This window comes from Gabonia massiliensis (assembly GCF_001403595.1).
GTDB classification, from domain to species: domain Bacteria; phylum Bacteroidota; class Bacteroidia; order Bacteroidales; family Coprobacteraceae; genus Coprobacter; species Coprobacter secundus.
In genome coordinates this window covers 966,914-1,024,584 of the sequence record NZ_LN877939.1, presented here as the reverse complement: position 1 = coordinate 1,024,584, position 57,671 = coordinate 966,914, and the positions used below count along the sequence as shown (strand labels likewise).

The window sequence follows — 57,671 nt, the reverse complement described above, 5'->3', positions numbered from 1 at the left end:
GATAAATGGAATATTCTTGGGAAATGTATATCCTTGGCTTACATATAATGGGATACCATATCCTTGTAATTCCCAATTTCCAGGAACATTTATTTCTTTCCATTCGCTTATATCGAATTCGGGAAGGAAAAACTTTTCTGGTCTTTCTTTGGGACTAGCAGAATAATGAAATTTCCATCTGCCCGAGAGATTCATAAACCGGGGAGAAGAAGCTGGTTCCATATTTTTGGCCAATGTAATGTCTGGATAAGGGATAAAAGTAGACCGTCCGGCTTCTTTATTGATAGCAAATACTGCCGGATTTTCCCAGTTTGGAATATTTTGGGAAAATACTGATTGACATATAAAAGATAGGTAGAATCCGAGACTAATAAGTTTTTTCATTAGTATACAGAAATTTTTTGGTAAATATAGTGGAGAATTTCTCCTCGTAAGTGTAAATCAGAAGGAATGTCTATTCCCGACATTTCACGCCATTGCTTCAGGCAGTCCTCGTCTGCTGTATCCGATAGTCGGGCTTCCCATTCTGGGAGATATCCCCTTATTCCCATATATTGAACCATTTCAAAGTCAGGCGATCCCAGTTTTATATCTTTAAAGTATATCAAGGTTGCCCTTTCTTTTATTAAATGTTGCTGCAGAGTTTGTATCGCAACGTTTTGTACTGTCTTATTTTCGTTTATTGCGATAGATGCTGCTATTCCGGCAGCTTGTCCTAGAGCCATCCAACAAGGTTCCATCCTTAACGTTGAAAATCCGATATGACTTCCTGATACAGGCACTGGTAGAAGGAGATTATTTATATTTTTGGGGACAATGACTCCATATGGTACGGTATATACTTCTGTTGGGTAGCTTATAAATCCATCGAGATGTACCCTGTTTTTTTCTCTTTTAAATACAGCATGGGAATCTAAAGCATAATGACTGGCGGTTATACTTGATGTATGGAGTGGTGGCCGTTGGCCTGTTGCAACAGGCAATGCATCATGTGTAGTAAAAAAGTATTTACCTTCGAAACGTCGGCCTTCTCTGACATAAACCTGCCGAGGAAAGTTTTTATTATCGGAATATTCAGTCGATGATAGCCCCCATTCTTTACATTCTTGGCGGAAGTGTGGTGGTAATTCTTTATCATTCTGTACAAACCACAGTAGGCCTAGAGTATAGTCTCGAAGTCGTTGGGTATATTTGTCTCTCCATTCCCAACTGGCAGTTGGCCATGGCCAGTTTTCTTCCGGTAAATCAGTAGAAAGAAATGATAGGTGTTGATTGTTTGCGTCTGTTTTCTCATTTGGAAGAACTACCATATTTGTAATTTTAGCGATTCCCCAGCGGTCTCCAGGAAGTTGAGTCTTGTTTCCTGCAGCAATATTTTTTTTATTATTTTCAATCATCTGGGGGGTTACTGAAGCCATTTTTATACTGGTGTTACGGCCTGTCCATACATCCTCTATTAGAGAAATGTAGTCGTTTCGGTTATAGTTTTCTGGTTTTTCGATTGGACGCATATTCTTTTTATCTTTTGTCAAACATAATCGGAAATTGTAAGCTTGTACTGCATTGTCACCAATAAATGTTGTTCCTTCTGATTCGTATCCTTCATATCCGCATATATTTTGTTTTTGCCCTTTTTCTGCTTCCCAATATCGATATACTTTTCCGGCTCCTATCTCTTCGAATTCGTTTCGTGATTCACGGCCAACCCGGAATGGAACACCGGCGGCAGCACCCAAATCCCCTTCGTAAGTGGCATCTATAAATATTTTACCTTCATATTTTTCGATGCTTTTATTTTTTCTATTTTTGATTCTTATGGATAAAATAGTATTTCCTTTTTTTTCAATATTAGTAGGGTCTGAGTCGAATTGTCTTTCTTTTAGTATAGTAATTTTGTTACATTGTTCATGTAACATCATTTCGAATATATGTTCGGCAACAGAAGGTTCGAAATGATAACCATCGCTACAATCGATAACCTGTTGTGATGTTTCTCCATATGTTTTTATGTAATACTGTTTTATTCGATTTACAAATTCTATGAAAAGGCCTGTTGTTGCCCCTCTGGTTGCTATATCTGTCGCTCCCAGACCGTTAGCGGGTAAACCTCCGAGGTGGGAGGTCCGTTCTAAAAGAAGAACACTTTTACCTTCTCTGGCAGAAGATATAGCCGACATAATTCCACCGGGAGTTCCGCCGACTATAACGACATCATATTGAGCGTATGTATGTAGTACGCTTAGTACCCATATTAGTAGGATTATACAAATTCGTAATATTCCTGTATTTTTGTTTTCCATAAGTTTATTATTTTAATTTTTTATATAAATTAATTTTCCGGTATGTAGTTTTCCTCCAATTGTTGTCCGATAAATGTAAATACCTGGTACGGCAGGTTGGGTTAAATTCGATATTTCCCAATATATTTTATTTTTTCCTGGCATTCCGTTGTATGTAAAATTGTCTACTATTCTGCCCTGAATATCTGTAATTTGGATTTGTATTTTTTCTGCGTTCGATAGCGTTATGTCGAAAGATGTTTTTCCATAGAATGGATTGGGACATACATTTATACTGGAACTTGTCTTACTAAGTTCAGAAGAAGATGTTAAAGGATTTTTTATTTTTAAAACATTTATCGAAACCGGTTCGAGATCTAATTTTATAATTCCGTTTGAAACAGGTATATCTTCATATCTTTTGTAAGTAGGCATTAAGTCTTGGTCATTTGTACCTTTATAAATCCAGTATTCGGCAGAGTTGGCTGTGAAGTCGTAATTTTTTAAAAGAACGGTCACATTCGCTTTTACATATGATTTATTTAATAGATATACATTTATACTTCCGTCCGAATTGCTTTTACAGGCAAATGGAGTAACCCGAAGGTTGTTTGTACTGGATGATTCTATGAGTTTGTCCAGCAGATTATTACTTAGAACCGATATGGCTAGACCATTGGCATTTAATGTGTTATTTTCATATAGAGTGTGGTACCAGCGTTGTATATTGGGGGTAGTATAGCGTGTTCCCCAAAATTGAGCAAATTTTATTTTTTTTACTCCTATGAGGTTTGTCAGGACATTGAAATTTTCTAATCCGGTTCCGGTATTGGGTGCATCGTCACCATCCGTATTGGCTCCTGCTTCAGTAATGGCAATATATAGTTTGCTTTTTTGAGGTTCTGGCAGTGACGAAATTGCATCTTCTAATTCAGGGTGTAACCAATTGGCATCCCAATTATGAAAAGCTTCATAATTTCTGTAGATAGGATAATTATGGTAATCGATGAAATCAATATCATTTATACAATATTTTAAAGCAGTATTCATCCATGCGACATCTTTTACACATAGACCTATTTCAATAGTTGGATCTACAGCTTTCATGGCTTTAGAGAAAGTCGAAACGTCTTTTCCGTATTGTTCGGCGGTAAGGTATGAGCCGTCAGCCAAAGCGTTATATGTTTCATTTCCGATAGTCCAGTATTTCACGTTATATTTTTTTGTAATATTTGCATAGCGTACCCAAGAAACAGCCATTGTAAGGCCTTCATCGAATGATATAGCACTGCCTCCGTTTAATGCTGGAACTCTCAGGTTATTGTAATTTATGACAATATTCGCTTCTGCTCCTGCATCTTTTACCACAGACATAAAATCGTCGAAGTTTAGAGGTGGATATTTCCAGTCTCCATTAGGGTCAGCGGCTGGTATCCAATAAGATGTAGATGGAAAATCTCCTGGATGAGTACTATAACGTGACAGTTTAGGATTAGGATAGGCATAATTTACATCGGATGTGGACCAACAATAATAATTTGATTTTTGTCCTCCAGGGTAACGAATAATGCGGGTACCCATTTCTTTAAAAGCATCACTTAGAGATTGTGAGCCTTGGGGGCGGTTGGCTTGTGAATCGTTTACATAATTGGTATTTATTCCGACGGCATAAGGACATATGTCTTTAATGATTTGATCTGCTTTTATAGTAATAGTAACATCTACTCGCTTTGAATAGTTAAATCGTTTAACAGCCTGGTTTAAGTCTTCTATAGCTGTGTTTATCTCTGTTTGTGTAACGTTATCGTTATTCCTGATATTTACTGCAGCCTGAATAGCTGCCAGTAAACTTTCTTTGGCTCCATCGACATAATCTGAAGCAAGTGCTCCGTTATATGTAGTTTGAGCACTGATGATGGCAAGATTCAGAGGCCCTTTTTCAATTTCTGGAGCAACATTCCCGGTTAATTTGAAATTGTCTATATCAAGCCATCCGTTATTGGGCAATCCATTCCCCGATATGACCAGATGAATGGATAGTTCAGTTATGTCGAATTCAACAGACGGTTTTATATTTCCTCCGTTTTCAAGTGTGTATACTACTATTCCATTGACTTTTATTGAGGGTTTGGAGGTAGTAAAGTTTCCTGCGCTGTATTGGAATGATAGTTTATAATGACCATTAGGTACTACAATCGTTTGGCTCATTGAAGGATTTACTTTTCCGGAAAACTTGGCTCTGCATGTTCCATCTCCTAATCCGTAATCGGTTGCTATGCTGAAAGTCCCTGGAATTATTGTCCAGCCCGTACTTCCATTTTCGAAGCTCGGATTTATAATATGTGACGTATAGTCATAGTCTTGTGCATTTATTTTCAAGACAAAGCAGGCATATAGAATAAGTATAGAAATACTTGTTTTTATTACGGACGGTTTCATGAGCGGAATATTTTATAAAAATTAAATAGATTTGCTATAAAGTTGCCTAATAAATTCTGGAAAATAAAAAAATAAATTCAAAAGAAAAGTTAAATATTTTGTCATCCTGAGGTTGTGGAGATAAATATAAAATAGATTGTAAGTCCTTATTCGGTAATGGATTCTTCTCTCTGTTCAGGATGACAAATTATTATAATTAGTTTTATTTGATACAGTTAGACAGCTTTCTGATATTGTCTAAATGAAAAAATTATATTTTAATTTTCCATTTAAGATGGTTTATGACAATAAAATATATCCCTTGTGCTAATGATAATTGTTTACAGAACATTTCGTTTGTAATATTTTCCGAATATACTTTTTTGCCTTGCATATCATAAATGTTGAGTATCATATCTTTTACTAAATTATTTCCATATAATATCCCATTAGCAAAATAAATCGTAGGATTTGAGGTGGAAGCTTCTGTAATAGAAGTTGGAGTCGAATTTCTTATAAGTTTAAAATTATCGATATTTAAATAAGGATAATTTTCTGTGGATAAATCTTGGCCTGAAATGACTAAATCTATAACTCCATCTGAAACATTGAATTTTAGAATTGCTGTTTGGTTCTTTCCGTCATTGAATGTAAACAGATTTGTACCGTTGATTGAAACAGTTGGTTTAATACCGTTACCGAAGTTCTTAGCAGTGTATATGAAAGTAAGAGTATAGCTGCCGTTATCTACTTGAAATTTCTGACTTAAAGAAGGAGTTACTTTTCCTGACATCCCTACACTTTTATTTCCACCATCGGCACCTAATCCCCATGATTCGACAGTAAAGGTATTAGCTACGACGGTCCAACCGTTCAGCCCGTTTTCAAAATTGGGGTTAGTGATAGCTGATGTACAATCAACATCTTCTCCGATAGGAGGTTCGGGGGTTGTATTGAGTGTCAGTTTAAAATTATCGATATTTAAATAAGGTGTCCCTTTTTCCAAATCCTGCCCAGAAATGACTAAATCTATTTTCCCCTCGGTAACGTTGAATGTTATAGTTGCTGTCTGGGCTTTACCATCACTGAATGTAAATAGAGATTTTCCGTTGATCGATACCGTAGGTTTTGCTCCATCTCCGAAATTTTTGGCTGTATACATAAGAGATAGTGTATAATTTCCGTTTTCGGTTGTAATGCTTTGGCTTATTGAGGGGGACACTTTTCCGGACATTCCTGCGCTTTTACTGCCTCCGTCCGTTCCTATACCCCAAGATTCTATGGTAAAGGTATTGGCGACAACCGTCCAACCGTCCAACCCGTCTTCGAAATTCGGATTGGTTATAAGAGATGTACAGTCTACACTTTCTGCAAATGTGCAGAAACAATTCATACTGAAAATAGTTGCACATACAATGGCAAATCGGGTAATTTTTGTTTTCATATTTGTATAAATTAAATGATTTATTTCCATAAAATTACGATAGATTCTTCAGGAGATATTGATACTTTGTTTTTTATTATATTTCCATTTTTATTAGCAAATAGAATATGAGGTTTTAGAGTCTTGTCAAGAGTCAGCTCAATATTTTGTTTGTTTTTATTTTTGTTGATTATGATTGATATGAAATTGTCCCCGTTTTTCATTACTTTCATCAGAGTCTCAGGAACTGTTTTTGAGAAACGTATAGGCGAATTTTTTAAATTATCTCTTAATATGTTATTTAGGAGAGATTGCAAAGGTTTGTACCCCTCTATTCTGCCCCCTAATCCCAATAAGGATGGAATCCATATTGTTTTTCCTTTTCCGGAATAATGAGTGATAGCTGTAATTTCTTCATCATCAGTCCCTAAAATTTGTGTAGATTTTTTATCAATGTTATCTATTATTCCTTTCCATGCATGAGCTGGCAGGTTAATACCAATGGCTGATAAATTTAAATCGAATATATTATCTACTAGGATATATTCTTTCAGGTTTCCACCGAAAAGATCGGTTGGTGTTGAATCTGTCATAAAAGTACATATGGCATTTTCATCGTAGTATCCGCTTAGTCCATCTATCCATAATGTGCCTCCTTTTAAAACGAAATTTTCAAGAGGTTTCCAATATTTCTGGGGAATACTGATTTGGTTGGCAAGAATTAAGGTTTTGCCTAAATAATTGTCTTTTGAAAAATCGAATTCATCGATTGACTTGAAATTACATTGTATTCCCATTTCACTTAAAGCCTCAAAATACCCAATAGCTGATTTCATAACTCCACCGCATTGCCTTCCGGAAAGTTGGTTGTTCTGGAGTATCATTTTTTTCTCTATCCACATTGATTCTCGAGTATACAGTATGGATATTCCGGATTCGGCAACTGATGCGTTACAGAATAATTTCTCGTTTTGTTGAATAGTTTTGGCGACAGATTCTGCTGCAGTTAGCCTTTTAGAAGGATTATTTTGAAAATCGAGTAATGCCCATTCTCCTGATTCCAGTCCTGAAGCCCGGGCGTTGAGGCTCCAAAAAATAGCTCCTTTGGCCTCTGTCCCGATGACGATCCATAGCCATTGTTGTATTTCTTCTGGTGTTGGGCACATTGCATTGTCTCCACTATATGTGTTGTTTCCGCCTTGCATTTCGGTCATAATCCACGGAATATGTTGTGCTCCCGAACGAATTATTTCGCTGTTAAGTGACATAGCTACAGCATATTGTGATCGGTTAAAATAACTAAAGTGCCAACTGGCATGTGCAGAGCCTCCTAAGGATGTCAGAAATTTACTCCAGGATGGAAAATCATATTCTGCTACATTGCGGAATATGTTGTGATTATTGACATGGATTTCGGAAGTAACATCATATTTTCTGACTTCTTCCGATAGTCTTTTTAAATACCAAGTATTATAATCAAGTAGAAATTTTTCCTGGCTAAAATCAAGTACAGGATATTTCAACGAAGAATGAATTTGTTTATGTTGTAATTTCCAATTTTCAAAATGGTTTGAAGTGAATGTTCCGGGGGGTATTTTGCCGCTTACTCCAGGTTCGTTAACCAGTACCCATCCGTATAGTGAGCTGAATTTCTTAAAATGGCAAACCACATGTCTTATATATTCTTTTACATTCGCAAAATGTATTTCATCTTGAGGAAATTTAAACCCACCTATATCAGAAAAAGAAGTAGCTGGAAATAAAGTCGCGAAAATCTTAATATTATATTTTTCTGCACTTCGAAAGGCCGTGTCAAATAATGAGAAATCCCAGCTACCGTCCGATTTATGCATATATGCTTCGAACATACGGATACGACATATATTCATGCGGTTTTCATGAAGTCGTTGAAAAAATGTTTCTATTTCCTGTGGTGTCTGTCCTTTTTCAATAATAACTTGTGCCCCTATTAACGGAATTTGCATACGCATTCTTTTTTCGGCATAACACGATTCTGTTTTTAAAAAAGATAAAAACAATAAAATTAGAGGTAGTCTCATAGAGTATAAGGCTATTCTTTGCAAAAAATTGTGTATTTTATTTATGTCCATGGCTATCGGGGAAAAGTGTTGTACAAATTAGTGTAATGGAAACTGGTTCCACTGTCAAGTGCATTGATGCTTTTTTATTTTTTTTGATATATTCTACTTTTGAAAATGAAGGGTTTAAGTCTTTATCATTTTTACCTTTGTAGACTCTGTAATCCGTTTGTTTGAATTTATGATTTGATATGGAAAGTTCGGCTAAGGTTGGGACAGTATCACGATTTAAAATAAATATATTCAATTTTTTTGATTGGGGATCATAAGAAGCATAAGAATTTATTTTAGCTGAATTATCAGTTACTTTGACCATATGAGTCAGTAGGTTTTTTCCTAAAATTGAAATTGCTAACCCTAATCCGGTTAATTCATTATTAGGTTTGAGAAGGTTGTTTACATTTACATTATCATCTTTCCATCTTGTATTCCAATATTGAATAAATTCGATATGAGGGTTGGTAATTCCTTCTGCCATAACAAAAAAAGCACCTAAGCCATGTCCAGTATCTGGGCCGTTTTTATCCCATTCTGAATAAGAAAGAGCACTTGTTTCTGTATAAATAAAGGGGAATAAATCTCGGTATTCTACTGTGAGACCGGAACGGGCTCTTTCGATGTACCCGTCAATTCCTTGCGTTGGATTGGAAATAAAGCTGGAATAGCCGGCTTTTCCGCAACCAATGCAATCTGCCTCTTTGTATACATAAAAAGGATAGCCATGGATATCAAGATAGTCCAAATAGCGAGTCCATTCCTGAATTTTGTAATCTTTTTGAATTCTGTTTTTAAATCCGTCTAAGGCTGTATTATACCAGTCTGGACGTTCTCCGGCGAGAGCTATTTTAATTTCGGGGTCAATTTTTTTCATTTCGTATGCCAGTACTGCAGCATCTGATCCATAGCGGTATGGATCTTTGATTGGAGTTTGGGTGCCCCCTCCGTTTAGCCAAGGTTCATTGCTTATGGACCAAGCTATAACCATCCCAGGGTAATGTTTTTTTGTATACTTTACCCATTCTACTGCATTTTGTAGAGCTTGGGTAAATGTTAATTCTGTAGATGGAGTTCCGTCTCTATTTATACTGACAGGTCGATATATGTCCATTGGAACAACTAGGTTTGCTTTGGCGCCTGCAGATTTACAATCGGACATGAATGTATCGAAGTCATATAGGAACTTGCTCTTATCCAGAGTTGCTGTGTATGGCCATTCGAAATCACCTTTGCGAGCAATTTGGGGATTTGCTTTTTCATAAGGATAAATGGACCATAAATAATTGTCCGATTTTTCTCCTCCCGGAAAACGGACTATCATCGTTCCCATTTCTTTTAATGCATCACTGAACGTCCTGACTTTTTGAGGTCTGTTTTTATCATTGTCAAGGAGAAAGTTTACATTTACCCCTAATGGGCAATTTTTTAATTCTTTGATTGTTTTATCCGGATTTATCTGTATATATATCGGTTCTCCGGCATATATATGGCAAAGGCATATCCGAAAAGTAAATAATAAAAAGCAAAGTTTTGACTTCATATATAAGCGTGTTATTTGATTTCTGTTACTGATATATTGTCTATAAGAATATCTCCTCCAAAACTACCCTGATAATTGTGCAGATGCAGTATTACATACATTTTAGACGATGTTGCGGTAAATATTCCGTTATTATCCATTCCTGTACCTCGACAAGCCACGTCCATGATATTACCGTTCAAAACTGAGGTTCCGCAACCATCCAAATAAGTATTTATTTCTGCAAAAGCATTTTTTCCTGTAATATCAGGTGTCGATTCAATGAAAAACTGAAAGATTGAGTTTTTTCCTGGATTTTGTTTTATCAAAGCTGAAAAACGATACTGCTTTCCTTCTTCCAGGTTTATTCCCTGATAGATATTGCATCCTGCATTGGCTTTGTCTCCTATGGCTGTTTCGTCCCACCATAATCTGAGACATCCTCCTGTCCCGCCTTCAGGAGAGCCTATACTGGATCCGAACTGATAATTACATAAAGGATACCAATTTGCACCTGGTTCTATGGTCCAGAAGTTTGCATCTTCCATATCGCCTCCGTTAATATAATCTTTATTTACAGAAACTTCTTTTTCGCATATTGCTAAATCACCAGCAAGTCCGTGTATTGTTAGTTTTATGATATAAGTTCCTGAAGAGGAATATTCATACTCGGGAGAAATTTCTGTTGAGGTATTTCCGTCTCCGAAGTCCCAGAGTAGAGAATTTACACTGGAAGATGTATTTTCAAGTTTTATTTTTAATCCATTTTGAGAAATGTTGAAAGAGGCTGTTGCTGTTCCGGCAGCTATCACATCCAAAGTGTCTGATGCTTCATATCCTGCCTCGCTCTTAGTCTTTAATATTACTTTATATATGCCTCCTATAGCATACGAATGGATGGGAGAAAATTCTGTACTTGTCGTATTATCTCCAAATTGCCAGAAAACGGATTGTACATTTTCCGATGTATTGTTGAATATAATGGTCTGAGGATCTTCTAGACTTGTACTTACTGAAAAGGCAGCTGTTGGTTTCGGTCCCGTTTTGATATCAGATGTTGGGAGCGACTCATATTCACAACTCCAGATGAACAGGAAAATGAGTACTGAAAGTATCTGTTTTATAATTTTTTTCATTTATGGAATGATTTATTATAGTGTTTATTTTAAATTTTCCCAGTTGCTGACAATAATCATAGTTGTAGCTAACGATGTATTTATTTTGTAACGAGAAGGATTTTGTATTTTTATGGCCAGAATTAGTTTTTTACCTGCATATCTACTGTCTGCCGATAATATGGCTTTATCTAATGTAAGAAAGAACGAGGCAGAATTTTTTCCATCCGGAACGGTGATTCGAGAAGGAATGGTGTAAGCATTTTTTTCAAGTAATACTCCATTAGCAAATAATCCTTTTTGCATGGCTTTCATAACAGTATCGTTATCTACTATTAAATCGACAGAGTAACTTTTGAATGCTTCCATGCCAGAACGGCTGACCCCTAAATAGATATTGATTAATTCTTTTCCTTCTCCCGCGCTCTTGTCTATGGTGTAGTTTGCAACAGCATTGCCTTGTTGCGATTCACCACCGTCCGAATATGCAGGAACAGGGTAGTCACAGGTATTTGCTGCGTAGGAATAAGTGGCTTGGGGCATATATATTAGGGGTATGCCATATTCGATTTTTGAGTCATCTTTATCACAAGAAATTAAACTCATGGAGAAAAAGAGAATAGCTAGGAAATATAGAAATTTAATTTTTATGTATTTCATAATAAATTGTTTTTTACCACCCGGGATTTTGTTTGAGAATTCCATTTGATTTTGTTATTTCGGATTGGGGAATAGGAAATAAATACATATGAGGGTAGAAGATTCGGTCTTCTACTTTGAATGTCGTATATCTGAATTTCCCTTCTGTATATTTGACGGCTTTAATGCCCATTAACGGTTTGTTTAGCGTGATTTCTGCATCTTTCCATCTAACAAGATCCCACCATCGATGGTCTTCGAATGCCAGTTCTATTTGTCTTTCATGTTTTATTTTGTCTTTCATTTCCTGATAAGAATTAGCAGAAACTGGACCTAATTTTACACTATTACGATTTCGAATCAGGTTAATGGCTTGACGTGCAGAGAGTCCGTAACCTGCTCGATTGTCGGGGCCATAAGCCTCGTTCATCGATTCTGCGTAATTTAGGAGAATTTCTGCATATCTAAAAATAATCCAGTTGTGTTGGGCTTTGGCTCCTTCCTTTAAATCAAGATTGTCATTCATAAATTTTTTTAAATAATATCCTGTCCTGCTTGCATTGGTGTTGGTATAATCGTCCTTACCTCCGGGAAATATTTCTATTGTACGCCCATTCCATTTGCTACCATTCGTTACGATAGTATAAGCTAATCGAGGATCTCGGTTTTTGTATGGGTCTAATGGGTCTGGAGTTCCGGTATATTCATACGCATCGACTAGATTTTGAGAAGGTGTAACACCACTTTTCCCTCCTATGGTTCCGATTGGATAATTTGCGGTTTCGAGCCAGTTATTTGTTTCTGTTTGGCGATAAGCCCATATTACTTCGTAACTTGTCAGGGGATTATTTCCGAGAAATAGTTCCGAGTAATTGTTATCGAGCATATGTAAATTTAAATTAATGACATCGTAGGCCGCTTGAGCCGCACGCTCCCATTTTTCTTTTTTATTTTCTGGATTATGGAGTGGACTTGCTGCATATAATAATACTCTTGACTTAAGAGCTAAAGCTGCAGATTTGGTTATTCGTCCTGCATTTCCACTACTTGATTTTGCTCCTGATAAACCGGGTATGGGGTCGACTCCCCACTGGTTGACCAGATTGTCTTTTGTTTGATCTATTAGTTCAATGATGTATTCTACGACTTCTTCAAATGAAGATCTGGGTATATTGCAGTTGTCATTTATTTCTAATAAATTCTTAACTATAGGGACACCTCCGTATCTTTTTATCAGTTCAAAATAAAAATAGGCTTTTAGTATCTGTGATTCTGCTCTAAGTTTTTCAATGTCGAATACATCTACTTTATATTGGTATTGATGGTCAGATACTGTGTCTCGATTCAATGCCAATATAGTTTTATAATCAGCATATTTTTCTAAAAAATAGTTTGCTGCGCGAATCCCTTTGTAACAGGAAGCATATACATCAGCTGGGTTATTAAATGCATTCCATGTTCCTTGATTGAAATATCGAGCATCTGCGTTAAGTGATGTTTGTTGTGCTTCGTCGGTTACTGCGGCAAAGAGATTCTTGTCGATATTGATAAAACCATCGGTCAGATAAGTATAAGGTGCATATCCGAAGTTCCATATATAGTTGTATTTTGAAGCCAGATTCTTATCGGTCAAGTTAGAATCAATACGGGTGTCCCAGAAATCGGAGCAAGCATAAAAAGAACCGCATAATACTCCTATAGTCAGGTATTTGATGATGTATTTTCTTTTGTTCATGCTTTTTAATTTAAAAATTCAATAATAATCCGAAAGAGAAAATTTTTTGTACCGGATAGCCGGTAAACGTTTCGGGATCAATATGGTAATTTTTTAGTAATTTACTAATAGTAAATAAATTTTCTCCGCTAAAAAATATACGTAATTTACTTATATGGGCCTTCTGTGATATTATTTCAGGAAATGTCCATCCAAAATTAATTTCTCTAAGTCTGAGGAAACTTCCGTTTTTGATCCAATAGTCTGATTCTGCATAATTGTTATTATTGCTTTGTGTTGTCAGGCGAGGAAAGGTTGCCGAGGCTCTGGTATCTATTCCTTGTTCTGGATAATATGCCCATGCATTTTGAGCATTTTTGTAGATATTTCCATTGTTTTGAAACGGAACAGTCTGATTCCAGTTGTTTAGTAAGCTAATATCTCTTCCTGCTGCTCCTTGAAAAAGCATGTTAAGGTCGAATCCTTTATAGCCACATCCTATCTGAAAAGCGTATGTAATTTCCGGTAGGTCAGATTTCCCGATTTTGGTTTTGTCAAATGCATCGATTTTTCCATCAGGCACTCCTTTGGGGCCAGAAATATCTTTAAATTTCAAATCTCCGGCTTGTACTGTAGCGAAGGTCGATTGAATGACTCCGTCTCTTAAAGATCCGTCGGCATTGAAATCGGACAGTTGATAGTAACCATCAGCTAAATATCCGAATTTTGTATTAATGGGGTTTCCTGTCTTTATGGCACCTGGTATGGTAATGATTTCAGCCATGTAGTCGATTTTATTTGAACAATAAAGAATTGAAGCTTTGGTTATAAATGAGAAATTATGCCATTGGTCTCGAAATTCAATTTCTGCTTCCACTCCTTTATTGGTTACTTTACCAATATTACTGAAAGGTGGAACTCCTCCAAACGTTGCCGGTAATGCGTTATTTTTAGAGATGATCCCAGATCGTTTATCTAAAAATAAATCTGCATTAAATTTGAGTTTATTCAGAAATGTAGCATCGATACCGACATTATATTTTATACTTTGTTCAGCAAATATCTCAGGATTGGCAACGGTACTTTGGGTTACACCTTGCACGGATGATATGGATGACGAGCCTATTCCATAATATCCCTGATATGTATAATATTGTTGATAGGCATATCTGCCACCATTATTTATTCCGGATTTGCCAGCAGATGCTCTTAATTTCAGTAAATTTAATGCCGTACATTTATGAAGGAAATTTTCATTAGAAATTATCCAGGCGATAGATGCTGCTGGATAAAATCCCCAGCGGTTATCTGGAGAATAGTAATCGGTTCCACTGCATGAAAATCCGAATTCTGCAATATAACGTTTGTCGTATTCATAATGTATTGTTCCTCCTAAATTGGCATAATTATAAGCAGTTCCTCCTTCATTACCGAATTGCATTTTTTCGGATGAACCTAAGAAATTAAAAAGAGAAGAGATTGTATGTTTATTGAAAATTTTATCGTAACCGGCGGAAATCATATACTGTTTCCAGTCCCATGAATCTGTTCCGTAGTCATCTGTAACTTCATATATGGTTTCTTTATTATTGGTACTGGGGGACCCGTCAGATGCAAAGCGGGCATAGTCTTTAATTTTGCCATATGTCCCTCGGTTATAATTTGCAAAAGAGGCAGATTCGATTAGATATAAACCGGGAGTGATTATGTCTAAATTTTCTTTTATTCTGAAATTTGCTTGCAGAGTACGATCATGATATTGTATATAGCCAAGTTCTCGAATAGATGCTACCGGATTATCAGGATATATGGAGTTTCCGGTCCAACTGTTATTTTCGTTTCTTACCGGATATATATTGGATGGATATTTAGCAAGATTTGAAAATAAAGAACTGGTTTCATAATTGGGTCGCGAACGGTCTTCGATACGTCCGCTTAAGCCTATACTTGCCGAGAATATTTTAGATAATGTAACATCAAGATTTGTTAGTAGGTTATAACGTTTATATTGTAGATTAGAATGAAGGTCGTCATTTTTAACGTTATATGCTCCTTGTTGATTTAGATAATCGAATATAATTTGATATTTGGACCGCTGGTTACCTCCCCCGATAGAAATATCGGCTTCTGTAAGAGGACTTCTTTTTTTCAGAGTTTCATTGTACCAGTCAACAGAGGTACCAGTTCCATTTTTGTATGTATCCAATTCTTTCTGTGAATATTTAGGGGACCATACCCGTCCATTGTCATTACTTATAGCCTGATTATATAACCGGGCATAATCATAAGATGATAGTGGCTTGTTCAATGGATAACTTTGTTGAAATCCGCTTCTAGCTCGGATATTTATTTTTGTACGGTTGTTTGTACCTCTTCTAGTGGTTACTAATATAACTCCATTTGCACCTTTCATCCCGTAAGGAGCTAAGGCTGCTGCATCTTTTAATATTTTGATATTTTCTATTTCTACTGGAGATATGTTTTGAAAGTAGCTCATAGGCACTTGAAATCCATCGACAAAAATGGTTGCTGAAGCGTCATTATAAGTTCCCATACCTCGGATGTTTAAAGTAGCCATATCATTTCCGGGCTCTTGTGTCCCTTGTGAAACGATTAAACCGGAGAGGCGACCAAAAAGGGTATTTGTAATGTTAGGAGCTGGAGAGTTATATAAATCTTTTCCGGTGACTGTAGAATAAGCACTTGTAGAAATAAGCACAGGTGTGATGCTGTCATTATATGACCGGTGTATATCTTTTTTCCCATAGCATGTCCCCGCTATGGAAAATGCCAGATATACTGGTAGCAGTTTTACATTTATGATTTGGTAATATATATATTTTTTCATCCTGATTTTATTTTGATATTTCTTTTTAAATCAATACCCCGGATTCTGTATCAGGTACTTTTTGTTTATTTCGCTTTGAGGGAATGGATATAAAAATTGATTGTTACTCCAATATAAAATATATTTAGGTTCTACTTTGTAGTCTTTATAATCGCTTTCAACTTTCCCTGAATTAGAACTGTTATAAGTGTATTTAAATGTTGATACCATATTCCCATAAGGGGAGTCTGGGGTTCCGGCAAGTTTGCAGTGTCTATAATCAAAATAACTGCAATTTTCTTTATATAATTCTATTCTTCTTTCTCGGTTAATTAGTTTACGTAACGGTATTTTTTCTGTTTCTGAGATAAGGGGTAATCCTGCTCTGTCACGTATATCGTTGAGGTAAAGCAAGGCCAGGTCTGGATGTCCTGATTCGTTATATGCTTCTGCCAAGTCAAGATAGATTCGCGCCAGTCTGTATATGGGGGGGTAAAACCAGTTTCTTCTACCCGCTTTATACCAAAATTTGGTATTTACAGCACAGGAATTATTGGTTTGGGAATAATATAAGGTTGCTGCACTCCAATAAGAATCTCCTGGGTTATTCCATGCATCAATAGTGTATGCATGACATGATGCTTTAAATCTAGGTTCCATTTCGTTCATTTTCGACACATATTCTTTAAAGGGTCGTGCAGATGTTCCAGCCCAGGTTTGGTCACTACCGTCACTTCTGTGGTATTGTGTCAATTGTCTAAATGTCATCCCCTTGCTAACAACCCACCAAAAGTGGGGATCAAAGCATTTTGACATACTGGTGGACACAACATTATAGGATAGGATCATTTCTGCATTATTGGGTGTAGAGGTAGCTGTACCATAGTCGTCGAGAGGATTATCAGTATCGATGAGGTGGCACCACCCACTTTCGTTTTTGGCCCAGTCTATGACTGCTTTAGCTGCTTCGGCCGCTTCGGCCCATCTATCGGGATTTTCTTTGCAAAAACAAATCAATTTATTATTTTCGCCTAAATCGAGATAAGGAGTGTCTGAATTAAATAAAGGTCGGGCTGCAAATAAAAGAGCTTCAGCTTTTATGGCAAGAACTGCGCCTTTTGTCAATCGTCCTTTTAAATTGTCCGGGTATATGTTGGGTAAAGTTTTGGCTTCATCACATAGATTTAAGATGAAGTCCAAAGTTTCTTGCAAAGTAGCTCTGGGTATTTTATTATTGTCACCGATATTTATGGTTGAATGTACTAAAGGCACTCCTCCGTATCTTTTAAACATTTGTGTATATGAAAAGGCGATAAGGGCTTTCATTTCTTTTTTTATTTGTTGTTTGGTTTCCGGTTCCATGTCGGTTACTCGGTCTATGTTTTCGATGACGAGGTAGGCTTGCCGTATTCCTTTCCAGCGAAATGAATAAGCATCTTCACAGCTGGCTGATCCATTGTTATTCCAGTCAGTTACAGCTTCCATACCAGAATGGGTTACATTATAACCCGACTCCCAGCTGAAAACGGACATATCGTCTCCACTAAGTTCATCTAGAGTAAAACCATTCATTCCAGAGTTTCCAGGAGCCCAATCTTTTTCGGGATATCCCCATGCCAAATTCATAGAATAGGCTTTTGATAGAGCTGAAATGGCTTTGTCTGAAGTTGTAAATATAGAGTCTAAATTGGTATCTCCCCCCAAAGGTTTTTCCAAAAAATGTTCTTCACAGGCCAAGAGTGTAAAGATGAAGCTAATGGTGATATATATGGAATTTTTCATATAACAATGTGATTTTTAGAATTGTAACTTGACACCTATATTATACACTCGGGTCATAGGATAAAGTAACCCTTCTTGAGCGTATTGAGTTGATGATTGCTCTGGATCTATACCATCTGGTAAATCTTTGCTTTTCCAAGTCAAAAGGTTGTTCCCATTGATATAAATCCTGATACCTTGTATACCTATCTTTTTCAAAGCTCCTAATTGGGTGAAATTATATGCTATTTCTAAATTCTTTAATCGGAAGAAATCAGTAGAACGGAGCCAAAAATCACTAGGAAGATAGTTTTGATTAGTTCCTTGTGATAAAGATGCTCTAGGAAATGTTATTTTTTCGCCTTTTGCTACTTTTTCGGGCGTCCATTGTCCTTCATACATCCATTGCCATGCAGATCCCCAATCTTTGGTAAATGGGGTGGTGGCGTAATTACTTAACATAAATGAGCCTTTTGCCGAGCCTACGAAAATAGCTGAAAGACTAAATCCTTTATATTCTATTCCAGCGGATAAATTAAAAGTATATAGCGGAATAGGACTATAGCCGATAGGTACATAGTCATTCTGATCAATTTTTCCATCTCCATCGATATCGAGATATTTAATATCTCCCAAACGGACTTTATTTCCGTCAGTTACGGAATAGTTATGGAGATTTACCTCTTCTTCGGTGTTATAAAAACCGTTGCTTTTCAATCCTTTATATTGTCCGTACATATATCCGGTTGTATTCATCCAAGGATTGTTATACATGGGTTCATCCATATAATCTATTCGGTTTCTGGCATAAGATACTGCACCTTTGATATAATAAGAGAAAGAATTTATCATGTCTCGCCATTCTAATTGTAATTCATATCCTTTGTTACTCATTTTTCCGATGTTTGCAGCTGGCATTTTAGCTCCGACCAGATTCGATATAGTTCCATAATTCCATAGTATTTGATCTCTTTTTTCATAGAAATAGTCGCCAATAAAAGATAAACGGTTATTAAAAAAACGAGTTTCGAGAGCGATATTGAATTTTCGGGCTCGTTCCCAGGTAATTAATGGATTTCCTATCTGATTTTCTGTTACTCCTTCAAATGATGGGGCTGTACTTGTTCCATCTGTATAACCGAAATTATATCCGTTTAGTGCTCCAGAGCCTGTATACATCCAGGTGCTTGGAAGGTACATAAACCGGCTACCCCCGAGATTGTCATTACCTACTTCACCGTACGATCCTCGTATTTTTATCCAACTTATATATTGTGTTTTGGGGAAGTAAGGTTCATTAGATATTACCCATCCGGCAGAAACGGAGGGGAAAAAACCAAAACGTTTTTCTGGAGGAAAGTTTTCTGACCCGTTATAAGCCATATTAAATTCGAATAGATATCGTTCGTCGAAGTTATAGGTTACTCTGGACGTTAAACCCATTAAGCCTTGAGGAACTTTATACAAAAGTGAAGGGTCATGATATTTCTGAGCATTTCCAAGGATAAGACCACTGACATTATGAGGTCCAAAACTATGAATATAATTTAATGCCACTTCATAATAATATTTTCGTGCTTTAAAGTTGCCTTGACTGTAAGTAACGCTTTGAGGGCCTATAGTTCCACCCGTATATATTATTTCGGAAGGGTCAGTTTCACTTCTGTCTGCTGTATAAAAAGGTACCTGTGTCGAACGGTAATTTCCAGTTTTATAAGTATCATTATATGCAAAAGTTCCTTTAAGTGATAGCCCAGGTAGTAGATAATCGAATTTGTGCTCGACAGATATATTGGTAAATAACATATTTTTATTAGTCGTTTGCAAAGATCGACTGAATAAGTCAGCTACAGGTGTCCATCCGTTGGGTCCCCCTGCCATTCTCGACTTAATTGGATTGCGGTTTGTGTAATTGATCATTTTTCCGTTTAAAATACTTGGTCCGGCAAAAGGAGGATAAGTATACTGCCGTATAGATTTGTACCTGTTATAATCACTTGTTGAATTATTTTCTCCGAGAAAACCTTTGTCTTCCGTAAATTCTCCTGATAAATTTACCGAAACTGTCAAGTTTTTAAAAATATCTGCATCTATATTGGTACGAATGTTATAACGATTATAATAAGAGTTAATATCGTTTTTTTTACCTCCGTAATGATCCTGATTATTAAAATTCCCAGATTGGGAAAAATATCCGACAGAAGAGAAATACCGTACTTTTTCTGTTCCTCCTGATATATTTAGGTTATACTGTTGTTGCAATCCTTTTTTCCCGTAAGTCTCTTTATACCAATCGTGATCTGTATAATAAATAGCTCCCTGATCCCTGATTCGGTTCATTTGACTTTGAGATAGTCCCATTTCGGCCATTTCTTGGTCTGTGTAATCTTGATGATTTAGAAATTTCCATAAATCTTCTTCATTAAAAAGTAGATTATTTTTTGATGGATCTCCATCATTCTGTATTGCCTGGTTACGAAATAGGGCCCATTCATAAGAATTACATGATTTGATCATTGAAGTCAATTCGTTCATACCGAAATTTGCAGAAAAATTTATTGCTATTTTCCCGGTTTTTCCTCTTCGTGTAGTTACTATAATAACTCCGTTTGCACCTTTTACTCCATAAACCGCTGTAGCCGACGCATCTTTTAAAACATTAATATTTTCTATTTCATTCGGATCCATGGCATTTAATGCTTCTTGTGTTTGTTGTATTCCATCAATTACGATTAATGGTTCCTGTCCACTGTTGTTGAAAGTGGATATCCCTCGAATACGAATTGTTGCAGCGTCTTTTCCTGGTTCTCCACTGGCTTGAACAGCAGAAATGCCTGGGATTTGTCCTACTAACATATTGCTGACATTAGCAACTGGTATTTTTACAATATCTTTATTTCCTATGCTACTTATTGCTCCGACAACTGTTTCTTTTTTTTGTGTGCCATATCCAACAACAACGACTTCTCCCAGTATCTTATTATCGGATTCCATCTCAATTTTTAGCTTTTTTTGTCCGGATATTTTTATATATTTGGTAATATACCCCATATATGAAATAACTAATTCTGAGTTCGGAGAAGGAGTATTTAGAGAAAAATTTCCGTCTATATCTGTAGCTGTACCTATTTTTTCTCCTTTAACAATAATATTAACCCCGATGAGGGATTCTCCCGTAGCTTTGTCAGTTACAAGACCTGTTATCGGATATTGGGCATATACAGAAAAAGTAGTACAGACAATCAGCCAGACGAGAGATGTTAAACAGACTTTTAACTGTACATCTTTGGGTATACGTTCGATTTTCTTCATGTTTTTCAGATCAGATTTGTGTAAAATAGAGTAACCTTGTTTTCTTTGTATTTATATTAAAGAGAACAAGGCAAAATTAATTTTCAAGTAGGAAAAAATTTTATCAAATACATCCATTTTTTTATCATTTTTTGTTGTTTATATTTAATTCTCTATGTTGATTATCAAATGAAAATGTGGGTTTTGAGATATTGTATTATTGTTGAGAAGATTGTTGTGATTTTATATATTGAGAAGGTGTTTTACCATAGAATTTGGTAAAGGCGCGGGTGAAGTTTGATTGTTCTTGGTAACCTGTTTCAAAAGCTATTTCTGCAATATTTTTTTCTTTTTCGGCTAAAAGTACAGCTGCTTTTCTCATACGAACCTCGACAATAAAGTTATATGGGGTTGTATTGATAATTGCTCTTATTTTTCTTGAAAGTTGGCCGGTGGTCATATTTAATATAGATGCAAAAGTTTCGACTCCAAACTCAGGATCTGAAATATGTGCTGTTACGATATTTGTGATTTTTTCAATGTATTCGGAGTGAGGGGAGGCGGGAATTTCCTGTATATTTTGCGATTTTTGAAATTTTTCCCAGAGTAGTTGTCTGTTTGCCAGCAGATTTTCGATTCGTGCCCGTAGAATTGATGAATTGAATGGTTTGGTTATATATTCGTCTACTCCGGATTCGAATCCTTCAATAATGTGTTCTTCTGAATGTCTCGCAGTTAATAATATAATCGGAATATGATTTGTTTTATCATTTTTTTTCAACTTCTTTAGCAACGTTATTCCGTCCATTCGAGGCATCATTACGTCACTGATGATTATATCGGGGATATATTCTTTTGCTTTGATGAATCCATCAACACCATCTTCAGATTCGATAATTTTGTAACTAAATTCTAATTCCGAACGGATGTAAGTTCTCATGTCTTTATTATCTTCGATAATAAGTACTAAAACATTGTTTTCGGAAAATATAACATCTTTTTTATAGACGGATTTTGATTGTATGTCATATATTTGTTGACGGTCTGGGTTGTACTCAACTTTATTTTTTTCAGTACCTTGATTCAAAGGTAATGTGACTGTGAATGTAGACCCTTCGCCTTCTTTGCTTTCTACATTGATTGTTCCTTGATGTAATAAAACCAGTTCGTGTGTAAATGCAAGCCCCAGTCCGGAACCGTAAGTTCTGTGAGTATGGTTGTTATTGGCCTGGTAAAATGGAGTGAATAATTTTTGTAAAGAATCTTTGGGAATACCGATACCGTTGTCTTTTACTTTTATATGTAATTTATGGTTTTCAGAGGTCGTAACAGATATTTGTACTTTACCGTTTTCTGGTGTATAATTAAAGGCATTTCCAATTAGATTGTATAGTATTTTATCCAGTTTATCTGGGTCGAAGAGAGTATATATTTCTGTGTGAGGGATATCGATTATATATTCTATATTATGTTGCTGGGCATAAAAGTTGAAAGACGAAGCAACATCGTTTATAAAAGCTAAAATGTCGTTTTGCGTGACATTCATTGTTAGTTTCCCGGCTTCTAGCTTTCTGTAATCAAGCAGTTGGTTTATTAATCTCATCAGACGTGTAGAATTCCGGAACATCATATTGAAAAGCTCATGTTCTTGTTTATTATATTTTTTATTACGAATAAACTTTTCGAGTGGCCCTATGATTAAGGTTAGAGGAGTACGGAATTCGTGTGAAATATTTGTAAAAACATTTAGTTTGAGTTGGTCGATTTCGTGAATTTTTTGAGCTTCAATATGGGCTAATTTTATTTGGTTTTTATAACGTTCTTTGTTTAGAAAGTAAGTTAATAACAAATATATCAGTGAAAATATGATAATTATATATATCATATATGCCCACCATGTTTTCCATAAAGGTGGCAATACTGTAATGTTGACGGATGTCCCAGTTTCGTTCCAGATACCATCGTTATTGGATGCTTTTACTCTGAAACAGTATGATCCTGGATCGAGGTTCGTATAAGTAGCAAATCTCCGACTAGCATCAGTTGTAATCCATTCTTTATCAAAACCTTCTAATATATATGAATATTGATTTTTCTGAGAAGAAATATAATTTAGAGCAACAAATTGGAAAGAGACAACGGATTGGTTGTATTTTAATGTAATTTCAGAAGTATCTTCAATAGACGCTTTCAAAATTGAATTTATCCCTGGTTTAATAGTTTTATTGAATATTTGAAATTCAGATATAATGACAGGAGGTCGGTATGTATTTTCTTTAAGATTATCAGGATAGAAAGAGTTGAATCCGTTTATACCACCAAAAAATAGTTCACCGTCCGGACTTCGGTAAAAGGCTCCGGCATTGAATTCTTTACTTTGTAATCCATCATTTTCATCATAAAGGTGAAATGTCCCATTGGTGGGGGTATATTTTATAAGCCCTATTGTCGAACTTAACCATAGGTTACCGGATTTGTCGCCGGTAACTCCCATTATTGGATCTCCCAGTATTTCTCCTGGTCTGATTATAGGTTCGAACCATTTTTTATATGAGTTGAAATAATATAACCCCCCCCGTGTACCTATCCATATTTTGTTTTCTTGATCTTCATATATAGAAGTTATGTAATTATTACCGATACTATGTCTGTCCTCAGGGTTAATTTTGAAAATACGGACTTCTGTTAGGTTGGGATTATAGCATTTTAAGCCTCCTTCTGTGCCAACCCAGAGATTTTGTTTACTGTCTCTAAAGATTACATGCGACTTATCTTCTGGATAAATGATGTTTTCACTTTGAAAAAGAGGATAAAATGTTTTAGTTTGAGGATTATATTTTATAGCTCCGATTTCAGAAGCGATCCAAATAGAACCATCTTTGTCTTCGTAAAGCCCTAAAATATTTCGATAAGGTATTTTCGTCTTATCTGGTGATTGTATTTTTATTCGGTTAAAGGTTTTTTTATTCGGATTGTAACAAGTAAATTCATCAGATCGAGAACCAATCCATATATTGCCATTACGATCTTCCAGCAAGGCCTTTTTATTAAAATACAAATCAGATGGATTTGATTCATTTACCTCTATATGCTTGATTCTACCCGACGCAGATTCGATAAAGTCAAGGCCGTTTGAGCTTGCTACCCATATATTGCCGTTACGATCTTTTAATAGAGCTTGTATGTAATCTCCCGAAAGGGTATTCATATCTTGGGTATTACGCCGATATAAAGTAAATCTTGATGAGAGGGGATTATAAAAATTGAGACCTTTAGAAGTTCCTATCCACATAGATCCGGAAGAATCTTTAAGGAGGCAGGTTGTATTATCGATCAGAAGGCTGTTGGCGTTACTTTCATCAGATAAAAGATATGTGAATTTTTTTGTTTTTTTATTAAATATATTTATGCCTCCACCATTGGTAGCAATCCATAAATTCCCTTCTTTATCTTCAGTAATAGCCTGTATGGTTTGGTGATTAATACCTTTGTTTTTTTCAACAGATAAAGAATATTGTTCCCATTTTCCATTGGAGGGGTGAACTCGGTATAAGCCACCGTGAAAAGTTCCTACCCATAAAATACCTTTTTTGTCAAAATACAGAGATAAAGCATGTCTGCAAAGTTTATTGTCAGAAATGCCCGGAGTGTTCATATAATGGAAAAATTTTTCTTTAATAGGGTCAAATTTGGTAATTCCACCATCCCATGCAGCTATCCAGATATGACCTTTTGAGTCTATTGATATAGCAGTAGAGGCATTGTTTGCTATACTATTGACATTTCCGGGTTTATAAGTATAGTGTTTAAATATTCCTGTTGCAGGATCTAATAGGTCTAGTCCTCCTCTGTCTACGGCTAGCCATAAATTACCTTTTCTATCTTCGCATATCCCGGCTACATCATTGTAACTCAAACTGGAGCTTTTTCCGGGAATGTGAACGTAGTTTGTAAATTCACCGGTAGTACAATTCATCATGCTAAGGCCTCCGTCTTTCAGTCCGATCCATAAATTGCCCTTTTTATCTTCATAAAGACAGCGGATATAATTCCCTCCGATAGACCTTTTGTCGAGGGGGTTGTAACGGAAAATTTCAAATTTGTATCCATCGAACCGATTTAGACCATTTAATGTTCCTATCCAGATAAATCCTTTCCGGTCTTGTATAATACATGTTATATAACTATTAGATATTCCGTCATCAATGGTATATCTGTCGAAAGAAAAGGTTTGAGCCGAAGTATGCAAACCGAGAGATGAAAGATATATGAATAGGAATAATAGCCTTTTCATGGTGTGATACGTAAGATTGTAAAATAACATAATGTGAAATCAAAGATACATTTTTTCGGACTAAAAATCCAATAGTTTATTATTTTATAAAAATTAATTTGATTTTTATTTTATATATAAATATAAATAAATCAATGTCTTATATCTTGATAAGAGCTTTTATATTTAACTTTTTGCCCTTCTTATTTAAGTATTAAAGTAAATAATGTAATTTCTTATTTTTAAATAAGAAATTACATTATACTAAAATATATATTTAGGAAATATAAGTTTTTTCTCTTTCTGTTAGTTAAATAAGAGTATCTATTCAAGGTTTGGTGAAAAGTGGAAAAGAAATTATTATAATCTTTAATTTAATTGTTACTTTCTGGTCTGGAATATATAAGTGTAGATAGACTTATTTATTCACCGGAAAACGCTCTACCAATACCAATTAAGCGATCATACCGTTCTCCTGGGACACGATGATATACTTTGACCAAATATTCATTTTTGGTTTCATAAAAATTCCCTTCTATATTTGCAGGAGTTCCCTTAGTTGTCCCATGTGGAATGAAAAGATATTGATAATTGTAGGAACCCTGTTTTAGATATAATGCTTTTTCGTATCGTTTGGTCTCAAAATTATAAACCATTTTGTTTTGGTCGTTAAATTGTCCGTTGGTAAATTCTCCATCTATATATATGGTTCCGGGTATTAAAGCATTATCATAATCGAGTGTAAAATGTACGATGAAATAATCGGCTTCTACATCACTATTATCGGCATCACTTTGTCGTATGGTGAAATGTCCGTATTGGGTTTGGTCAAATACATAATTTCCTTGATTACGAAGACGGTCAGGGAATAAATCAACATGGTAATATGGATCGAAGTATTGGATACTTTCCACATTTATTCCGGCATAGCGGGTGCTTACCATTTCGAATCTACGGTACTCGTTTCCTGCTTCGAAAATGAGGTTGGGATTATGGGCGTACACTAATTCGTTTGATTTTACATATAAAGGGTGGTTTATTTGAGTTTGATTGTCGAGACGATTGTTTTGTGATATATATATTTTTAAATCAGTTTGGGGGTTTCTTATATTATAATTAGGATGTAAAATTGAAAATTCGAGTTGTTGATGAGATTTATTATAATCGATGTCTGTACGAGAAGTTATGGATATGGGTACTGTTACGCGGTTTTCAAATACGGAGAAGCAGACTTGTAAAAGAGGTTTTTCTGGTTGATTTTCTGGAAAAACGATCAGTACATAATTCCCGGATACTTTAAATCGTACAGACTCATTAGGTAATGTAATTGTGTAATGTACGTAATGTCGGAATGTGTTGAACGAAAGTTCTCCTTCTTCTACTCTGTTTTGATTAAAACCATCAAGATATTCCATGACAGATAGATCTGATGGTGTCCAGTTTGCGTTACAATGAACGATTTTGTATTCCAGATATTCACTTTCTTCGGCAAATTTATCAAAAGATACGATAAGTTGGTCGTCATTGTCGAGACGTATAACTGGGGGGAAATATGCTTTATCAAAAACTCGCGTACGTATTGTCTGTATAGAAGGATGTAATGCTTTAGTCTGATAAACGATAGCTCCCTTTGCAGGAAAGAAAACGGAAAAAGAGATTATGAAGGTGGTTATTATTTTAATTAGGGTACTCATTTATGTTGTTTTATATTTTGTATGTTTCTGAATACAAACATAATAAAATATTTGTAGAGGTTGAGTAATCCTATTTGAATTTTCAAATTTTTCAGTGTATCATAGTAACACATTAATGTAAATTCTGAAAAAGCAATAAATCTTTCGATTTTTTTTATAAATGATATTACTATCTTTACGGCTCGAAAATTTAACAAGGAAGAAATATTATGCTGAAAAATGTTCTTACCATCGGAATGATGATGTTTATTGCAGTTGGAACTATGGCTCAAACCGTAGAAAAAAATGATAGTGTCAAAAATGCAAAAAAAACGAAAGAGTATCAGTTTACAGATGTGAAGTTATTGAAGGCTACACCAGTAAAAAATCAAAGTAGTTCAGGTACATGTTGGAGTTTTGCAGGAACTGCTTTTCTTGAAAGCGAATTATTGAGACAAGGTAAGCCAGAAGTTGATTTGTCTGAAATGTTTATTGTCCGTCATGCGTATATTGAAAAGGCTGAAAAGTATGTTCGTATGCATGGCACCATCAATTTCGGTGGCGGAGGTTCTACTTTAGATGTATTGGATATAATAAAAAAATATGGAATTGTTCCTGAAGAAGCTTATAAAGGTCTTAATTATGGTCTTGATATTCACCGTCATGGAGAATTGGATGCTGTGCTTGAAGCATATGTTAAAGCTGTAATAACAAATAAAAACCGCAAGTTAACACCTTCGTGGAAAGAAGGATATATTGCTATATTAGATGCTTATCTGGGTAAAGAACCAGAGACTTTTACTTATCAGGGAAAAGTGTATACACCTAAAACATTTTTTGATTCTTTGGGGGTGAATTTGGACGATTATGTTTCCATTACTTCTTTTACTCATCATCCATTTGATCAGCCTTTTGCTGTAGAGGTGCCGGATAATTGGGCATGGGGCCTTTCTTATAATGTGCCTTTAGAGGATTTTTCTCGTATAATGAAAAACTCGATAGATAAAGGCTATACAATTTTTTGGGCATCAGATGTTAGTGAACGAGGTTTTTTATATAATAAAGGTTATGCTATTGTCCCAGATGATAAAGTCAAAGATATGAGTGATTCGGAAAAAGCTAGATGGACAAAATTGTCTGAAGAGGAAAAGCAAAAAGAAAGCAAGGAAAAATCTAAGAAAGAAAAATTAATAACTCAAGAAGTACGTCAGGAAGCTTTTGATAATTATGAAACGACAGATGATCACGGTATGCAAATTGTAGGTACGGCTGTAGATCAAAATGGAAATAAATATTATAAAGTTAAAAACTCATGGGGGACAGATAATGAGTATGATGGTTATTTTTATGCATCAGAACCTTTTGTCCTTTATAAAACGATCAGTTATGTTGTTAATAAAAATGCGATACCTAAGGATATTCAAAAAAGATTGAATCTTAAGTAATAAAAGTTCTTATATTACCAACTAATGGTGACCGAAGCCCTTTCTATATCTCCTGGTATAGGGGGCTTTATTTTTGATATTTTTATTGTTCCTCCTGTGATGTTCGGACAGTTTTTTAGTATATTTTTTTTTATACGACCTACTACATGTTCCAAGAGCTTTGACGGTTGCATCATTTCTTCTTTAATCCATTCATATAATTGTCCGTAATCGATAGTTGTAAGAAGATTATCGGTTGCTATTGCTTGAGTTATATCTGTATATACTTTTATATATACTTCATAATTGTTACCAACTTTTCGTTCTTCTTCAGAAACGCCATGATAGGCATAAAAGTGTATTTTTTCAAGTTCAATATAACTTTCCATATTTATGGGTATTCAAAGTAACGATACAAATTACGTAAAAAACTGATGATTAAAAAAGTTTTGTAATCATAAAGTCGTATTTTTATGGGGATAAATATTATTTTTGCAAATAATGCGAATTACTTATTAATCTACTTAATATGGCAAGAGATATTCTTTCCCCAGGACTTACACACAACTCGTTGACTGTAGATACTACGGTAATAGGTAATATATCAGCATCCTCTGATATTCGTATCGATGGTATATTGGAAGGAAATTTGGATTGTAGAGGGAAAGTAATTATTGGAGAGAAGGGGAAGGTTACAGGGAATATAAATGCTGTTAATGCAGAAATAATGGGAGCAGTTAAGGGAAATATAAAGGTTGAAGAAAAATTAGTATTGAAATCGACTTCGTTATTGGAGGGTGATATTGAGGTCTCAACTTTAGCTATAGAACCGAAAGCTCAAATCAACGGCAAATGCACAATGCTCCAATTTTCTTCTGAAATGTAATAAAGGTACAGAGTGATTTGTTGTTTAAGAAAATAGGTGTACCTTTGTGCCTCATTTCAAAAATTAGCTTTTTTTAATAATAGAGGCATACATAAACATTTAATAACATTCTATGGCATTTGCAAATAACGTATTGATTGTTCGTCGAGTATTGATGGCCCGATTGGTAAATTTATGGAATCAAGGCCAATTAGTGGAGAAAATTGACCGTTTGCCCATCGAATTGACTCCCCGTAATGCAAAAGTTAGAGGCCGTTGTTGTGTGCATAAGGAGCGTGCTGTATGGAAATATAAATCATTTCCTTTATTAGGTTTTGACATGCAGGATGAGACGGACGAGCTTGTACCTCTTTCTTATTATGCATCGGAAGCGTTAAAAAGAGGAAAGAATACCAAAGAAAATATTTTATGTGTTATTGATGAGGCTTGTTCGGCATGTGTACAAGTAAATTATGAAGTAACAAACTTATGTCGGGGGTGTGTAGCCAGAGCTTGTTATATGAATTGTAGCAAACATGCGATTACATTTGACCGTAATGGACAGGCTAAGATAGATCATGATAAATGTATCAGTTGTGGTATTTGTAAAGAAGCGTGCCCTTATCATGCTATTGTATATATCCCTATTCCTTGTGAAGAAGCATGTCCGGTAAAAGCAATTTCTAAAGATGAGAATGGAATAGAACATATAGATGAGTCAAAGTGTATTTATTGTGGTAAGTGTATAAATGCTTGTCCTTTTGGCTCTATTTTTGAAATATCCCAAGTTTTTGATATATTATCTCAGATTCGGTCTGGGAAAAAAGTTGTGGCAATTGTGGCTCCGTCTATAATGGGACAGTATTCGGAAAGTCTTGAGGAAATATTTAATGCAATAAAGAAAATTGGTTTCCATGATGTACTTGAAGTTGCTCAGGGGGCTATGGAGACTACTTATAATGAGGCCAAAGAATTGAAAGAAAAGCTTGAAGAAGGTCAAGCTTTTATGACAACTTCTTGTTGCCCTTCATATATAGCTTTGGTAGAAAAGCATGTAAAAGATATGAAACCCTATGTCTCACATACAGGTTCTCCTATGTATTTTTCTGCTCGGATTGCAAAAGAAAAATATCCCGATGCTCAGGTCGTTTTTATAGGTCCATGTGTCGCAAAACGGGCCGAAGCGAGGAAAGATGAAGCTGTGGATTTTGTTATGACATTTGAAGAAGTACAGTCCGTTTTTGATGGTTTGGGAATTGATGTTTCTCAAGTTGGGAAAGGAGATTTTGTTTGTGATGCTCATAGAGATGGAAAAGGTTTTGGTATGACAGGTGGTGTTTTGGGTGCTGTCAAGGCTCAGGGGTTGATACCGGATTTGAAAGCTATTCAGGTAGCAAATTTGAATAAGAAGAATATTGCACTATTAAGAGCTTTTGCAAAAGGAAAATCTCCGGCAAAATTTGTAGAAGTTATGGCTTGTGAAGGAGGATGTATTACGGGGCCGTCAGCAAATGTAGATTCTTCTACAGGGACAAGACTTTTCAAATTGGCGTTGGATAAGTTTGCAACATCTCAGGAACCAATCAGTGAGTCTGGAAAGGAGTGATTATTGTCATTCTGTTGGCAGACAATGGTTGTAACAGTTAGTATATCTCAAAAACATATTTACTTATGATAGAATATATAAGCGGACAAATAGTAGACCTTACGCCTACATCAGTTATATTAGAATGTAATGGCGTAGGATATTTCTTAAATATATCACTAACGACGTACTGCGCTTTGTCTTCGAAAAATTCAGGTAAATTATATGTGTATGAAGCTATTCGAGAAGATGCATACATTTTGTATGGTTTTCTCGATCGAAGAGAAAGAGAATTATTTCTTTTGCTCATATCAGTTTCTGGTGTAGGGCCTAATACTGCACGCATGATTTTGTCATCATTGACACCTCCGGAATTAGAACAGGTTATTGCTTCTGGCAATGTAAATATGTTGAAGGGAGTAAAAGGTATTGGAGCAAAAACGGCTCAGAGAATAATTGTTGATCTTAAAGATAAAATAAAACGGGGGGGGGATACGTTAAATATAAGTACGCCTTCTAATTCCGAAGTACAAGAAGAAGCTTTAGCAGCATTGGTAATGCTCGGCTTTTCTCAAATTCAGTCTCAGAAGGTAATACAGAAATTGCTGAAAGAGTCTCCTCTAATGACGGTCGAAGAGGTAATAAAGGCTGCATTAAAAATGATGTAACCTTTGCTCCTGTCAGCAGGAAAAAGGGTTTGCAGAGTAATGAACAACAAGAGGATAAATTATATTTTTTATATTCTTCTTTTCATAAGCGGGGTGTGTATTTACTCCGCTTTTGCTGCATATAATCATTTCAGTTATCCAGAATTTCTTGATATTTCCTCAGAATTGGGAGCTAAAGCTGAGAACTTCGTTTCACAAGATTCTGTTACAACACCCAAAGCAAAACCTCGTTATCCGGTGGCTAAGACATCTTCTGAAACTTATGAAGATTTGATAAAAAATCATCCAGCTGATTTGAAAACTCCTGAAAATGTGAGAACTGTAGTCGATTATGATCCTGAAACTAATTGCTATGTTATTCGAACGAAGGTAGGGGATAAAGAAATCGTGACCCCTATTATGATGACAGCTGATGAATATCAAGATTATTCGTTGAAAAAATCTATGCAGGCGTATTATCGACAGAAAAATGCTGAAACTTTTGCTAAAGGGAAAAAGGAATTTGATTTTTTGGATATGAAGTTTAATATCGGACCTTTGGATAAGGTATTTGGCCCGGGTGGTGTACAGATAAAAACTCAAGGATCGGCTGAACTTACGATGGCTATAAAAACGAATAAAATAGACAATCCGGCCTTGTCCGTTTCTGCCCGGAAAAAGACATATTTTGATTTTGATGAGAAAATTCAAGCAAATATAACTGCAAAAGTTGGAGATAAGCTCAATTTCAACATGAATTATAATACTGATGCTACGTTTGACTTTGATGCTCAGAAATTGAAATTGCAATATGAAGGGAAAGAAGATGAAATTATAAAAAATATAGAGGCCGGTAATGTCAGCATGACTACAGGATCATCGCTTATACGAGGTAGTTCTGCCTTATTTGGTATAAAGACGACTATGCAGTTTGGCAAGCTTACGGCAACGGCCTTGGTATCGCAACAAGAATCAGAGTCAAAGACCGTAAACTCAAAAGGTGGAGCGCAGACTACTGAATTTGAATTTAGTGCCGATAGCTATGACGAAAATAGACATTTTTTCTTAGCTCATTATTTTAGGGACAATTACGATCAATTTGTTTCTAAATTACCGTACGTATCATCGGGTGTAACAATTAATCGTATAGAGGTTTGGGTAACCAATAAAAGAGGAAATTACGATCAGTCAAGAAATATAGTGGGCTTTATGGACCTTGCTGAGTATAGTAAGAAGGCCTACAACGGTTGGACGTCAAATGCACAATATCAGTTCCCTTCGAATAATTCGAATGACTTGTATGCTCGGCTTAAGGCTATAGATGGTGCACGAAATATCAATCAAGTAACACAAGTGCTCGAAGCATCTCTCCCTGTAGAAGTTGTAGGTGGGCGAGACTATGTAAAGATAGAGAGTGCGCGAAAGCTTGAAAGTTCTGAATATACATTGAACACACAGTTGGGCTATATTTCGTTGAAGAGTACTCTCAATTCAGATGAAGTATTGGCTGTAGCATTTGAATATACAAAAAATGGCCAGGTCTATCAGGTCGGAGAGTTTTCAGGGGATATAACGGATACAGATAATTGTTTGTTTTTGAAATTGTTGAAAGGGACAACAGTAACAACACAGTTACCTATATGGAAACTGATGATGAAGAATGTTTATTCTTTGAATGCAATGCAAGTCCAGAAAGATAAGTTTCGGTTGGATATATATTATAAGAGCGATACGGCTGGTACAACTTTAGCATATATGCCTGTCGGTAATATTAAAGACCAGACTTTGCTGAAAGTGATGAATCTTGATAGACTGGATAACAATAATGAGGCTAATCCGAATGGATTCTTTGACTTTATAGAAGGATATACAGTTTTGGCATCGACTGGTCGAGTTATTTTCCCCGTGGTTGAACCGTTTGGTTCACATTTGAAAGCTAAAATTGGGAATATTCCTGATGTAGACAAGTATGTCTATCAAGAATTATATGATTCCACTTTGACGGTTGCGAGACAATTTGCGGAAAAGAATAAGTTTGTCATTAAGGGAGAATATCAAGCATCGTCTGGTGCAGAAATTCGGTTAAACGCCATGAATGTGCCAAGAGGGTCAGTTCGGGTGACAGCCGGAGGAATGACACTGACAGAGAATGTTGATTATTCAGTAGATTATTCGTCTGGGATTGTTACGATACTTAACCAAAGCTATATTGATTCAGGCACACCGATTAGCGTCTCTCTTGAAAATCAGTCGTTTTTCAATATGCAGCGAAAAACGATGGTGGGGCTTGATTTGAATTATGCTTTTTCTAAAAATTTTAATATTGGTGCTACTATTATGCACTTAGGAGAAAAATCATTGACAGAAAAAGTAAATATCGGAGATGAAGTATTAAATAATACATTATGGGGATTAAATACCTCTTATAATACCGAGTTCCAATGGTTGACCTCTTTGGTAAATAAAATACCGACGGTAAATGCGACAGCACCTTCGAGATTAGCATTAAATGCAGAGTTTGCTCAGCTTATACCGGGCAAAGCTAAAAATAATTCTACTTCATATATTGATGATTTTGAATCTTCTCAGACAGGATTAGATATCCGTACACCATATTCTTGGGTGATTGCTTCCACACCGTCTATGTTTGAGGAATCGAAGTTATCGAACGATATTAAGTATGGAAAAAATAGGTCCTTGTTGTCTTGGTATTACATTGATCGGATGTTTACCCAAAGAAATTCATCTTTAGTACCATCTCATATTAAGAATGATTTAGATCAGCTATCGAGTCATTATGTGAGAGAAATAGACATTAGTGAGATTTTTCCGAATAAAGAGCTGGGCTATGGAGAGTCATCCACATTACAAGTATTGAATCTTTCTTATTATCCTCAGGAACGTGGGCCCTATAATATGGATGTGGACAATATGGATGCCAATGGCTATTTTACCAATCCTCAGAAGCGTTGGGGGGGAATTATGAGAAAAATGGATACTCCGGATTTTGAGGCGGCAAATATCGAATATGTTCAATTCTGGATGCTCGATCCATTTTTGGAAGACGAAAATGGAACTTACGATGGAGGGGATTTATATTTTAATTTTGGAGAGATTTCAGAAGACATATTGAAAGATGGAATGAAGTCTTTTGAGAATGGTTTACCTATTGACGGAGATACGACTCATTTGGCTAAGACCGTATGGGGTAAAGTTTCAAAACGGCAATCTATGGTATATGCTTTTGATAACTCTGAAGGTGCTAGAGAGAAACAGGATGTCGGGTTGGACGGATTATCAAATGATGAAGAGTTTACTTATCCAACATATGCAAATTTTTTGCAGGAACTGAGAACGAAATTGTCTGTGGAAGCTCAAGAAAGGATGAGCCAAGACCAATTCTCACCGTTGAATGACCCGGCGGGTGATAATTATCATTTTTATCGAGGTGTTGATTACGATAATGCAGAAATGAATATTTTGAGCCGTTATAAGCATTATAACGGTGTTGAGGGAAATTCATCTTCTCCTGATGATGCTTCTGATAAATATTACCAATCGTCTAAAAGTGTTCCTGATGTGGAAGATATCAATCAAGACAATACTCTGAATGAATATGAACGTTATTATCAATATAAAGTTTCCATTAGAAAAGAAGATTTACAAGTTGGGCGTAACTATATTACCGATAAGCGAACAACAACAGTAAAGTTAAGAAATGGGAAGCAGGAAGAGGTAACCTGGTATCAGTTTAAAATACCGTTGAAGGATGACACCAGTGATGGGACACACGCTCCTCGGGAAAAAGTTGGAAGTATTCAAGACTTTCGAACTATTCGTTTTGCTCGTATATTTTTGACTGGTTTTGAAGAAGAGACTCATCTGAGATTTGCTACAATGGAACTAGTTAGAGGAGACTGGAGGACATATAGCTATAGTTTGTCAAATAATACTGGAGGTACAAATCTACCGGCAGAAGGAGACTTGGATGTATCTACGGTAAATATTGAGGAAAATGCAGGTCAGGTTCCTGTAAATTACGTCTTGCCTCCAGGTGTTACTCGTATTGTTGATCCGAGCCAGTCTCAGATTACTCAATTAAATGAGCAAGCGTTGTCATTGAAGGTACAAAATTTGCCATCTAAAGCAGCAAGAGGTGTATATAAAAATACAAACTTGGATATGCGCACATACAAGCGTTTACAAATGTTTACTCATGCAGAAAAGTTGATTGACGATAAATCAAGTCTGACAAATGGTGAATTGGCTGTATTTATTCGATTAGGCTCTGATTATAAAAGTAATTATTATGAATATGAAATACCATTAGACCTTACAGCTCCTGGAACTTATAATACATATAATGCAGAGGATCAGAATGCCGTTTGGCCTTCGCAAAATATGTTTGATTTTCCGTTATCACTGCTTACCGATTTGAAGTTGAAACGTAATGCTGCGAAAAGAAGAGGTGATGCATCGGTAAATTATACGACTTTATATACGATGTACGATCCTGACCATCCAAAAAATAAAGTTTCTGTGATAGGTAATCCCAGCTTGTCCGATATTGCTTCTATTTTTATTGGTGTTAGGAATAATTCGGCAACAGAGAAAGATGCTGTTGTTTGGGTGAATGAATTGAGACTTACTGGTTTTGATGAAGATGGTGGTTGGGCTGCTCGGGCTAATGTAAATCTGAGTGTATCTGATATTGCAACTGTAAACGTTGGTGGGCATATTGAAACAATTGGTTTTGGTGGCTTAGACCAAAGTCTGACTGAGCGAAGAATGGAAAATTATTATCAGTATAATGTTGCAACGATGGTAGATTTAGGACGATTCTTCCCTGAAAAAGCGAAGGTAAAAATTCCATTGTTTTATTCATTATCGGAAGAGATAAATACTCCTAAATATAATCCTCTTGATCAGGACGTTTTATTGAAGGATGCTTTAGATGCAGCTGTCACTAAAGAAGAAAAAGATTCAATAAAAGAATATTCAATTGATCGTTCTACTATCGAGAGTTTTAGCCTTTCAGGGTTAAGAGTTGATATTCAAAGTAAAAATCCGATGCCTTATGATCCTGCTAACTTCACTTTTAGCTATTCGTACAACCGGCAGAGTAAAAAGAATCCTACGACGTTATTTGAAAATACCTATGACCACCGAGGTAATTTTGGTTATACATATACTCCTTATGTAAAACCATGGACTCCATTTAAATTTATAAAAAGCAAGTCTAAACATTTAAGATTATTTAGGGATTTTGGACTTAATTATTTGCCCAATAATATAACGTTTAACACAAATATGTCACGTTATTACTATGAGCAGCAATTACGTGATTTAGACGAAGGGATTGATATGCAATTGCCTGTATCCATAAATAAAAATTTCCTTTGGGATCGTCAGTTTGGAATACAGTGGAATTTAACAAAAACATTGAATTTCTCATTGGCTACAATGACGAACGCCCGTATTGACGAACCTGCTGGAATTGTAAATAAGGAGCTTTATCCTGATGAATATAAAGCTTGGAAAGATACGGTAATGCACAGTATTCTTCAACTTGGTCGGCCGTGGAATTATAATCAAACTTTTAATGCATCATTTGATGCACCGTTGAATAAGATTCCTGCATTAGATTGGGCAAACTTCTCTGTAAAATATAATTCTACTTATGCTTGGGATAGGGGAGTTGCCGTTGATGCTGAGACAAATTTAGGAAATAGTATTAATAATCAAGGACAGTGGAATTTTGATGGCCGGGCCAATCTGGAAGCTCTTTATAATAAATCGAAGTTTTTGAAAAATGTAAATCGGAAGTTTAGCAATTCTTCACGACGTTCGACCACCAGTCAGAAAAAAAGAAAGCCATTTACACGCCAGATAACGTTAAAATCCGATACGTCTGTGTCGGTACGACATAATTTGGATAATAAAAAACTGTCAGTAACGGCAAAAGGACCAGATGGTAAAGTCTATCCGGTAAAATATAAAATTGTAGATAAAAACAATATACGAATATTGACTCGTGATACAGCACACATAAAACTTACGATTACCCCGGGAAAGAGACCAGAAGATCAGCTTTGGTATAAAGCTGCTGAGTATACGTCTCGTTTTGCAATGATGATACGTAATGTCAATGTACGTTATCGTCGCTCAAATACGATGTATGTACCTTCATTTAAACCGAATGTTGGAGACATTTTTGGACAGTCCAATTCTTATGATGTATTGGCTCCTGGATTGGATTTTGCCTTTGGATTTACCGACGAGGATTATATTCGTAAAATAATGGATAAAGATTGGTTGATTGTCAGTGATTCGTTAGTGAGCCCTGTAGTTATAAATCGTACAGAAGAAGTACAAATGGATGCATCCTTAGAGCCGATAAAAGGATTGAAAATTACTTTGAATGCCAATCGCACACATAATCACAACAATCAAGTACAATTTATGTATGATGGTATGCCTCAGATACAGGGTGGTAATTTTACAATGACCCACATTGCCATAAAAACTTCATTGAGAGGCTCAAAGGCAAGTAATGGTTATAGTTCTAAAGCTTTTGAGAACTTTTTAGCATATCGTCAGATAATAGCCAATCGTATTGAAAATTTATACGCTGGTAGGAATTTACATTATCCAAAATCAGGATATATAGCTCAAAATAATCCGTTATTGGCCGGACGTCCCTATAACTCACAAAATGGAGGAGTGAGTCTTAGTTCGTCGGATGTAATGATTCCGGCATTTATAGCTGCGTATTCAGGAAAGAATCCAAACAAAGTAGGATTGACAGCTTTTCCGTCATTAAAAAGTTTATTACCCAATTGGCGTATAACCTATGATGGTTTGGGGAAAATACAAAAATTGAAAAAATATTTTAAAAGTATAGTTTTGAGCCATGCATACCGTTGTACATACAGTGTAGGTTCTTTTTCTTCTTACTTAAATTGGTTAGAAGCTGTTGGCGGAGATAGTGATGGGTGGGGATTTGTGAAGGATGAGATATCAGGAAATCCTGTACCTTCATCCCCTTTCGATATATCGTCAGTAAGTATAACGGAGAGTTTTGCTCCTTTGTTGGGTATAGATATGACAATGAATAATAATGTGACACTTCGTGCGGAGTATAAAGATACAAGAAATTTGAGTTTGAATTCTGCTGCCGGACAAATAGTAGAATCTTCTACCCAAGATATTACCGTTGGTGCTGGATATAAGATTGCTAATTTTAATGCTGTCTTAAAGTTGAAAAATGATAAAATGGAATCATTTAATAATGACTTGACTTTACGGGCAGATTTTTCGTTCCGGAAAAATCAGGCATTAATACGTCGTATTGAGCAGAACTTTACTCAGGCAACAAGTGGGACAAAAACATTGACCATTTCATTTTCTGCTGATTATGCTCTGAGTAAACTGATTACGTTAAGGGCTTTTTATGACCGGCAAATAAATACACCTTTGGTTTCTTCAACCTCATATCCGATATCTGATAGTAGCTTTGGCATTGCTGTGCGACTTAGCTTGATGCGATAAAAAAGAAAAGTGATAGGTATTAAAAGATACTTTCTGTGTTTTGATTTTCTTTTTTTGAATTATCTTCGCAATTAGAAAAGAAGTTTAAAATGGATAAACTGAATTTTGCTGCGATAGATATAGGTTCTAATGCCGTTCGTCTGATGATAAAGGGCATTGCTCATGGTGAGACCATTGAAAATTTGACAAAAGTCTTCATGGTTCGCGTCCCATTACGGTTAGGACAAGATGCATTTACTTTAGGACGGATATCTAATGATAAAACCGGAAAGTTGCTCCGACTAGTAAAAGCTTTCAGGCAATTGATGCAGATATATAACGTGCAGTCTTATAGAGCTTGTGCGACTTCAGCTATGAGGGATGCAGAGAACGGAAGAGAAGTAACAAAATACATTGTAGAGAAAACGGGTGTTGAAATTGAGATTGTGAATGGACAAGAAGAAGCCCGGATAGTTTATGATAGTCATATTGTCGACGAGTTAAATCGAGTGGGAGATTATATTTATGTAGACGTCGGGGGAGGAAGTACAGAAATTAGTTTAATTAGTAATAGAGCTTTGAAAAGCTCTGCTTCTTATAATATAGGTACAGTACGTATATTAAATAATAAGGTTGATAAAGTTGAGCTTTTGCGCATGTATAATGACCTTAAACTTTTATCTGAAGTATATCCGAAATTGTCTGTTATCGGTTCTGGGGGAAATATCAATAAATTATTTCGAATATCCGAATTTCCTAAAGGGAGACCTTTGACTACTGTAAAGTTACGGGAAGAGTTGGATATGCTTAGTGCTATACCGGTAAAAGAGAGAATACGTAAGTTCGATTTGAAACCCGATAGAGCAGATGTGATTGTCCCTGCAGCCGAACTATATTTGCAAATAGCACATCATGTAAAAGCTACAGAAATTTGGGTTCCGACAATTGGAATAGTTGATGGTATTACTTATTCCTTGTGTGAGCAATATCTTGCAGAACATCCTAATTGGGATAAATAAAAGAAAAATCTTAAATTTTTATAAAAGCAGTGAATTTCTCTTAATTCACTGCTTTTTTATGTTGTTTGGTTAAAGCTGCTTTTTAATTAAATTGATTTTTTTATAAAACTACTTTGTAATCTTGAAATAGCAGAATTTATTAAAAAATGAAAAATAGAGATAGCAATGTCCAATAAATAAGCTTTATAATTGACTATTAAGGAGCTAAATAAAGAAAAAAATCTTTATTTGAAATATTTTTTGTTATAAATTGGTGTAAAAAGGCTATCTTTGCACCCAAATTCTAAAATTTATTGAAATCAACATGGCAAATGTGGTGAAATTAAAGAAAGGCTTAGATATAAACCTGAAAGGAAGGCCGGTTAACGTAGTAGAAGAAGCTGCGCTTAGCGAATATTTCGCAATAATACCGGACGATTTTCATGGTGTTGTACCTAAAGTTGTAGTTAAACCTGGCGAGCATGTCGATGCGGGAGCTCCTCTTATGTATGACAAGAACCGTCCGGAGGTTCAATTTGTATCACCGGTAAGTGGTGAAGTTGTGGCAATTAATAGAGGTGAACGTCGAAAGGTGCTGGATATTACAGTAAAAGCAGATACCGAACAAACGTATGTAGAGTTTGGTAAGAAAAATGTAGACGATCTTACAGGAGAACAAATTAAAGATTTGTTATTGCAGTCTGGTATATTTCCATTTATAAAGCAACGTCCATATGATGTTATTGCTAATCCGGAGGTTAATCCTCGGGATATTTTTGTTACAGCATGGGATACGGCACCATTAGCTCCAGATTTCAATTTTGTATTGAAAGGTGATGAAATAAATTTTCAGACAGGACTAGATGCTTTGAGGAAATTGACGTCAGGGAAAGTATACGTTGGTATGTCGGCCAGTAATCCTATTTCTGTATCAAATGTCGAATCTGTTCTTTTTGAAGGGCCTCATCCTGCAGGGAACGTTGGCGTACAGATACAGCATATTGCACCGATAAACAAAGGTGACGTTGTTTGGACGATGAGTGCATTTGATGTTTTGTTTATCGGCCGTTTATTGAACAATGGTATTGTTGATTTTTCTCGTATAGTAGCGATTACCGGGTCTGAAATAAGAAGGCCTTTATATGTTCGGACTCGGTTGGGGGCTCGTATAGATTCAATTTTGTCTGAAAGAGTGAAAAAGACCGATTATCATCAGCGCTATATCAGTGGTAATGTATTGACTGGGACAAAAGTTTCGGAAAATGATTATTTGAGAGCTCCTCATAGTCAGATAACAGTTATTCCTGAGGGAGACGATTGCCATGAATTATTTGGATGGGCAGTACCGGGATTGAAGAAATATAGTGTAAGCCATGCGTATTTTACTTGGTTGTTAGGAAAGAAAAAGGAATATGTACTTGATGCACGTTTGAATGGGGGAGAACGAGCTATCATTATGTCTGGAGAATATGATAGAGTGTTTCCGATGAATATCCTTCCTGAATTTTTGATTAAAGCAACTATTGCATTTGATGTAGAAAAGATGGAGAATTTGGGTATTTATGAAGTTGCTCCGGAAGATTTTGCCTTGTGTGAATTTGTCGATACATCGAAGCTCGAAATTCAGAAAATTATTCGTAATGGCCTTGACGAATTGATGAAAGAGATGAACTAAACTTATAATCAATAAAATTTATATAACATTGAAAGCATTAAGAAATTATATCGATAAAATAAAACCTAATTTCGAACCAGGTGGAAAATTCGAGAAGTTTCAATCGGTATTTGAGGGATTTGAAACTTTTCTGTTTGTTCCGGCAACTACGTCGAAATCAGGTGTACATATCCATGACAGTATAGACGCCAAACGGACAATGTCTGTGGTCATTCTAGCCTTGATTCCGGCATTATTAGTCGGAATGTACAATGTTGGCTATCAACATTATTTGGCTATAGGGGAAAGTGATATTACGGGATTTTGGACAACCTTTCTTTTCGGATTTTTGGCAGTTCTTCCTAAGATTATTGTATCATATATTGTTGGCTTAGGTATCGAGTTTACAGCAGCTCAGATACGAGGACATGAAATTCAAGAAGGATTTTTAGTATCGGGGATTCTTATACCGATGATTGTTCCTGTAGATACTCCATTATGGATGATTGCTGTCGCAACAGCATTTGCTGTTATTTTTGCTAAGGAAGTGTTTGGCGGAACAGGTATGAATGTGTTTAATGTTGCATTGGTAACAAGAGCTTTCCTTTTCTTTGCATATCCATCAAAAATGTCGGGAGATGCTGTATTTGTGAGGACGTCCGATACTTTTGGTTTAGGAGCAGGTACGGTTGTTGATAATTTTTCAGGGGCAACACCTCTGGGACAGGTTGCCACAGCGACAGGCGGACAAGTACATTTGACCAACATATTGGGTGAGCCTATTTCATTGTGGGATTCTTTTGTTGGATTGATTCCTGGCTCTATTGGCGAGACATCAACTTTGGCTATCCTTATTGGTGCTGCAATCTTGTTGTTTACACGGATAGCTAGTTGGCGGATTATGTTGTCGGTGTTTGTTGGTGGATTATTTATGGGATATATTGCAAATTTGTTTGCTTCATCAACTTATCCGGGTTCGATGTTGTCTCCGCTTGATCAGGTTTGTTTAGGTGGATTTGCTTTTGCAGCTGTATTTATGGCGACTGATCCCGTAACAGGAGCCCGTACGACATTGGGAAAATATATTTATGGTTTTCTGATAGGTGTCATCGCTATTTTAATTCGTGTATATAATACAGGCTATCCTGAAGGAGCTATGCTTGCTGTATTGTTGATGAATGTGTTCGCACCTCTGATCGATTATTTTGTGGTAGAAAGCAATGTTAAGAAACGACTCAAACGAGCTAATACTAATGCATAAAAAATGAAGTTATGAATAAGCAGAGTAATGGTTATACAATAATATATGCTTCAGTGATGGTAGTTGTTGTCGCTGCGGTGTTAGCCTTTGCATCGTTGTCGTTGAAACCTCAACAGACAAGAAATGTAGAAATAGATAAGATGAAGCAGATATTGAGTTCTGTAAATATTTCTTCAGATGCGACGAATGCACAGGATTTATATAAAAAATATATTGTCGATTCATACATTATTGATAAACAGGGTAATAAAATAGAAGGCAATGCCTTTGATGTCGATGTTGCGGCTCAGGTAAAATTAGACCCGGATAAAAGAGAATTACCCGTATTTGTTTGTCGATTAGATGATGGAGCTGAGAAATATATTTTCCCGATGTATGGTGCTGGTTTATGGGGGCCAATTTGGGGATATGTCTCTGTCGATACGGATGGAGATACTATTTATGGTGCTTTTTTTGCTCATCAGGGAGAAACTCCAGGATTAGGTGCAGAAATAGAAAAACCTATGTTTTCAGATCAATATCAAGGTAAACATTTTTTTGTTGATGGAGATTTTAAATCTGTAGCTGTTGAGAAAAAGGGGCAGAAGCCTGTAGATGGAGCAGAATATGTCGATGCTATATCTGGTGGTACAATTACCAGTAAGGGGGTTCAGTCTATGATGCAGAATAGTATTGCTCCTTATCAGAATTTTTTAAAATCATTAAAAAAATAAGCGGAGAAGAAAAATATGTTATCGAAAAAAACAAAACAAGTATTACTGGGTCCGCTCTCAAAGAATAACCCGGTAATTGTGCAGATATTGGGTATTTGTTCGGCATTAGCCGTTACTGCAAAGCTGGAGCCAGCTTTTGTTATGGCTATCTCCGTAACGGCTGTGTTGGCATTTGCAAACGTGATTATATCGCTTTTGCGTAATACGATACCTAATAGTATACGTATTATCGTGCAATTGGTTGTGGTTGCTGCATTAGTTATTATTGTAGACCAAGTATTGAAAGCCTATGTATATGATGTAAGTAAACAGTTGTCCGTTTTTGTAGGGTTGATTATTACCAATTGTATTTTAATGGGACGTCTTGAAGCTTTTGCTTTAGGTAATGGACCGTGGGAATCTTTCTTGGATGGTGTTGGTAATGGAATTGGATATGGAATAATATTGGTTATTGTTGCTTTTTTCCGAGAGCTATTAGGTTCAGGAACATTATTTGGCTACCAAGTGATACCTCAAGCTTTTTACGATTGGGGATATGAGAATAATGGTTTGATGATATTGCCTCCGATGGCTTTGATTACTGTTGCGTGTATTATCTGGGTACATCGCTCTCGAAATAAAGATTTGCAAGAAAAGTAGTAGGTTCCTTAAAATAAATAGAAAATGGAAAATTTAAATCTGTTTATCCGGTCTATCTTTATAGACAATATGATATTTGCTTACTTTTTAGGCATGTGTTCTTATCTTGCTGTGTCTAAAAATGTAAAAACAGCAATAGGATTGGGACTTGCTGTAACGTTTGTGTTGGTAATAACTTTACCGGTGGATTATTTGCTGGAAAACTATATTCTTAAGCCTGGAGCTTTACAATGGCTTGGAGACGAGTACAAAACTGTAGATTTGAGTTTTCTTAGCCTGATTATGTTTATTGCGGTAATTGCATCAATGACTCAATTAGTTGAGATGATAGTTGAGAAATATGCTCCTTCTCTTTATGCTTCATTAGGAATCTTTTTACCGTTAATAGCTGTAAATTGTGCTATATTAGGTGGTTCGCTTTTTATGCAACAGAGAGCATTCCCTTCTGTTGGAGCAGCTACAATATATGGATTAGGCTCAGGAATTGGTTGGTTGTTGGCAATTATGGGGATTGCCGCTATTCGCGAAAAGTTGGCTTATTCCAATGTTCCTGCGCCTCTTAAAGGTATTGGGATTACGTTTATAGCAACAGGTCTTATGGGCATTGCTTTTATGAGTTTTTTGGGGATTAAATTATAATCGGGTATTCATTTTAAATAGAAAGATACGATGGTATTATCAATGATTAACAGTCTGACTATCGGGGTAGCAGTAGTTATATTTCTGATACTTATTTTAGTATTGGTAGCAGTATTGTTATTTGCAAAAAATAAGTTGACTCCTTCAGGTGAATTGAAAATAAATATAAATGATGGAGAGAGAGAAGTTGTAACCGGAGCGGGTTCTACATTGCTTTCAACTTTGGCTGCAAATAAAATATTTTTACCATCTGCCTGTGGTGGTGGTGGAAGTTGTGGAATGTGTCGTTGTCAGGTATTAGAAGGGGGAGGAGAGATACTTCCTACCGAGACTGGATTTTTTACTCGCAAACAAATACATGACCATTATCGTTTGGCTTGTCAGGTAAAAGTTAAAAATGATCTTCAGATTAAGATTCCTCAAGAAGTACTGGGAATTAAGAAATGGGAGTGTGAAGTAATTTCGAACCATAATGTAGCTTCTTTTATTAAAGAATTTGTAGTTCGTTTACCAGAAGGAGAAAAATTGAATTTTAAGCCGGGTAGTTATATCCAGATAGATGTCCCTAAATACGATATTAAATTTACCGATATGGAAATTGAGGAAAAATTCCGTGATGAATGGGATAAATTTAAGATGTGGGGGCTTGTTTGTAAAAATGATGAAGAAACTTATCGCGCATATTCTATGGCGAATTATCCGGCCGAGGGGGATATCGTAATGTTGAATATTCGTATTGCTACACCTCCATTTGACCGGAATACAGGGACATGGGCACAGGGAATAAAACCAGGTATTTGTTCTTCTTATCTTTTTACTCGAAAACCGGGTGATAAGGTCACTATTTCAGGACCTTATGGAGAGTTTCATATCCTTGATACTAAACGTGAAATGTTGTATATTGGTGGTGGTGCAGGTATGGCGCCTTTGCGTTCTCAATTGTTGCACTTATTCAAAACGCTGAAAACAACTGATCGTAAAATCTCCTATTGGTATGGAGCTCGTTCTCGACGGGAAATTTTTTATGAAGAAGATTTCCGGGAGATTGAACGGGAATTCCCAAATTTCTCTTTCCACATTGCATTAAGTGACCCTCAGCCTGAAGATAATTGGACTGGATATACGGGGTTCATTCATCAAGTAATATATGATCATTATTTGAAAGACCATGAGGCCCCAGAGGATATAGAATATTATATGTGTGGTCCTGGTCCAATGGCCAATGCTGTTAAGAAAATGCTTTGGGATTTGGGAGTTCCTAGAGAGATGCTTATGTATGATGATTTTGGAGCGTAAACATTTAATAAAGAGGCTGTTTCAAAATAGAATTGCTAAAGTAAAAATCTTACAGATTGAAACTTAAAAGTGAAAAATCTCCTGCTTTTGGCCATATCATTAAGATAAATGAAGGCTAGAGCAGGAGGTTTTTATATTGTAACTTATAGATTATAAGCAAGTCTATCCAATTTTTCTATTTTGAGACAGCCTCATTTTTTTGATTTTATTATTTTTATAGATTATGATGGATGAGCAAATCAGATTTTAGATAAAAAAGATTATTTCTCATTAATCAAAGTTTGGGAAGCATCGATAAGAGCGACTCATGGGTTTCTTGGAAGAAGAAATTTTGTTTTATAAAAAAGCTATATTGGAATATTATTTTGATAATGTGAAGTTGTATGGTATCAAAGAAAGTGTTTCTGAAATAAAAGCATTTATTGGTTTGTCAAATAATCAGGTCGAAATGTTGTTTGTTCATCCGAATTATTATAGACAAAGTCTTGGTACGCAACTTATGCATTTTGCTTTAAATCGTATGCATTAATGTAGATGTAAATGAAGAGAATAAGGACGCTTTGAAATTTTATCTTCATTTAAGTTATGAAATTATTGGGAGAAATGATGTTGATGCAGAGAAGAAAAATCATTCAATTTTGCATTTACGGTACTACGACAGACACGAATGATATAAGCGGCATTCTAATTTAGGTTATTAGTTTTAGGCGTATTTGTTGATTTTATTAAGATTATTATTATGCAACGTGCCAATATCTTGGGATGTAAAGATACGAGGATATGGTCAATAATTAGTATTGGAGAGAGTATAGAACCTTAAAAGTATTTGCATATTATAGTTGTTCAGATACTTTTAAGGTTCTTGATTATTTTAGTAAGCAAATCTTAATTCATTAAGTTTGTTCCAGTTTCCACGTGTGAAATCTGGGATGGTGACAGGTGCGCTGTTATTTTCTATAGAAATTCTGGTTAGTTCTGCTAAGCAGCACCATTCTGCTAAGTCATAGACGTCCATATCCAAAGGAAGTCCATTACGGAGGCAATATATCAGACGATAATCCATGATATAATCCATTCCTCCATGCCCTCCAACTTGTTTTGCTGTTTCTTCTAATTCTTTGATAATAGGATGTTTGTATTTCTCCATTAATGCTTTTTTTATGTCATCCGATACAAATCCATGAGCGGTCAAATTTTCAAAATTAGGAGTTATTTTTTCCGATATTGGAGTCGGACGTAGGACATATCCTTCTACTGGATATTTGTTGGCAAACCCATTCGTCCCGGTTAACTGATACATACGGCTATAAGGACGAGGATTCATGACATTATGTTGAATCATCAAGGTTTTACCTTTTTCTGTACGAATCATGGTTGTTGTGTGGTCTCCATTTTGAAAATCCAAAATATCTTCTCCGGTTTGTTTTTTTATAATATCCGGGCCTGTTACAGCTTTAGTATCCATAGCCACTAAAAAATTCATTTTGTCTCCTCGGTGAATATTTAATAATTGGCATGCCGGTCCCATTCCATGTGTAGCATATATGTCACCTCGGAATCTGCGATTGTAATCCAGGCGCCAGTTATTCCAATATTCTGGCCAAAATTCTTCCAAATTGTGGATATATGAGCCTTCTACATGTAAGATTTCTCCGAATAACCCTTGCTGTGCCATGTTTAGAGTTGTTAGTTCAAAATAGTCGTAGACACAGTTTTCAAGTTGCATACAATGTTTTCGGGTTCTTTCCGAAGTATCTATTAATTTCCAAATTTCATCTAAAGTCATAGCAGCAGGAACTTCTACTGCTACATGTTTTCCATGTTCCATGGCATATATAGCCATGTCGGCATGATGTTTCCAGTCTGTGGCTATATACACCAAATCAATGTCGTCTCGTTCACAGAGTTGTTTCCATGCATCCTCGCTTCCTGTATAGGAAATGGCTCGCGGATATCCGTTTTTGTCTAAAATTTTTTGAGTTTTTTCTACACACTCAGGACGAATGTCACAGAGTGCTATAATTTTGACTCCGGGAATATGAGTAAATCTGCTTACGGCACTTGGCCCTCTCATTCCTAATCCGATAAATCCGGTACGGACAGTATCTATTTTGGGGGCAGTTAGAGCAATGACATCAGATTGTCCTGCAGGCCTTTGAGGTACAGGGATTTCAATTAGATATGTTTCTGTTTTTAGAGAGGCATTACAGCTGAGACATATCAGTAGAAGCAAGTAGAAAAAAAATATATTCAACAATTTTTTCATGGTATAATATATATTTAATATTAGTTGTTTATAAATATTAACATAATGTTATGACGCCAACTATTTTTTATGTTGTATTATAAATATTCTCTTTCTTTTTTACTTAGTTTCTATATTTATGATCTCTCTTTCTCAGGTTTTTCAACTTTTATTTTGATTGTGGTCATGGTTGAAATTTACGAAACTATTGCGAAACATTTTCAAGCAAAAGTAAATAAAATGAACCATAAATCTTTAGAAGAAATATGGTTTATATTGTTAACTTATTGGTTTTTATTTTTGTGACCCCAGCAGGACTCAAACCTGCGACCTTCAGAACCGGAATCTGACGTTCTATTCACTAAACTATGGGGCCTTTTAGCATGCAAATGTAAGAAATATTTGTAGCTTTGCAAATAGATATATTAAAAAGTTTAATTCTATAATTTATGAATGTGCGAATTGAAGAAAGCTGGAAGCGACGGTTGCAAGATGAGTTTGATAAAGACTATTTTGTGAAGCTTACTGATTTTGTCCGTTCGGAGTATGCTACTACTACAGTGTATCCTCCCGGTAGTCAGATGTTTAGCGCCTTTGATGCTTGTCCTTTTGATAAAGTAAAAGTTGTAATTTTAGGTCAGGATCCCTATCATGAACCTCGTCAGGCCAATGGTCTATGTTTTTCAGTAAATGATGGGATTATGTTCCCTCCTTCATTGCAAAACATCTTTAAAGAAATAGAATCTGATTTGGGAATTCCCATTCCTAAGAGTGGCGATTTATCACGTTGGGCATCACAAGGAGTTTTGCTGTTGAATGCGACTCTAACGGTAAGAGCACATCAGGCCGGATCTCATCAGAATCGGGGGTGGGAGCAGTTTACCGATGCTGTAATACATCGTTTGGCAGAAGAACGAGAACATCTTGTATTTATTTTGTGGGGTTCTTATGCACAGAGAAAAGGGGATTTTATAGATCGTTCGAAACATTTGGTTTTAAAGTCTCCACATCCTTCTCCATTATCAGCACATAGGGGTTTTTTTGGAAATAAACATTTTAGTAGAACGAACGAATATTTGCGATCCTATGGGATAGAGCCTATACAATGGTAATGTTTTATGAAAATAGATGTAGAAGAACGTTCAAGAAGGGCAAAAGCTTTTTTCTTGGACGGATATAATTGTTCTCAATCGGTATTTTTGGCATATTGTGATTTATTTGGTATTGATGAAAGATTTGGGGCAACTTTGGTTGCTCCTTTAGGGGGAGGCATGGGCCGGTTAAGAGAAGTTTGTGGAACAGTAAGTGCTTCTTTTATAATTGCCGGGTTAAAGTATCCAGCTGGCATACCTGCCAATACACCCGAAGGGAAAGAAGCTAAAACGAAAAATTATACTGTAATACAAGAGCTGGCCGAGCGGTTTAAAAAAGAAAATGGTTCTATTGTATGTAGAGAATTATTAGGACTTACTAAGAAAAAGGATGATCCGATACCTTCAGACCGTACAGAAGAGTATTATAAACGTCGTCCATGTGCAGAATATGTTGCTATTGCTGCTCGTATTATTGGAGAAAAGTTGAATGAGGAATAAATAAATTAGGAGAGATAAAAAATAAACCCTGAAAATTTGATACAGGACTTTCAGGGTTTATTTATAGTACAAGCTATTGATTCCCGATGCAAAATATATTATTTTTTTATTATTTTAAAAATCCTATCTTGTATTTTGACGAAGTAAATACCTTTAGGATAAGAATCCATTTTTATTTGTTTGTTCTGAGTTTTCATTATCAAATTACCTGTACAATTTAGTATGTAAATTGAAGCATCATTATTAGTACCCTCTATATATAAGGTTTCTGTTACAGGATTAGGATATACAGATATTTTATTTTGTATTTCTATTTCTGAGACGTCTGTAGTTTTTTCTTCTATATATGTATAAGTGACGGTGCTACCAACATATTCATCGTTCGGATTTGGAAGATTAAATTCGATATTGGTGCTATTTCCATTCAATGCAACTTCTGCATTATTACCGGAGAGTATTTTAGAAATGGATATATTGATCTTTTGCTGAGAGTAAGTGGGGTCAGAAATTGATATGGTATATTTCTGATCTTTTATTTTCAATAGTATCATACATGGTTTATCACTGTAAAGGGATAATTCTTTTTCTAAATTGATTGTACCAGCCGTATACATGACAATTGCATATAGGTTGTTTATTTTGCTATATACAATTTGCCCTTTGGAATCATTTTTTTTAATTTCTAAACCTGTATTTTGAGTATATGATTCCATTTCTTTTATTGTTTTGTTTGGAGCAACGATGTATTGGTAAGTAGCATTATCAGGAGTTGTGCCATGATTGAGCCATATACTGAATATAGGTGCAGTTATTGTTTCAGTACTCCCTGATTTGGTTATTTTGCTCCACGAGCCTGTTTGCTCTTTCGCCTCTATATTGATATTGGCTTGTTGAGGAAATATATAACCTATATTATTGTGGTGTATCCATTTTATATCTTCCGAAGTGATGTTTTCGTCAGAGAGTTTTTTTGAATTAGCTCCGTCAGAATAGAAAACATCTCCTGATTGGAAACATTGATTGACTGATGTTACAACGGGAGCTGCCTCAGAAGAAATAATGTCGGAACCTAAACATATCATGGCATCGTCCATGAAGAAATAAGATTTGTTTGCTTTTACATTCTTATAATTATGTTGGTAGGCTAAAATTCCTGAAAGGCTATCACTGATTCCTCCTGCAAAAGTGTTTGTTGCTAATATATATCCGTTTAAATTTGTAAAACTATCTTTCTGAATAGATGTAGTACCCGGGATTCTATTCCAATTCCATAACGGGAAAATATTAAAATATTCCTCACCGGTTGTCATAATATTGGTTGCACCACAGGGAAGGTTGGCAGCTTTGATATTTTCTCCATTGAGAGACTCTGAACCATTAGTTCTGGATGATATTACTTTAGCAGAAAGGTAATAGTTCTTTCCATGGTGGGTCATCATATCGGATAGCCAGAAGTGTTTGTTACCCGAGGTAGGGAAAGGTGCATCTTCTTCAATATGTTGTTTCCATTTAGAATATATATCGGCATGTTCTGTATCAAATTTTGCCATTTTGTCTAATTCTTGTGGGATGAAATTCATATCATAATCAGATGGGCGTGCTATATTTCGACCTTTTACTCCGAAATCCATGACTTTTTTGTAGCTGAAGAGCATATGGCCATTAAGCATCATATCTGAAAATAGTTTTCTTTTTTCTGAACTGAAAGCTGAACTGAAAGTTGTACCTTCGGTAAGAATAATTGTGTTGTTAAGAGCGGAGATTAATTCTAGTCCGTAGCTTCCAGATTGAATTTGTCGTCTATGTTGATGAAAACTAAAGTCTGATTTTAAGCCTTCTTCTTTAGATTCACTTCCGTTGATTGGAAATTTTGTTTTTGCAATTTGTAAAATAGATGCCATTGATGAAAAACCTCGGAATGTTAGATTGTAATTGTTTTCAATACAACCTTTATTAAAAGTTATTTCCGAAACCCATGCCCGATTTTGTCCTTGATGACTTTGATTTCCTGTATCGTCTTTTATAAACGTGGAATATCTTTTTATATCTGATGTCGGGACTTCGTTTTTTATTAGTATGAGTGTATAGGAGTATTTCTGAGGATCTCCGATTGAGTTCCACCACCAATTGTCTTCGTCAGTCGGATAATCCCATCGGGTAACATATTCGCATCCGGATATGATTTTTTTCAGTAAGAGTGGGCTTTTATAATAACTGCACTTGGGGTGGTTATATGCTGTAGCTAAAACGAGTAAGTTACTGAAGTGTTTATCAGGTTCCCATCCATCAGTTAATGAATGGGTATCCGAATAGTCAATGCCTGGCCAAGAGCCATCTTCATTTATGGTATTCATTAGTTGAGTTGGATCTGTATAACCATTAGCAATTAGCTGCTGGACAATTCTTTTAGAGACTATTTCTATGCTTGTATCATATTCGCTGGTATCGTTAATTCTGACTTCAGAGATACTATTCCATTTGTTTTGGGTATTTCCGTTACAATTTATTCTGATGTAACGAGCTTCCTGTGGAGGAAATGGAAAATTTTCCCAACTGCTGGTCGTACCGCTTGACGTACCGTTAAAAACCTCAGTGAAAGCTTTTCCATCTGTTGATAATTCTATAGAAAAAGTTGTCTTACGTTTGTCCCCAGTGTAGAATGCAATGTCTACGGATGCAATGTTTTTTTTTAATCTTAAGTCGAACATAATCCATTGTTCTCCTTCGGCGGACCATCGAGTAGAAAATTGTCTGTCTAAGGTTTTATCAGGTGTATTTTCTGTTCCAGCTTCATAATCGCTGGCAGTGACATCGATATCTATAATGGGCTTTTCTGGTTCAGGCATATCGCCTGGAGCCATTTTAATGAATTCACTGCTTGCTAATAAAAAAGCTCCTACACCGAAATCTGCTGTACTTGTTGCTGTAACAGGTTGAGAAGATTCAGGTTGCCAACCGGCACCTTGAACATACCCTAGAAGTCCCGATGGCTGTATTGCATAAGTTGTCAGTCCATCCCATGCTTTCAATATAGTAGGAAGGTAAGTTGCTTTGTCTAGAAGACCGTTATTGATTCCCCAAGAAAGCCCATAGACAAAAAGAGCTGTCCCGCTTGTTTCCATGCCACCATAGTGTTCCGGGTCATCTAAGTTTACATTCCAGAAGCCATCGTCCCTTTGTCTGCTTTTTATAGCTTCGGCCATTTCTTTGAATGATGTTATAAATTCTTCCCGATATGGACTGTTTTCTGGTAGATCCCTTAATACCCGAGCATAAGCAGCTAATGCCCAGCCATTGCCTCGAGACCAGAATACTTTTTTCCCATTAGGACTTTTTTTGAAAGAGTTTCCATCTCTGAACCATAGATGGTCAGTTGTATCATACAGTTTTCGTGTATTTTTTGTATCTTGATACATAGAGTACATTTGGTTGAAATATGCGTCATCTTCATATAAAACTCCCAGTTTTGAAAATACAGGCATAGCCATATATAAAGCGTCTACCCAGAACCAATCATCTTTGGCTTCTATTGGATTTTTTATCAAATCATCTATACTTTCTTTGATAGCTTTGATTTTAATTTCATTTTTTATTTCGTCCAAGTTATAAAGGTCGATATATGTTTGTCCACATACTTGCTGGTCTGCACCATGATTAGCAGCAGAACTTCCTAAAGCCCAATTATTCTTCTCACCCCAATTGTTCATATAGTTTAGTAACTCTTTATCTGGATATATTTTATAAAATTCCATACATCCAGTAAAATATATCGAAGTGACCCATTGATTATTTCCTGGAGTTGAGTGCCCAGATAAATAATAGTCATTTACCAATTTTATTTTCTTTAAAATTTCAGATTTTTGAGGGATGTTATCGATTCCTTGCGCAAAAGATGTAACTACAAATAAAGTAGTAAAAAGTACGCTAACTGTATGTTTGCTGAGATTCATGATTGATATTATTATTGAATTTTTGAGAATAGGTCTTTATTTTGAAAATTTCAGAGATTGTTTCTGCGTGTTTAATATATAGATACCTTTAGGGAAATTGTTTAATTCGATTCTTGACTCATATGTATCTAACATATGTTTTCCTGTTATGTCGAAAATTGAAACAATATTTTCGGGTAATTTATTTCGAATAATCAATGTATTTCCTTTTATTATGATATCAATAAGATTATTGCTAACAGTTGATATTCCGGTAGTCGATTCTGAAAATATTTTGGCTAATTCTTCTGGTAAAGTTTTTGGTTGATTTTCTGTGTTCATTCCGGATAAGATAGGAAGTGGATATTTTTCATTGCTCATGTTCCATATGCTGATAAAATTCCACTCCAAATTGAGATATGAATCTTCCTTTTTTAAGTCGGATGCAGTTGAGTTCAATCCATCTTTTCCGGAAGCATTACTTTCGGCATTAAGAGTTTCAGTTCCTCTTATTAGTTTTATGTCAGAAAGAGCTCTATTATTCCTGATAGTAGCATTGACAGTCCCGTCTTTAATCCATCCGGCAATACGTCCGATTCTTGTTTGTGCGGTTTCTGATGTAGCTTCGAAAGATATAGAGGGATTTATTGCTACGCAATTTTCGATCGTAATTGTTGCACTGATGCTTGTTCCTGGACCACCTACAATTCCCAATAGACCTCCGATGTTGTATCCGTCACCTGTAGCATTGATTTTACTTGTACTATAGCAATTTCGTATAACAAACTCTGCTTTATTCCATAAATATCCAGCGATTCCACCTGCTCCTTCAGTGTTGATGGATATATTTCCTGAACTGTAACAATCAGATATAATTACATTACCTTTATAACTATAACCTAAAATACCACCACAGCTTTTTTCTCCAATAATGCAAGCATCAGCGTAGCAATTTTTGATTTCAGCATTAGCATTTTCTTTTATTCTTCCTACTATGGCACCAATATTTTCTTTTCCTCTGATTCCTTTGTCTAAAGTTTTTACTCCTAAGTTTTTGATGATAGCATTACCTCCGACATATGAGAATAGACCTGTTTCATTTGTTGTTGGCATGTCAATCCAAAGCCCTGTTATTGTAAATCCGTTACCATCTAGTGTCCCGGTGAAGGGCTCAGTCAATGAGCATAAAGGTATCCATCCAGTCTCTGGGCTATTCGCATATATCCATTCTGTTAAATCAATGTTTCCAGAGAGTTTGTAATGAGCATTAGGAAAAATTCCTATATTATGTAGTTGGGTCGCTGTTTTTATGATATATGGAGACGCTTCGGAACCATCACCACCCTCAAACTCAATTTTAGGTGTATTGAGTAGGTTATTTAATTCGTCAGACAATTTTATGGGTTGTTCATCTGTTGACAGTTGGCTTAAAATGGGAAATGAATACTCTTTATTGGGCATTGTCCAGATATTAGTAAAGTCCCATCCCAATTGTAAATATACAGTTTGTTCAATCAATTCATGTATATTTTTGGTTGTTCCGTCGTTTTCTATCGTGTTATTTTCAGGTATGATATTGGTACCATCTTTAATAAGTTTGGTTTCTTTTAGAGCTATATTATTTTCTATAGTTCCTGTAGTATTTTTTTTTACTAATCTTCCAATAATATGTCCAATGGAATTTTCGGTACTGGAACTGCTTATTTGCAGAAGAGGATTAACCGCTACACAGTTTTTGAGAGTTATATGGGCAGCCTTATCGACAGAAGGTCCGCCTATAGTACCTACAATACCACCTACACAATCTGCATTCTCAGAAATGATATTGGCTGTTGTATAGCAATTTTGTATAATAAAATCTGCTTTATTCCATAACTGTCCAGCTATACCACCGGCATTACTGTTTTTGGCGGTTACTTGTCCGGTGACATAACAATTGGATATAATTACTCCACCGGTATAACTATATCCTAAAATGCCCCCGCTGTTTGTTGTCCCTTTTACGTGTACATCTGCGAAGCAGTTATTGATTAGAATATTAGTTGCATTATTGGATATGCGGCCTACAATTCCTCCAACATCTGACCCTCCGATAATGCCTTGGGCTGTTGTTTTTAGAATGAGGTTTTTAATGACAGCATTTGTCCCTACCCAGGAGAAGAGTCCGCCTATGTGACTATCGGTTGGTCGGTTAAACCAAAGCCCAGTAATGGCATATCCTGCACCATCTAGCTGACCAGTAAAAGGCATAGACTCTTCTGGGCATAAAGATTCCCACCCTTTTTCAGGATTGTTGGTATTTATCCATTCTGTTAAATCAATATTATTCCCTAATTGAAAATAAGCATCTCGATATAGAGTAATATTTTGTATCTGTTCTGCTGTCTGGATAATATATGGGGAGCTGATTGTTCCTTCTCCACTCGTGAATTTGTCAGATATCGCTTGGGAAGGAAGAACTGACAATAAAATAAGAATAACAGATAGAAACTCTGTTTTCGAAAATAGATAAAATGTTTTTCTCATATAATATTGATGGTTAAATGTATACAACAAATATAGAGCTTGTTAAATACCTAAAAAAGTACTTTATTATCTAATTCTTGTACTTATCGGACTATGAATGGTATATTTTTAAATTAAGATATATGATGTTTATATACATAAAAAGCGCAGGGATTTTAATCCCTGCGCTTTTTATGTAAGTCTATTTAGTTTCTTATTGAACGCCTCCGATAATTCCTTTATCAGAATGTTCGATAAAGTCCAAGATATATTGAATCTCTGGAGACATGGGTACCATTTCTCTTATATTGCGGAGAGCGTTTTCTAAACTGGTTCCACATTGATATATTTGACGATAAGCTTTTGCTATATTATCTAAAATGTCATTAGAAATATTTCCTTTCTTTGATAAAAGAACAGCATTGATTCCATAATAACTGATTGGATTATGAGCAGCGACAATATATGGAGGTACGTCTTTATTTGCTCGACAACCATCCCTGACTAATGTCCAACCACCTACGTGGCAACCATGTTTGAGGATAACGCCACTACCTAAAATTGCTTTATCGTCAAGGGTGCAGTTTCCTGCAGTTTTTGTCCCGTTACCCAAAATACAAAAATTTCCGATTTGAGTATCATGGGCTACATGGACACCCTCTAAAATGAAATTTCCATTTCCGACAGTTGTGGAATTTCCTTTAAATGTTGCTCGGTTGATAATTGCTTTTTCTCGAATTACATTATCATTACCGATTTCTACAAAAGTTTCATCTCCTTTAAATTGAAAGTCCTGAGGAGTTGCACCGATGATTGCAGCTTGGTACACCATATTATTATTTCCCATATGGGTTCCTGACAGGATACTTGCATAAGGCATAATTGTACAGTTGTCTCCGATTTCGACATTTTCATCAATGTACGCAAAAGGGTGGATGGTGACATCTTTCCCAATTTTTGCCTTCGGATTTACATAGGCCAATGGACTAATCATAATTTTACTAATTTAAGGTTCATAACTTATCGTCCTCCACCTAATGCATGATAGAGATTAACTATCGATTGCATACGTTGGAAACTATCAGATACCTGTGAAAGTTGTGCACTTAGTAACGATTGTT

35 protein-coding genes and 1 tRNA gene (1 of these 36 cut by a window edge) are annotated in these 57,671 nt (G+C 35.7%); 15 read left to right on the top strand and 21 right to left on the bottom strand.

What is annotated here, in order from left to right; translation table 11 throughout:
- The 14 genes from BN2628_RS08930 to BN2628_RS08865 form a co-directional block, all read right to left on the bottom strand.
- Window positions 1-384 carry the start of a beta-galactosidase, LacZ type gene (locus tag BN2628_RS08930; protein WP_055096914.1) on the bottom strand. 2,733 nt of this gene lie to the left of the window's left edge, so 384 of the gene's 3,117 nt are visible here — the first part of the coding sequence; its start codon is at window positions 382-384; its stop codon lies off the left edge, out of view.
- Window positions 384-2,300, bottom strand: coding sequence for an FAD-dependent oxidoreductase (locus tag BN2628_RS08925; protein WP_055096912.1), 1,917 nt, complete (start codon window positions 2,298-2,300; stop codon window positions 384-386). Before BN2628_RS08925 ends, BN2628_RS08930 begins: the two co-directional genes overlap by 1 nt.
- Before the next feature lie 12 nt (window positions 2,301-2,312).
- Window positions 2,313-4,718, bottom strand: coding sequence for a T9SS type A sorting domain-containing protein (locus BN2628_RS08920; protein ID WP_055096910.1), 2,406 nt, complete (start codon window positions 4,716-4,718; stop codon window positions 2,313-2,315).
- 250 nt (window positions 4,719-4,968) lie between these two features.
- On the bottom strand, window positions 4,969-6,141 hold the full coding sequence (locus tag BN2628_RS08915) for a T9SS type A sorting domain-containing protein (RefSeq protein WP_257606441.1): 1,173 nt from the start codon (window positions 6,139-6,141) through the stop codon (window positions 4,969-4,971).
- Between the two features lie 20 nt (window positions 6,142-6,161).
- Window positions 6,162-8,105: a beta-galactosidase gene (locus tag BN2628_RS08910; RefSeq protein ID WP_257606440.1), complete on the bottom strand. Its 1,944-nt coding sequence runs from the start codon at window positions 8,103-8,105 to the stop codon at window positions 6,162-6,164.
- A 112-nt stretch (window positions 8,106-8,217) separates the two neighbouring features.
- A complete protein-coding gene (locus BN2628_RS08905; protein WP_055096905.1) occupies window positions 8,218-9,756 on the bottom strand; it encodes a glycoside hydrolase family protein in 1,539 nt (512 codons plus the stop codon).
- Between the two features lie 11 nt (window positions 9,757-9,767).
- Complete coding sequence (locus BN2628_RS08900; RefSeq protein ID WP_055096903.1) at window positions 9,768-10,871, bottom strand: PKD domain-containing protein; 1,104 nt, start codon at window positions 10,869-10,871, stop codon at window positions 9,768-9,770.
- A gap of 24 nt (window positions 10,872-10,895) precedes the next feature.
- Window positions 10,896-11,510 carry a DUF1735 domain-containing protein gene (locus tag BN2628_RS08895; protein WP_154668437.1) on the bottom strand — a complete coding sequence of 205 codons (615 nt, stop codon included), beginning with the start codon at window positions 11,508-11,510 and terminating at the stop codon, window positions 10,896-10,898.
- A gap of 13 nt (window positions 11,511-11,523) precedes the next feature.
- Window positions 11,524-13,224, bottom strand: a complete 1,701-nt coding sequence (locus BN2628_RS08890; protein ID WP_055096899.1) for a RagB/SusD family nutrient uptake outer membrane protein — start codon at window positions 13,222-13,224, stop codon at window positions 11,524-11,526.
- A gap of 10 nt (window positions 13,225-13,234) precedes the next feature.
- Complete coding sequence (locus BN2628_RS08885; protein WP_055096898.1) at window positions 13,235-16,051, bottom strand: SusC/RagA family TonB-linked outer membrane protein; 2,817 nt, start codon at window positions 16,049-16,051, stop codon at window positions 13,235-13,237.
- A 30-nt stretch (window positions 16,052-16,081) separates the two neighbouring features.
- Window positions 16,082-17,812 (bottom strand): RagB/SusD family nutrient uptake outer membrane protein, encoded by a 1,731-nt coding sequence (locus BN2628_RS08880; RefSeq protein ID WP_055096896.1) that lies wholly within the window; start codon window positions 17,810-17,812, stop codon window positions 16,082-16,084.
- Between the two features lie 15 nt (window positions 17,813-17,827).
- Window positions 17,828-21,103, bottom strand: a complete 3,276-nt coding sequence (locus tag BN2628_RS08875) for a SusC/RagA family TonB-linked outer membrane protein (RefSeq protein ID WP_055096893.1) — start codon at window positions 21,101-21,103, stop codon at window positions 17,828-17,830.
- A gap of 196 nt (window positions 21,104-21,299) precedes the next feature.
- Window positions 21,300-25,376 (bottom strand): hybrid sensor histidine kinase/response regulator transcription factor, encoded by a 4,077-nt coding sequence (locus tag BN2628_RS08870; protein ID WP_055096891.1) that lies wholly within the window; start codon window positions 25,374-25,376, stop codon window positions 21,300-21,302.
- Between the two features lie 401 nt (window positions 25,377-25,777).
- Entirely contained in the window at window positions 25,778-27,049 is a 1,272-nt protein-coding gene (locus BN2628_RS08865; RefSeq protein ID WP_055096889.1) for a type IX secretion system plug protein, read from the bottom strand.
- 209 nt (window positions 27,050-27,258) lie between these two features.
- Between BN2628_RS08865 and BN2628_RS08855 the strand changes: the two genes are divergently transcribed.
- Window positions 27,259-28,473: a C1 family peptidase gene (locus BN2628_RS08855; protein ID WP_082430151.1), complete on the top strand. Its 1,215-nt coding sequence runs from the start codon at window positions 27,259-27,261 to the stop codon at window positions 28,471-28,473.
- A 14-nt stretch (window positions 28,474-28,487) separates the two neighbouring features.
- Here the strand turns inward: BN2628_RS08855 and folB are convergent, their stop codons facing one another.
- The gene (folB, locus tag BN2628_RS08850) at window positions 28,488-28,841 is read right to left on the bottom strand and encodes a dihydroneopterin aldolase (RefSeq protein WP_055096886.1); all 354 of its coding nucleotides are present in this window, start codon (window positions 28,839-28,841) and stop codon (window positions 28,488-28,490) included.
- A gap of 140 nt (window positions 28,842-28,981) precedes the next feature.
- Between folB and BN2628_RS08845 the strand changes: the two genes are divergently transcribed.
- From BN2628_RS08845 to BN2628_RS17025, 12 genes are all read left to right on the top strand, one after another.
- Entirely contained in the window at window positions 28,982-29,338 is a 357-nt protein-coding gene (locus BN2628_RS08845) for a bactofilin family protein (RefSeq protein ID WP_021931971.1), read from the top strand.
- Window positions 29,339-29,450: 112 nt separating this feature from the next.
- Window positions 29,451-30,923 carry a monomeric [FeFe] hydrogenase gene (locus tag BN2628_RS08840; RefSeq protein WP_055096883.1) on the top strand — a complete coding sequence of 491 codons (1,473 nt, stop codon included), beginning with the start codon at window positions 29,451-29,453 and terminating at the stop codon, window positions 30,921-30,923.
- A gap of 65 nt (window positions 30,924-30,988) precedes the next feature.
- Window positions 30,989-31,570 (top strand): Holliday junction branch migration protein RuvA, encoded by a 582-nt coding sequence (gene ruvA / locus BN2628_RS08835; protein ID WP_055096882.1) that lies wholly within the window; start codon window positions 30,989-30,991, stop codon window positions 31,568-31,570.
- 39 nt (window positions 31,571-31,609) lie between these two features.
- Complete coding sequence (gene sprA, locus BN2628_RS08830) at window positions 31,610-39,100, top strand: T9SS outer membrane translocon Sov/SprA (protein ID WP_055096880.1); 7,491 nt, start codon at window positions 31,610-31,612, stop codon at window positions 39,098-39,100.
- An 89-nt stretch (window positions 39,101-39,189) separates the two neighbouring features.
- Window positions 39,190-40,098, top strand: a complete 909-nt coding sequence (locus BN2628_RS08825) for a Ppx/GppA phosphatase family protein (RefSeq protein WP_021931975.1) — start codon at window positions 39,190-39,192, stop codon at window positions 40,096-40,098.
- Between the two features lie 304 nt (window positions 40,099-40,402).
- A complete protein-coding gene (locus tag BN2628_RS08820; protein WP_021931976.1) occupies window positions 40,403-41,752 on the top strand; it encodes a Na(+)-translocating NADH-quinone reductase subunit A in 1,350 nt (449 codons plus the stop codon).
- Window positions 41,753-41,780: 28 nt separating this feature from the next.
- Window positions 41,781-42,992: an NADH:ubiquinone reductase (Na(+)-transporting) subunit B gene (locus BN2628_RS08815; protein ID WP_021931977.1), complete on the top strand. Its 1,212-nt coding sequence runs from the start codon at window positions 41,781-41,783 to the stop codon at window positions 42,990-42,992.
- Between the two features lie 11 nt (window positions 42,993-43,003).
- A complete protein-coding gene (gene nqrC / locus BN2628_RS08810; RefSeq protein WP_055096878.1) occupies window positions 43,004-43,705 on the top strand; it encodes an NADH:ubiquinone reductase (Na(+)-transporting) subunit C in 702 nt (233 codons plus the stop codon).
- A gap of 15 nt (window positions 43,706-43,720) precedes the next feature.
- Complete coding sequence (locus tag BN2628_RS08805) at window positions 43,721-44,344, top strand: NADH:ubiquinone reductase (Na(+)-transporting) subunit D (RefSeq protein WP_055096876.1); 624 nt, start codon at window positions 43,721-43,723, stop codon at window positions 44,342-44,344.
- 24 nt (window positions 44,345-44,368) lie between these two features.
- On the top strand, window positions 44,369-44,983 hold the full coding sequence (gene nqrE / locus BN2628_RS08800) for an NADH:ubiquinone reductase (Na(+)-transporting) subunit E (protein ID WP_021931980.1): 615 nt from the start codon (window positions 44,369-44,371) through the stop codon (window positions 44,981-44,983).
- A 30-nt stretch (window positions 44,984-45,013) separates the two neighbouring features.
- Window positions 45,014-46,279, top strand: a complete 1,266-nt coding sequence (gene nqrF / locus BN2628_RS08795; RefSeq protein WP_082430150.1) for an NADH:ubiquinone reductase (Na(+)-transporting) subunit F — start codon at window positions 45,014-45,016, stop codon at window positions 46,277-46,279.
- Between the two features lie 307 nt (window positions 46,280-46,586).
- Window positions 46,587-46,808, top strand: coding sequence for a GNAT family protein (locus BN2628_RS17025; protein ID WP_021931982.1), 222 nt, complete (start codon window positions 46,587-46,589; stop codon window positions 46,806-46,808).
- A 342-nt stretch (window positions 46,809-47,150) separates the two neighbouring features.
- Here the strand turns inward: BN2628_RS17025 and BN2628_RS08785 are convergent, their stop codons facing one another.
- A complete protein-coding gene (locus BN2628_RS08785) occupies window positions 47,151-48,545 on the bottom strand; it encodes a Gfo/Idh/MocA family protein (RefSeq protein WP_055096872.1) in 1,395 nt (464 codons plus the stop codon).
- A gap of 282 nt (window positions 48,546-48,827) precedes the next feature.
- Window positions 48,828-48,900, bottom strand: a tRNA-Arg gene (locus BN2628_RS08780).
- Window positions 48,901-48,973: 73 nt separating this feature from the next.
- Here BN2628_RS08780 and ung point away from each other — a divergent pair.
- Window positions 48,974-49,636, top strand: a complete 663-nt coding sequence (ung, locus tag BN2628_RS08775) for a uracil-DNA glycosylase (protein ID WP_021931985.1) — start codon at window positions 48,974-48,976, stop codon at window positions 49,634-49,636.
- 6 nt (window positions 49,637-49,642) lie between these two features.
- On the top strand, window positions 49,643-50,116 hold the full coding sequence (locus BN2628_RS08770; RefSeq protein WP_021931986.1) for a C-GCAxxG-C-C family protein: 474 nt from the start codon (window positions 49,643-49,645) through the stop codon (window positions 50,114-50,116).
- Between the two features lie 98 nt (window positions 50,117-50,214).
- On the opposite strand, the gene BN2628_RS08765 is transcribed toward BN2628_RS08770, so the two are convergent.
- The 4 genes from BN2628_RS08765 to BN2628_RS17605 all read right to left on the bottom strand — a co-directional run.
- A complete protein-coding gene (locus BN2628_RS08765; protein ID WP_055096870.1) occupies window positions 50,215-54,066 on the bottom strand; it encodes a glycoside hydrolase family 88 protein in 3,852 nt (1,283 codons plus the stop codon).
- A gap of 36 nt (window positions 54,067-54,102) precedes the next feature.
- A complete protein-coding gene (locus BN2628_RS08760; RefSeq protein ID WP_044225571.1) occupies window positions 54,103-56,571 on the bottom strand; it encodes a M26 family metallopeptidase in 2,469 nt (822 codons plus the stop codon).
- 193 nt (window positions 56,572-56,764) lie between these two features.
- Window positions 56,765-57,544, bottom strand: a complete 780-nt coding sequence (gene lpxA, locus BN2628_RS08755) for an acyl-ACP--UDP-N-acetylglucosamine O-acyltransferase (protein ID WP_044225567.1) — start codon at window positions 57,542-57,544, stop codon at window positions 56,765-56,767.
- 26 nt (window positions 57,545-57,570) lie between these two features.
- A partial coding sequence (locus BN2628_RS17605) for a hypothetical protein (RefSeq protein WP_257606462.1) occupies window positions 57,571-57,671 on the bottom strand: 101 nt, incomplete at its 5' end.

Excerpts from the sequence above, each read along its gene's own strand:
- ruvA (WP_055096882.1), top strand. The coding sequence starts at position 30,989 with ATGATAGAATATATAAGCGGACAAATAGTAGACCTTACGCCTACATCA.
- BN2628_RS08895 (WP_154668437.1), bottom strand. The coding sequence starts at position 11,510 with ATGAAATACATAAAAATTAAATTTCTATATTTCCTAGCTATTCTCTTT.
- BN2628_RS08925 (WP_055096912.1), bottom strand. The coding sequence starts at position 2,300 with ATGGAAAACAAAAATACAGGAATATTACGAATTTGTATAATCCTACTA.
- BN2628_RS08875 (WP_055096893.1), bottom strand. The coding sequence starts at position 21,103 with ATGAAGAAAATCGAACGTATACCCAAAGATGTACAGTTAAAAGTCTGT.
- BN2628_RS08820 (WP_021931976.1), top strand. The coding sequence starts at position 40,403 with ATGGCAAATGTGGTGAAATTAAAGAAAGGCTTAGATATAAACCTGAAA.
- BN2628_RS08840 (WP_055096883.1), top strand. The coding sequence starts at position 29,451 with ATGGCATTTGCAAATAACGTATTGATTGTTCGTCGAGTATTGATGGCC.
- BN2628_RS08885 (WP_055096898.1), bottom strand. The coding sequence starts at position 16,051 with ATGAAAAAATATATATATTACCAAATCATAAATGTAAAACTGCTACCA.
- BN2628_RS08880 (WP_055096896.1), bottom strand. The coding sequence starts at position 17,812 with ATGAAAAATTCCATATATATCACCATTAGCTTCATCTTTACACTCTTG.
- BN2628_RS08855 (WP_082430151.1), top strand. The coding sequence starts at position 27,259 with ATGCTGAAAAATGTTCTTACCATCGGAATGATGATGTTTATTGCAGTT.
- BN2628_RS08770 (WP_021931986.1), top strand. The coding sequence starts at position 49,643 with ATGAAAATAGATGTAGAAGAACGTTCAAGAAGGGCAAAAGCTTTTTTC.
- BN2628_RS08845 (WP_021931971.1), top strand. The coding sequence starts at position 28,982 with ATGGCAAGAGATATTCTTTCCCCAGGACTTACACACAACTCGTTGACT.
- BN2628_RS08915 (WP_257606441.1), bottom strand. The coding sequence starts at position 6,141 with ATGAAAACAAAAATTACCCGATTTGCCATTGTATGTGCAACTATTTTC.
- lpxA (WP_044225567.1), bottom strand. The coding sequence starts at position 57,544 with ATGATTAGTCCATTGGCCTATGTAAATCCGAAGGCAAAAATTGGGAAA.
- BN2628_RS08900 (WP_055096903.1), bottom strand. The coding sequence starts at position 10,871 with ATGAAAAAAATTATAAAACAGATACTTTCAGTACTCATTTTCCTGTTC.
- sprA (WP_055096880.1), top strand. The coding sequence starts at position 31,610 with ATGAACAACAAGAGGATAAATTATATTTTTTATATTCTTCTTTTCATA.
- ung (WP_021931985.1), top strand. The coding sequence starts at position 48,974 with ATGAATGTGCGAATTGAAGAAAGCTGGAAGCGACGGTTGCAAGATGAG.
- BN2628_RS08760 (WP_044225571.1), bottom strand. The coding sequence starts at position 56,571 with ATGAGAAAAACATTTTATCTATTTTCGAAAACAGAGTTTCTATCTGTT.
- BN2628_RS08805 (WP_055096876.1), top strand. The coding sequence starts at position 43,721 with ATGTTATCGAAAAAAACAAAACAAGTATTACTGGGTCCGCTCTCAAAG.
- BN2628_RS08865 (WP_055096889.1), bottom strand. The coding sequence starts at position 27,049 with ATGAGTACCCTAATTAAAATAATAACCACCTTCATAATCTCTTTTTCC.
- BN2628_RS08870 (WP_055096891.1), bottom strand. The coding sequence starts at position 25,376 with ATGAAAAGGCTATTATTCCTATTCATATATCTTTCATCTCTCGGTTTG.
- BN2628_RS08765 (WP_055096870.1), bottom strand. The coding sequence starts at position 54,066 with ATGAATCTCAGCAAACATACAGTTAGCGTACTTTTTACTACTTTATTT.
- nqrE (WP_021931980.1), top strand. The coding sequence starts at position 44,369 with ATGGAAAATTTAAATCTGTTTATCCGGTCTATCTTTATAGACAATATG.
- BN2628_RS08905 (WP_055096905.1), bottom strand. The coding sequence starts at position 9,756 with ATGAAGTCAAAACTTTGCTTTTTATTATTTACTTTTCGGATATGCCTT.
- nqrF (WP_082430150.1), top strand. The coding sequence starts at position 45,014 with ATGGTATTATCAATGATTAACAGTCTGACTATCGGGGTAGCAGTAGTT.
- BN2628_RS08825 (WP_021931975.1), top strand. The coding sequence starts at position 39,190 with ATGGATAAACTGAATTTTGCTGCGATAGATATAGGTTCTAATGCCGTT.
- BN2628_RS08920 (WP_055096910.1), bottom strand. The coding sequence starts at position 4,718 with ATGAAACCGTCCGTAATAAAAACAAGTATTTCTATACTTATTCTATAT.
- BN2628_RS08910 (WP_257606440.1), bottom strand. The coding sequence starts at position 8,105 with ATGCAAATTCCGTTAATAGGGGCACAAGTTATTATTGAAAAAGGACAG.
- nqrC (WP_055096878.1), top strand. The coding sequence starts at position 43,004 with ATGAATAAGCAGAGTAATGGTTATACAATAATATATGCTTCAGTGATG.
- BN2628_RS17025 (WP_021931982.1), top strand. The coding sequence starts at position 46,587 with ATGGGTTTCTTGGAAGAAGAAATTTTGTTTTATAAAAAAGCTATATTG.
- folB (WP_055096886.1), bottom strand. The coding sequence starts at position 28,841 with ATGGAAAGTTATATTGAACTTGAAAAAATACACTTTTATGCCTATCAT.
- BN2628_RS08785 (WP_055096872.1), bottom strand. The coding sequence starts at position 48,545 with ATGAAAAAATTGTTGAATATATTTTTTTTCTACTTGCTTCTACTGATA.
- BN2628_RS08890 (WP_055096899.1), bottom strand. The coding sequence starts at position 13,224 with ATGAACAAAAGAAAATACATCATCAAATACCTGACTATAGGAGTATTA.